The 57,671-nt window shown below is 28.8% G+C and carries 54 protein-coding genes and 1 other annotated feature (1 of these 55 cut by a window edge); of the genes, 32 read left to right on the plus strand and 22 right to left on the minus strand.

Annotated elements, in window-relative coordinates; genetic code table 11:
- Positions 1–182: 182 nt before the first annotated feature.
- The 3 genes from B2P65_RS12800 to B2P65_RS12810 form a co-directional block, all read right to left on the minus strand.
- On the minus strand, positions 183–1,547 hold the full coding sequence (locus B2P65_RS12800) for a YjiH family protein (RefSeq protein WP_414632450.1): 1,365 nt from the start codon (positions 1,545–1,547) through the stop codon (positions 183–185).
- A gap of 359 nt (positions 1,548–1,906) precedes the next feature.
- Positions 1,907–2,224: a DUF1540 domain-containing protein gene (locus B2P65_RS12805; RefSeq protein WP_035132960.1), complete on the minus strand. Its 318-nt coding sequence runs from the start codon at positions 2,222–2,224 to the stop codon at positions 1,907–1,909.
- Positions 2,225–2,269: 45 nt separating this feature from the next.
- Positions 2,270–3,103, minus strand: coding sequence for a PHP domain-containing protein (locus B2P65_RS12810; protein ID WP_346848084.1), 834 nt, complete (start codon positions 3,101–3,103; stop codon positions 2,270–2,272).
- A 206-nt stretch (positions 3,104–3,309) separates the two neighbouring features.
- Between B2P65_RS12810 and B2P65_RS12815 the strand changes: the two genes are divergently transcribed.
- Positions 3,310–3,687: a PadR family transcriptional regulator gene (locus tag B2P65_RS12815; protein WP_346880259.1), complete on the plus strand. Its 378-nt coding sequence runs from the start codon at positions 3,310–3,312 to the stop codon at positions 3,685–3,687.
- Positions 3,688–3,796: 109 nt separating this feature from the next.
- Entirely contained in the window at positions 3,797–4,357 is a 561-nt protein-coding gene (locus tag B2P65_RS12820; RefSeq protein ID WP_346848086.1) for an N-acetylmuramoyl-L-alanine amidase, read from the plus strand.
- Positions 4,358–4,465: 108 nt separating this feature from the next.
- Here the strand turns inward: B2P65_RS12820 and B2P65_RS12825 are convergent, their stop codons facing one another.
- Positions 4,466–5,569 (minus strand): iron-containing alcohol dehydrogenase family protein, encoded by a 1,104-nt coding sequence (locus B2P65_RS12825; RefSeq protein ID WP_346848087.1) that lies wholly within the window; start codon positions 5,567–5,569, stop codon positions 4,466–4,468.
- Positions 5,570–5,757: 188 nt separating this feature from the next.
- Here B2P65_RS12825 and B2P65_RS12830 point away from each other — a divergent pair, with 188 nt between their 5' ends.
- The 9 genes from B2P65_RS12830 (at position 5,758) to B2P65_RS12870 (ending at position 15,195) form a co-directional block, all read left to right on the plus strand.
- Positions 5,758–5,910 (plus strand): hypothetical protein, encoded by a 153-nt coding sequence (locus tag B2P65_RS12830; RefSeq protein ID WP_156964331.1) that lies wholly within the window; start codon positions 5,758–5,760, stop codon positions 5,908–5,910.
- Positions 5,911–6,046: 136 nt separating this feature from the next.
- Positions 6,047–6,775: a pseudouridine synthase gene (locus tag B2P65_RS12835; RefSeq protein ID WP_346848088.1), complete on the plus strand. Its 729-nt coding sequence runs from the start codon at positions 6,047–6,049 to the stop codon at positions 6,773–6,775.
- Positions 6,768–7,310 carry a class I SAM-dependent methyltransferase gene (locus tag B2P65_RS12840; protein WP_346876177.1) on the plus strand — a complete coding sequence of 181 codons (543 nt, stop codon included), beginning with the start codon at positions 6,768–6,770 and terminating at the stop codon, positions 7,308–7,310. Before B2P65_RS12835 ends, B2P65_RS12840 begins: the two co-directional genes overlap by 8 nt.
- Before the next feature lie 216 nt (positions 7,311–7,526).
- Complete coding sequence (locus tag B2P65_RS12845) at positions 7,527–8,414, plus strand: MurR/RpiR family transcriptional regulator (protein WP_346880260.1); 888 nt, start codon at positions 7,527–7,529, stop codon at positions 8,412–8,414.
- A gap of 244 nt (positions 8,415–8,658) precedes the next feature.
- Positions 8,659–10,011 carry an NADP-specific glutamate dehydrogenase gene (gene gdhA / locus B2P65_RS12850; protein WP_207656739.1) on the plus strand — a complete coding sequence of 451 codons (1,353 nt, stop codon included), beginning with the start codon at positions 8,659–8,661 and terminating at the stop codon, positions 10,009–10,011.
- A gap of 233 nt (positions 10,012–10,244) precedes the next feature.
- The gene (locus B2P65_RS12855; protein ID WP_346876179.1) at positions 10,245–11,462 is read left to right on the plus strand and encodes an NAD(P)/FAD-dependent oxidoreductase; all 1,218 of its coding nucleotides are present in this window, start codon (positions 10,245–10,247) and stop codon (positions 11,460–11,462) included.
- 95 nt (positions 11,463–11,557) lie between these two features.
- A complete protein-coding gene (cmk, locus tag B2P65_RS12860; RefSeq protein ID WP_346848091.1) occupies positions 11,558–12,220 on the plus strand; it encodes a (d)CMP kinase in 663 nt (220 codons plus the stop codon).
- 58 nt (positions 12,221–12,278) lie between these two features.
- Complete coding sequence (locus tag B2P65_RS12865) at positions 12,279–14,198, plus strand: bifunctional 4-hydroxy-3-methylbut-2-enyl diphosphate reductase/30S ribosomal protein S1 (protein WP_150844231.1); 1,920 nt, start codon at positions 12,279–12,281, stop codon at positions 14,196–14,198.
- A gap of 133 nt (positions 14,199–14,331) precedes the next feature.
- On the plus strand, positions 14,332–15,195 hold the full coding sequence (locus tag B2P65_RS12870) for a GNAT family N-acetyltransferase (RefSeq protein WP_346880261.1): 864 nt from the start codon (positions 14,332–14,334) through the stop codon (positions 15,193–15,195).
- Between the two features lie 105 nt (positions 15,196–15,300).
- Here the strand turns inward: B2P65_RS12870 and B2P65_RS12875 are convergent, their stop codons facing one another.
- Entirely contained in the window at positions 15,301–16,497 is a 1,197-nt protein-coding gene (locus B2P65_RS12875) for a pyridoxal phosphate-dependent aminotransferase (protein ID WP_346848093.1), read from the minus strand.
- Positions 16,498–16,580: 83 nt separating this feature from the next.
- On the minus strand, positions 16,581–17,774 hold the full coding sequence (locus B2P65_RS12880; RefSeq protein WP_346880262.1) for a PLP-dependent aminotransferase family protein: 1,194 nt from the start codon (positions 17,772–17,774) through the stop codon (positions 16,581–16,583).
- 389 nt (positions 17,775–18,163) lie between these two features.
- Between B2P65_RS12880 and B2P65_RS12885 the strand changes: the two genes are divergently transcribed.
- The 6 genes from B2P65_RS12885 (at position 18,164) to B2P65_RS12910 (ending at position 24,195) form a co-directional block, all read left to right on the plus strand.
- Positions 18,164–19,459, plus strand: coding sequence for a uracil-xanthine permease family protein (locus B2P65_RS12885; RefSeq protein WP_346880263.1), 1,296 nt, complete (start codon positions 18,164–18,166; stop codon positions 19,457–19,459).
- Positions 19,460–19,564: 105 nt separating this feature from the next.
- Positions 19,565–20,584, plus strand: a complete 1,020-nt coding sequence (locus B2P65_RS12890; protein ID WP_346848096.1) for a molybdopterin-binding protein — start codon at positions 19,565–19,567, stop codon at positions 20,582–20,584.
- A gap of 13 nt (positions 20,585–20,597) precedes the next feature.
- Entirely contained in the window at positions 20,598–21,395 is a 798-nt protein-coding gene (locus B2P65_RS12895) for an XdhC family protein (RefSeq protein WP_346848097.1), read from the plus strand.
- A gap of 165 nt (positions 21,396–21,560) precedes the next feature.
- Positions 21,561–22,400, plus strand: a complete 840-nt coding sequence (locus tag B2P65_RS12900) for a DUF975 family protein (protein WP_346880264.1) — start codon at positions 21,561–21,563, stop codon at positions 22,398–22,400.
- A 385-nt stretch (positions 22,401–22,785) separates the two neighbouring features.
- Positions 22,786–23,820, plus strand: coding sequence for a pyruvate kinase (locus tag B2P65_RS12905; RefSeq protein ID WP_346848099.1), 1,035 nt, complete (start codon positions 22,786–22,788; stop codon positions 23,818–23,820).
- Positions 23,821–24,003: 183 nt separating this feature from the next.
- On the plus strand, positions 24,004–24,195 hold the full coding sequence (locus B2P65_RS12910) for a hypothetical protein (protein ID WP_346880265.1): 192 nt from the start codon (positions 24,004–24,006) through the stop codon (positions 24,193–24,195).
- Between the two features lie 94 nt (positions 24,196–24,289).
- On the opposite strand, the gene carB is transcribed toward B2P65_RS12910, so the two are convergent.
- Together carB and B2P65_RS12920 are read right to left on the minus strand one after the other, a co-directional pair.
- Positions 24,290–27,496, minus strand: a complete 3,207-nt coding sequence (gene carB, locus B2P65_RS12915; protein WP_346876185.1) for a carbamoyl-phosphate synthase large subunit — start codon at positions 27,494–27,496, stop codon at positions 24,290–24,292.
- Between the two features lie 46 nt (positions 27,497–27,542).
- On the minus strand, positions 27,543–28,592 hold the full coding sequence (locus B2P65_RS12920) for a carbamoyl phosphate synthase small subunit (RefSeq protein ID WP_346848220.1): 1,050 nt from the start codon (positions 28,590–28,592) through the stop codon (positions 27,543–27,545).
- A gap of 337 nt (positions 28,593–28,929) precedes the next feature.
- On the opposite strand from B2P65_RS12920, the gene B2P65_RS12925 reads away from it, so the two are divergent.
- The 5 genes from B2P65_RS12925 (at position 28,930) to argS (ending at position 33,793) form a co-directional block, all read left to right on the plus strand.
- A complete protein-coding gene (locus tag B2P65_RS12925; RefSeq protein ID WP_346848101.1) occupies positions 28,930–29,103 on the plus strand; it encodes a hypothetical protein in 174 nt (57 codons plus the stop codon).
- A 133-nt stretch (positions 29,104–29,236) separates the two neighbouring features.
- Positions 29,237–29,599 carry a YccF domain-containing protein gene (locus tag B2P65_RS12930; protein WP_346880266.1) on the plus strand — a complete coding sequence of 121 codons (363 nt, stop codon included), beginning with the start codon at positions 29,237–29,239 and terminating at the stop codon, positions 29,597–29,599.
- A gap of 64 nt (positions 29,600–29,663) precedes the next feature.
- Complete coding sequence (locus B2P65_RS12935; RefSeq protein ID WP_346880267.1) at positions 29,664–29,915, plus strand: DUF1653 domain-containing protein; 252 nt, start codon at positions 29,664–29,666, stop codon at positions 29,913–29,915.
- A gap of 120 nt (positions 29,916–30,035) precedes the next feature.
- Positions 30,036–31,616, plus strand: coding sequence for an ABC-F family ATP-binding cassette domain-containing protein (locus B2P65_RS12940; RefSeq protein WP_346876246.1), 1,581 nt, complete (start codon positions 30,036–30,038; stop codon positions 31,614–31,616).
- 143 nt (positions 31,617–31,759) lie between these two features.
- Positions 31,760–32,018, plus strand: a binding site (T-box leader).
- A gap of 80 nt (positions 32,019–32,098) precedes the next feature.
- Entirely contained in the window at positions 32,099–33,793 is a 1,695-nt protein-coding gene (argS, locus tag B2P65_RS12945; protein WP_346848103.1) for an arginine--tRNA ligase, read from the plus strand.
- 56 nt (positions 33,794–33,849) lie between these two features.
- Here the strand turns inward: argS and B2P65_RS12950 are convergent, their stop codons facing one another.
- The 3 genes from B2P65_RS12950 to B2P65_RS12960 are packed head-to-tail and all read right to left on the minus strand — an operon-like array spanning position 33,850 to position 36,040.
- A complete protein-coding gene (locus B2P65_RS12950) occupies positions 33,850–34,017 on the minus strand; it encodes a FeoB-associated Cys-rich membrane protein (RefSeq protein ID WP_346880268.1) in 168 nt (55 codons plus the stop codon).
- 15 nt (positions 34,018–34,032) lie between these two features.
- Entirely contained in the window at positions 34,033–35,811 is a 1,779-nt protein-coding gene (gene feoB / locus B2P65_RS12955) for a ferrous iron transport protein B (protein WP_346848105.1), read from the minus strand.
- 1 nt (position 35,812) lies between these two features.
- Positions 35,813–36,040 carry a FeoA family protein gene (locus B2P65_RS12960; RefSeq protein ID WP_035133006.1) on the minus strand — a complete coding sequence of 76 codons (228 nt, stop codon included), beginning with the start codon at positions 36,038–36,040 and terminating at the stop codon, positions 35,813–35,815.
- A gap of 218 nt (positions 36,041–36,258) precedes the next feature.
- Here B2P65_RS12960 and B2P65_RS12965 point away from each other — a divergent pair, with 218 nt between their 5' ends.
- From B2P65_RS12965 to B2P65_RS12975, 3 genes are all read left to right on the plus strand, one after another.
- On the plus strand, positions 36,259–36,924 hold the full coding sequence (locus B2P65_RS12965; protein WP_150845565.1) for a ribonuclease H-like domain-containing protein: 666 nt from the start codon (positions 36,259–36,261) through the stop codon (positions 36,922–36,924).
- 202 nt (positions 36,925–37,126) lie between these two features.
- Positions 37,127–38,824: an adenine deaminase gene (ade, locus tag B2P65_RS12970; protein ID WP_346848106.1), complete on the plus strand. Its 1,698-nt coding sequence runs from the start codon at positions 37,127–37,129 to the stop codon at positions 38,822–38,824.
- 89 nt (positions 38,825–38,913) lie between these two features.
- Positions 38,914–39,486, plus strand: coding sequence for an FUSC family protein (locus tag B2P65_RS12975; RefSeq protein WP_346880269.1), 573 nt, complete (start codon positions 38,914–38,916; stop codon positions 39,484–39,486).
- A 74-nt stretch (positions 39,487–39,560) separates the two neighbouring features.
- Here B2P65_RS12975 and trhA read toward each other — a convergent pair whose 3' ends face one another.
- Positions 39,561–40,217 (minus strand): PAQR family membrane homeostasis protein TrhA, encoded by a 657-nt coding sequence (trhA, locus tag B2P65_RS12980; RefSeq protein WP_346848108.1) that lies wholly within the window; start codon positions 40,215–40,217, stop codon positions 39,561–39,563.
- A 242-nt stretch (positions 40,218–40,459) separates the two neighbouring features.
- Here trhA and B2P65_RS12985 point away from each other — a divergent pair, with 242 nt between their 5' ends.
- The 3 genes from B2P65_RS12985 (at position 40,460) to B2P65_RS12995 (ending at position 43,878) form a co-directional block, all read left to right on the plus strand.
- Complete coding sequence (locus B2P65_RS12985; protein WP_035135888.1) at positions 40,460–41,050, plus strand: DUF1836 domain-containing protein; 591 nt, start codon at positions 40,460–40,462, stop codon at positions 41,048–41,050.
- A 203-nt stretch (positions 41,051–41,253) separates the two neighbouring features.
- On the plus strand, positions 41,254–41,607 hold the full coding sequence (locus tag B2P65_RS12990) for an ArsR/SmtB family transcription factor (RefSeq protein ID WP_035135755.1): 354 nt from the start codon (positions 41,254–41,256) through the stop codon (positions 41,605–41,607).
- A 24-nt stretch (positions 41,608–41,631) separates the two neighbouring features.
- On the plus strand, positions 41,632–43,878 hold the full coding sequence (locus tag B2P65_RS12995) for a heavy metal translocating P-type ATPase (protein WP_346880270.1): 2,247 nt from the start codon (positions 41,632–41,634) through the stop codon (positions 43,876–43,878).
- Positions 43,879–43,979: 101 nt separating this feature from the next.
- On the opposite strand, the gene B2P65_RS13000 is transcribed toward B2P65_RS12995, so the two are convergent.
- Positions 43,980–44,435 carry a CBS domain-containing protein gene (locus B2P65_RS13000; protein ID WP_035135753.1) on the minus strand — a complete coding sequence of 152 codons (456 nt, stop codon included), beginning with the start codon at positions 44,433–44,435 and terminating at the stop codon, positions 43,980–43,982.
- Between the two features lie 121 nt (positions 44,436–44,556).
- Entirely contained in the window at positions 44,557–45,798 is a 1,242-nt protein-coding gene (locus B2P65_RS13005) for a patatin-like phospholipase family protein (RefSeq protein WP_346848110.1), read from the minus strand.
- Between the two features lie 271 nt (positions 45,799–46,069).
- On the opposite strand from B2P65_RS13005, the gene B2P65_RS13010 reads away from it, so the two are divergent.
- Entirely contained in the window at positions 46,070–46,528 is a 459-nt protein-coding gene (locus tag B2P65_RS13010) for a hypothetical protein (RefSeq protein ID WP_035132239.1), read from the plus strand.
- Positions 46,529–46,618: 90 nt separating this feature from the next.
- Here the strand turns inward: B2P65_RS13010 and B2P65_RS13015 are convergent, their stop codons facing one another.
- The 4 genes from B2P65_RS13015 to hemA form a co-directional block, all read right to left on the minus strand.
- A complete protein-coding gene (locus B2P65_RS13015) occupies positions 46,619–47,062 on the minus strand; it encodes a ferritin-like domain-containing protein (RefSeq protein WP_346880271.1) in 444 nt (147 codons plus the stop codon).
- Positions 47,063–47,186: 124 nt separating this feature from the next.
- The gene (gene nhaC / locus B2P65_RS13020) at positions 47,187–48,632 is read right to left on the minus strand and encodes a Na+/H+ antiporter NhaC (RefSeq protein ID WP_346848112.1); all 1,446 of its coding nucleotides are present in this window, start codon (positions 48,630–48,632) and stop codon (positions 47,187–47,189) included.
- 268 nt (positions 48,633–48,900) lie between these two features.
- Positions 48,901–50,175, minus strand: a complete 1,275-nt coding sequence (hemL, locus tag B2P65_RS13025; protein WP_346848113.1) for a glutamate-1-semialdehyde 2,1-aminomutase — start codon at positions 50,173–50,175, stop codon at positions 48,901–48,903.
- Positions 50,176–50,188: 13 nt separating this feature from the next.
- Entirely contained in the window at positions 50,189–51,430 is a 1,242-nt protein-coding gene (hemA, locus tag B2P65_RS13030) for a glutamyl-tRNA reductase (protein WP_346848114.1), read from the minus strand.
- 199 nt (positions 51,431–51,629) lie between these two features.
- On the opposite strand from hemA, the gene B2P65_RS13035 reads away from it, so the two are divergent.
- Complete coding sequence (locus B2P65_RS13035) at positions 51,630–52,277, plus strand: TIGR01906 family membrane protein (RefSeq protein WP_346880272.1); 648 nt, start codon at positions 51,630–51,632, stop codon at positions 52,275–52,277.
- 24 nt (positions 52,278–52,301) lie between these two features.
- On the opposite strand, the gene B2P65_RS13040 is transcribed toward B2P65_RS13035, so the two are convergent.
- The 3 genes from B2P65_RS13040 to B2P65_RS13050 are packed head-to-tail and all read right to left on the minus strand — an operon-like array spanning position 52,302 to position 55,427.
- Positions 52,302–53,477 carry a SpoIIE family protein phosphatase gene (locus tag B2P65_RS13040; RefSeq protein WP_346848116.1) on the minus strand — a complete coding sequence of 392 codons (1,176 nt, stop codon included), beginning with the start codon at positions 53,475–53,477 and terminating at the stop codon, positions 52,302–52,304.
- A gap of 1 nt (position 53,478) precedes the next feature.
- Positions 53,479–55,185 (minus strand): [Fe-Fe] hydrogenase large subunit C-terminal domain-containing protein, encoded by a 1,707-nt coding sequence (locus tag B2P65_RS13045; protein ID WP_346876188.1) that lies wholly within the window; start codon positions 55,183–55,185, stop codon positions 53,479–53,481.
- On the minus strand, positions 55,176–55,427 hold the full coding sequence (locus B2P65_RS13050) for an NAD(P)H-dependent oxidoreductase subunit E (protein WP_346848118.1): 252 nt from the start codon (positions 55,425–55,427) through the stop codon (positions 55,176–55,178). The genes B2P65_RS13045 and B2P65_RS13050 overlap by 10 nt, the downstream gene beginning before the upstream one ends.
- A 150-nt stretch (positions 55,428–55,577) precedes the next feature.
- On the opposite strand from B2P65_RS13050, the gene yfcE reads away from it, so the two are divergent.
- The gene (yfcE, locus tag B2P65_RS13055; protein ID WP_346848119.1) at positions 55,578–56,123 is read left to right on the plus strand and encodes a phosphodiesterase; all 546 of its coding nucleotides are present in this window, start codon (positions 55,578–55,580) and stop codon (positions 56,121–56,123) included.
- 36 nt (positions 56,124–56,159) lie between these two features.
- Here yfcE and B2P65_RS13060 read toward each other — a convergent pair whose 3' ends face one another.
- On the minus strand, positions 56,160–56,342 hold the full coding sequence (locus B2P65_RS13060; protein ID WP_150845548.1) for a hypothetical protein: 183 nt from the start codon (positions 56,340–56,342) through the stop codon (positions 56,160–56,162).
- 379 nt (positions 56,343–56,721) lie between these two features.
- On the opposite strand from B2P65_RS13060, the gene glyA reads away from it, so the two are divergent.
- A protein-coding gene (gene glyA / locus B2P65_RS13065) for a serine hydroxymethyltransferase (protein WP_346848120.1) crosses the window boundary here: on the plus strand, positions 56,722–57,671 show its 5' portion. Its footprint extends 283 nt past the window's final position; 950 of the gene's 1,233 nt are visible here — the first part of the coding sequence; it begins with the start codon at positions 56,722–56,724; the stop codon falls past the right edge of the window.

Raw genomic sequence — 57,671 nt, forward strand, 5'->3', positions numbered from 1 at the left:
TGTCTTACCTCCTTTAAGATTCCCCAATTATATTATACATAAATTATTATAATTTTAAAAGATAATTACCATTACTATTGAATAGGCTAATATTAAAAATTAAAGAAAACAGACCATATTGAATTGATAAAATATGATCTGCTTTTCTTTAAAATAAATATAACTAAATATTAGAAATTATTTTAGAATATGAAGTGAGCAATAATTGAAATTATAGGAAGAGTTATTAAAGTTCTTTCTATAAATATTATGAACAATTCTTTTATATTAACAGGTATTTTAGAACCTAGCAATAAAGCTCCAACTTCGGAAAGATATATAAGCTGGGTTATAGATGTTGCAGCTATAATAAATCTTGTCATATCATTTTGAATTCCACCTGACATTATAGATGGTAATAGCATGTCTGCGAATCCAGCTACTAATGTGCTAGAAGCTGTTGCAGCTTCTGGAATTTGAAGAAGTTTTAAAATTGGTATAAAGGGTAAACCAAGAATTTGAAATAATGGTGTATATTCTGCTAACATTAGTGCTATAGTTCCTACAGCCATAACTACAGGGATTACTCCAAACCACATATCTACAACATTTAATGTTCCTTTAGTAAATACATCTTTTTTTAAGGAGGAAGATTTAGCTTTATCTATAGCTTTTTCTAACCCAAATTTAAAAGGCGTATACCCTTCAAGAAGAAGGTCTTCCATAGATTTATTTGTATTATTATAGTATATATCCTTTTTTCTTGATAGTGGAGGTAATTTAGGCACTAATATTGCAGCTACTAAACCAGCAAAGGTAACTGATAGATAGAAGGGTAAAAACATATGACTAAGCCCAACGGTATCAATTACAACTATGCTAAAAGTTATTGAAACTAAAGAGAAGGTTGTACCAATTACACAGGCCTCTCTTTCAGTATAATACCCATCAACATATTGTTTGCTTGTTAAAAGAACACCAATAGTACCATCTCCAAGCCAAGAAGCAATACAATCTATTGCAGCTGAGCCAGGAAGATTAAAAATTGGTCTCATTATTTTTACTAGGAGGGAGCCTGCAAATTCTAAAAGTCCGAAATTAAGAAGAAGAGGTAGAAATAATCCAGCAAATAAAAATACTGAAAAGAGTATAGGAAGTAAATCAGATAAAATCATTCCTCCTGTATTTTTTGACCAAATTACTTTAGGACCTATTTGAAACATTGTACATATTATGAATATTCCACCTAAGACTCTGATAATAAACCAAATATTATTTACATTGAAAAGAGAATTTAAAAAATTATTTTTAACAATAAACTTAGGCTTTAATGCTTTAGTTACTATAGTAAAAAATGCGGTTACAACTATTATTGCTGTTATTATGTATGGAAGTGATTGGCCAAGAGCTTCTTGAACATAGGTTGATAAGGTTGCAACAGGTATAACTACTTCTTCTCCTTTGGTAATTGGAATCATAAATAAGAAGATACCTAAAGAAGAGAATATAAGAAATTTAATTACAGCTAATATATATGAATAATCTTTATTATTTGCTGAAATAGACACTTTATTGCTTTTGCTTTCCATTTATATACACCCTTTCTATAACGAATTTATGTATAATTATACATAGGCTTTCCCTATAATGCAACATAATTATACATAAATATTATATTTAACTTTAAAAAAATATAATATTTTTGAAGAAAATGTAAAAATATATAAACATTTGTACTATGACATTTGATTGATAATACGTTAAGTTTAAACTGAACTTACAAAGAGAGTTATATGAAAAGTTATTTACTAATTTATTTTTAGTTATAGGAATTAATAATTATTAATGAGTTAACTGCATAAAAATAATAAGTGTAAGTAATAATTATACTTATTATTACTACTTACACTTATCTAAAGTTAAATACTTAGTTAGGGTTATATTGAAAGGTAGCACATAAGGTTTCTTCACTAGTAGATGAGGTATAACCAGAAATATCAATAGAGTTTGCAGTGCATTTGAGTTTTTTATTATAAATACATTGTTCTGCCTTACAATTTACATTAGAATAAGGGGTATTTATACTTATAGAGTTTGTTAATGCACTTGATTTGTTTATAAAGTTTTCACAATTTGTACCATCAGGTTGATAGGTATTGGAACCCCCAATGGTTATCTGATTTAAATTACAGTAGTTGGAATTATTATGTATACAGTTGTGAACTGAACATTGAAGTAAAACCATTTTATCTCCTCCGAAAATAATTTTACTTTAGTATACCTAATTATTCTATTTTTTATACAAAATCATAAACTTCTTAAAATCTTCCTCACTAAGAAACATATCTCCAATGCTACCGTGTTTAGTATCATCCTTAGAAATTCCATGAAAATCAGAACCACAAGTTATTATCATATCCCTTGATTTAGCTAAGGATATAAATTCATCGGTTTCTCTTTTAAAGTTTTGATAATACAGTGCCTCAATACCATGAAAATCATAATTTAATATATTTTTAATAGGTGTTTTTTTAATAAGTTTAGGATGTGCTAGAATTACAATGCAATTATACTTTTTAAGAAGTTCAATTCCTTCTGGTATGGATATATGTTTATTAGGAACATAGGCAGGGCTATCATTTCCTATAAATTTGTCAAAAATATGTTGAAAATCAAAGGGGTATCCAGCATTTACTATGGCTTGTGCTATGTGAGGTCTAGCTATAACACCATTACCAATTTTTAAAACATCATCTACATTTATTTTAATGTTAAAGTATTTATCTAGATTTTTAACTATAGATGAGGCTCTAGTTTCCCTGTTTCTCTTTAAATTATTAAGAAATTTAATTAAGGTTTCATCTTTATAATCATTTCCTTTAAAATATCCTAAGATATGTATGCTTTCTCCATTGTGATTACAGCTTAACTCTATTCCAGGAATAAAATTAAGGGAAATTTCATTAGCTTTATTTAAAGCTTCGCTAATACCTTCAGTGGTATCGTGATCTGTTATAGATAAAAGTTCAACATTTTTATTTTTAGCCATTTCAACTACTTGAGAAGGGGAGAACCTCCCATCAGATGCAGTTGTATGACAGTGAAACTCTGCTATAATATTCATAAATATCTCCTTCCTTTGTATAGTAAATAGATATAATAATATAGATTTATTATATCTTAAGTGTAGTATTATTTATACTATATAAGTTGAAAGAAAATTCTATAGATATTACTCTATTACATCATAAAAATAATTGTCATAATTGAAATAAAGTTATATAATAAAGTCACAATGAAAAATACTTAATAAATTTAAAGGAGATAAAAATGAAAGGTGAAACAAGAAAAAGAATTGCAACATTAGATAATAGAATAAATACTACAAAGCTTGTAAAATTATATATCCTACATTATTTAATATATGAAAATAATGAGGAATATGGATTGGAAATAGTGAATTATATAAATAAAAACTTTACTAAAGTTTCTAATGGGTTGGTGTATCCACTTCTTAGAGATTTGGAGGAAAATTTATATCTTACAGCTAAATGGGAAGATTTTGATAGAAAAAATAAACGTTTATACAAAATTACCGATGAAGGTATAGAACACTATAAAAAAATAAAGGTAGATTATTTTCATGCCATAGGATATAATATTTCTATTTATAATAATGTTTTAAATCAAATTTATAAGAAACAATAGACAAGTTTTATAGCATTATTCAAAGATGGCTCATTCCTATTATTAATCACATATGTAATATTAAAGAATATTATATATGAAGAGATTAATTAATGGGAGGATTTTAATTATGTATAAGATAACCTTAGACCCTGGACATGGTGGAAGCGATCCAGGAGGCGTTTATGGTGATCTAATAGAAAAAGACATTACACTAACTATAGCTATAGAATGTGAGAAAGAGCTACTTAGACATGGAATAAAAGTTCAAATGACAAGAGATGCTGATAAATATCTAGGACTTTCTCAAAGAACTACTATGGCAAATAATAATATGTCAGATTATTTTATTTCTATCCATTGTAATGTAGGTGGAGGAGATAGAGGTGAAATAATTTATTCTATATATAATGGTAAAGGGTTGGAGCTTACAAAAAAAATTTGTAATGAAATTATGAATATTGGTCAGAATCAAGTTAAAATTTATAATCGAATGAATAAAAGTGGAAGAGATTATTTTCCTTTAATAAGAGACACTATTATGGATGCAATTATTATCAAGTGTGCTTTTATAGATAATGAAGAAGATAATAAGATAATTAGTACTATTGAAAATCAAAAGAAATTTGGAAAAGCTATAGCGAAAGGTATTCTTTCTCAACTAGATATTGAGTGTACTGACATGGATTAATTTAATAATATTTATTTTGATAGTTTCAAAAATATATATATTAAACGAGCAATTATAAATGAAGAAAATATTAGACCCATTAGTAGATTAATTCTAATGGGTCTAATATTATTTTATACTTTTTATATAAATACTAAGTATATCCTCATAGGTTAATGGATAGGGATGATTTTTAAGTTTTGCTTTATTGGAATTCATGTAAGAAGTATAATTTTTTAATTCATCAAGGGTTATTTTCAAATCCTTTGAAAATAATTCATCTATAAAGTTTCCAAACTCATCTACATTTGAGAAGTTCAATAAATATATGATTTTATCCACTTTATCCTTAGAATTATTTGCGTATATTTTAAGATATTCTTTTAAAAGAATTCCATTAGCCTTACCATGAGGTACATTATGATAATAAGTTAATGAATATCCCATTCCATGAGGAATAGATGTGCCGCTTTGTGAAATTACCATACCAGCAATAGAGGATGCTATTAATAAATTTTCACGTATTTTAAAGGGAATATTTTCTGAAGATATATATGAAATACATTCACTAAATATCTTTAAACCACTTTCTGCAAGAGCATTGCTAAAGCAGTTAGAATTAGTAGATAAATACCCTTCTATTAAATGTGAAAGTGCATCTATAGAAGTATTTATTGTTACATTTTTAGGTGTATCCATCAAGTAAGTAGCATCTAAAAAAGATACTACAGGAAAAATTTTAGGGCAAATACCTCTTTTATTTTTAATGTTATGATCTGTTAATATAGAGTAAGGTGTAGTTTCGGTTCCAGTTCCAGCAGTGGTAGGAACTGCAACGATTGGAAGAGAATTAAGAGCGGAATTTGTAAATAAATCTTCAATAGTGGCTTGTGAATTAAAAAGAAGAACTCCGGCAGCTTTAGATGCATCTATAGGTGAACCTCCACCTATTCCAATAATAAAATCGATACCTTTATCTTGGGCGAATAATTTTATTTTAATAATTGTTTCTGTAGATGGATTTTCTTCTACATCATCAAATATATGATAATCTATATTGTTTTCTTTTAAGGAATTTACCACATGGTTTAAAGAACCATTAGTTTTAGAAGAATGTTTACCAGTTACTATTAAAGCAGTACTTCCTAAAGAATTCATTATACTACCGTGATTTGCTATTGCGTTTTCTTCACATATAATCTTTGTTGGCATAAAAAATATTGGATTACTCAAAATTTTATTCCTCCTTAAAGTTAATTGTAATATTAAAATTTTATCTTATATTTTAATATAGCATCTATTACAAGTTTTCTCAATTCATTAGAAGGATAACTTTATTATAAACTTTTATCTGTAAGATCTATTATTATTGAATATTTAAATTAATTTTGAAAATAATAGTTAATAGGGAGGTGAGCTTTATGGCTAAGAATAAGCAAAACAAACCTAAGAAGTCTTCCAATAAGGTGAATGGTGAACTAACTTCTATGAATGACAAATCAAATGACAGTAGAAATTCTAAAACAGGATATATGGAACAGCAACCTAATTCTCACTTAAATCAATTTAAATAAGTCTAGGTTATACTTAAACCGGTAACACTACAAAATATTAATATGTAGAGTTATCGGTTTATTGTTTAGTTGGATTGATTTTTTTGTTAATAAAAATTATAATTCTTTTTATTAGAGTTATGAAGGGAAGTTTAAGATGGAAGAGAGATTACAAAAATATATGGCTAGATGTGGTGTTGCTTCTAGAAGAAAATGTGAAGAAATAATATTATCTAACAGAGTTAAAGTTGATGGGATTATAGTAAAGGAATTAGGAACAAAAATTGACTCTAGAGTTAATGAAGTTAGAGTAGATGACAAAGTAATAAAACCAGAAGAAAAAAAGATATATATAGCACTTAATAAGCCTACAGGATATATATCATCTGTAAAGGATGATAGAGGTAGAAAAACTTTATTGGATATTGTAAAAGTAGATGAAAGGATATATCCTATTGGAAGGTTGGATTATGATACTTCTGGATTAATTCTTCTAACTAATGATGGTGAAGTTTATAACAATGTAATGCACCCAAGAGTTTCTATTAATAAAACTTATATAGCTATAGTAAAAGGAATAATCAATGATGATGAAATACATAAATTTGAAAAAGGAATTGATATTGGGGATTATATTACTGCACCAGGAAGATGTGAAGTGTTAAAAAAATATAAAAATAGTTGTGAAGTTGCTATAACTATCCATGAGGGGAAAAATAGGCAAGTGAGAAGAATGTGTGAAGCAATTGGACATCCAGTTGTAAGTTTGAAGAGAGTTTCAATTGGTGAAATAAAATTAGATACAGGGTTAAAAGAAGGTCAATGGAGATACCTAAGTGAAATAGAAATACAATACCTAAAGAATGGAGGAGATAAAAATGTTTAAATACTTAGGAAATATAACAGATCTATCTCACTATATAATTGAAAATTTTGTGGTGGATAAAAATATAGCGGTAGATGAGACTCTTGGGAATGGTGGAGATTGTGATTTTCTAAGTGAGAGCTTTAAAAAAGTTTATGCATTTGATATTCAATCAGTAGCAATAGAAGAATATAAGAAAAAGAACAAAGATAATGTAAAACTCATTTGTGATTCTCATGAAAATATAGAAAAACATATAACTGAAGAAATAGATGTAGCCATATATAATTTAGGTTTTCTACCCGGTGGTGACAAATCAATAACTACGGAGGCTGAATCTACACTAAAAAGTATTAAAGAAACTTTAAAAATATTAAAAAATGGAGGTTTTGCCATTGTATCAGTATACATTGGTCATAATGAAGGTCTTCGTGAAAGTGAACAGATACTAAAATATGCAAGTTCTCTACCAAAAAATAAGTATGGAGTAATGATTCATAAAGTTATAAATAGGAGTGAAAGGGCTCCATATTTATTAGTCATTGAAAAGAAGTGATTGCTCTAAAACAGTGATTTTACAATACTTAATACAGAAACTTAAACTATGTTATAAGTTTATAATTATCTCTTATATAGGAAAAAATTCATAAAATTAATAATCATAGAAGTTTTATGTTGAAGGATAATCCATACTGTGTTAATATGAAGTATATAATTCATTTTTCAGTAAAATGAATTATATACTTTATAATCTTTTAAAAGGAGTTAAGTGATGGAGAATAATAATACTGATTTAATGAGAATGATACAAACTAAGTTTTCAAGGTTAAGTAAAGGGCAGAAGCTCATAGCTGAATATATTTTAAAGCATTATGATAAAGCAGCATTTATGACTGCTGCGAAGCTAGGAGCAAGCGTTGGTGTAAGTGAATCAACAGTAGTTAGATTTGCTAACCAATTAGGTTATGAAGGATATCCTGAACTCCAGAAGGCGCTACAAGAACTTATAAAAAACAAACTTACCACAGCTCAAAGAATAGAATTATCTAATGATTTTATTATTCCTAATAACGCTTTAAAAGGAGTATTAAAATCAGATATAGAAAATATTAGAGCAACAATGGAAAAAATAAATTATGAGGCTTTCGAAAGTACAGTTAATAGTATTTTAAACTCTAAGAAAATTTATATTGTAGGATTAAGAAGTTCTGCTGCATTGGCAGACTTTTTAGGATTTTATTTAAATTTAATATTAGACAATGTAAAAATCGTATCTTACGGGATGAGTGATATTTTTGAACAGATGCTAACATTAGGTGAAGGAGACTGTGTCATTGGTATAGGTTTCCCACGTTATGCTATGAGAACTGTTGAAACCCTTAATTATGCAAAGTCAAGGGGAGCTGATGTTGTTGCAATTACAGATAGCGTTTTATCTCCGTTAGCAACTAAAGCTGATTATGTACTAATAGCTGAAAGTAATATGGCTTCCTTTGTTGATTCTTTAGTGGCACCACTAAGTGTTATTAATGCTCTTATTATAGCTGTAGGATTAAAGGAAAAGGACAAAATATCTAAAACCTTCACAGAACTTGAGAAAGTATGGCAAGAATATCAAATTTATTCCTACAAAACAAATAAAGATATTAACAAGTTTTAATTTTTATGTCTAAATTTTTATAAAATTATGTTGATTTATATACAAAAGTATTCTATTATGTAAATAAAGGCATGTAATCGTTTTTAGTATTTGCAATAAATCTGTTAAAATGTTTTTAAAAAAGAAGGAAAAAAAGCAAATACATAGAATATATATTACATGTAAAGATTTACTTCAGTGTGTTATCATACAAAAAGTAAATTATATAAATAATTTTGTTTAAATTTTAGGAGGTATTGATACTATGGATACTAAAGCTTATATTGAGCAAGTATTAGAAAACGTGAAAAAAAGAAACAGCGCTGAACCAGAATTTATACAAGCTGTTGAAGAGGTTTTAAACTCTATAGGGCCTGTACTTGATAAGCACCCAGAATATGTAGAGTCTAACTTATTAGAAAGATTCTGTGAGCCTGAAAGACAAATAATGTTTAAAGTATCTTGGAAAGATGACAATGGTAAAACTCAAGTAAATAGAGGATTTAGAGTACAATTTAATGGAGCTATAGGACCTTACAAAGGTGGATTAAGATTCCATCCATCTGTTTACTTAGGAATTATCAAGTTCCTAGGATTTGAACAAATTCTTAAAAATGCATTAACTGGACTTCCAATAGGTGGAGGTAAAGGTGGTTCAGACTTTGATCCAAGAGGCAAGTCTGATGCTGAAATCATGAGATTCTGTCAAGCGTTTATGACTGAATTACAAAGACACATCGGACCAGATGTGGACGTTCCAGCTGGAGATATCGGTGTAGGTGGAAGAGAAATCGGATACTTATATGGTCAATATAGAAGAATTAGAGGAGCTTTCGAAAATGGAGTTTTAACTGGAAAAGGTTTAACTTATGGTGGAAGCTTAGTAAGACCAGAAGCAACAGGATTTGGAGTTACTTATTTCTGTGAAGAAATGCTTAAACATGAAGGAACTGACTTCAAAGGAAAAACAGTTGCAGTTTCAGGTTTCGGTAACGTTGCTTGGGGAGCATGCCAAAAAGTTGCTGATTTAGGTGGTAAAGTTGTTACTTTATCTGGACCAGATGGTTATATCTATGATAAAGATGGAATAACTACTCCAGAGAAAATTAATTACTTAGTTGAAATGAGAAATTCAGGTAGAGATAAAGTTCAAGATTATGCTGATAAATTTGGATGCGAATTCTTCCCAGGACAAAAACCTTGGGGTGTTAAAGTTGACATCATAATGCCTTGCGCAACTCAAAACGATATTCATATAGAACATGCAAAACAAATCGTTGCTAATGGCATTAAATTTGTATGTGAAGCTGCAAATATGCCATGTACAAACGAAGCAGTTGAATACTTCTTAGCTAATGGATTAATAGTTGGACCTGCTAAAGCTGCTAATGCTGGTGGAGTTGCCACTTCTGCATTAGAAATGGCACAAAACAGTATGAGAATATCTTGGACAGCTGAAGAGGTGGATCAAAAACTTCATCAAATAATGGTAACAATTCATAAAAATGCTATGGATGCAGCTGAACAATGTGGATTTGGATACAACTTAGTTGCTGGTGCTAACATTGCTGGATTTATGAAAGTTGCTGAAGCAATGCATGCTCAAGGAGATATTTAATATTAAATTAAAATAGTTTTAATATTAAAGGAGGGAATTTTTAAATTCTCTCCTTTTTCATGTGATATGACAAGGATTTTAGTTTTAAATGTAATTTATTATAATTAAACTCTACTAATAAACGTAGAATAAAATTTTAGTTAACAAAATAAATTCATTGAATAATTAGGAATTTTATATTAAATTATAATATAGGAATATATTTAAAATAAAACAGAAGAGATGGTGATTTTTTGGCACAAGTAGTAGTTGTAGGTGGAGGTCCAGCTGGAATGATGGCTGCAATAGCAGCAAGTAAAAACAATAAGGTTATATTAATAGAAAAGAATAATAAACTTGGCAAAAAACTGTTTATTACTGGGAAAGGTAGATGTAATGTAACTAATAATAAGGATATTAGTGAGTTTTTTGATTATATTCCAACTAATCCTCATTTTCTATATAGTGCTCTTTATACATTTACCAATGAGGATACTATTAAGTTTTTTAATGAAAGAGGAGTTGAACTTAAAGTAGAGAGAGGGGATAGAGTTTTTCCTAATTCAGATAAATCTTCAGATATTATAAAAGCCTTTGAAAAAACTTTAATGGAGAAAAATATTGAAATTAAACTTGGAATTGCTGTAAAAGAATTAAAAGTTGAAAATAATAAGATTACTTCAGTAATCCTTGATAATGATGATTATATAGAATGTGATAATGTAATCTTAGCTACTGGCGGGGCTTCATATCCTCAAACTGGATCTAATGGTGATGGGTTTAGATTTTGCAAAAGTTTGGGTCATAATGTAGTGTCTATAAAACCGTCCTTAGTACCAATTGAAATTAATGAAGCTTGGGTAAAAGACCTTCAAGGTTTATCACTAAGAAATGTACAACTTACATTATTAGATAAGAACAATAAAATTATTTTTAAAGATCAAGGTGAAATGTTATTTACTCACTTTGGAATTTCTGGTCCATTATGTCTTAGTGCAAGCAGTTTAATAAAACCAGGTGAAAAGTATAAGATTGTATTAAATCTTAAGCCTGCACTTAGCGAAAAAGAGTTAGATTTAAGAATACAAAAGGATTTTTTAAAGTATAATAATAAGGACTTTAAGAATGCATTAAATGATTTATTTCCACAAAAATTAATTCCTATTATGATTAATTTAAGTAAAATACCAGAAAATCAAAAGGTAAATAGTATTACAAAAGAACAACGTAAGTTTTTTCTAAATCTTATTTCAAATCTTACAATGGATGTAAGAGGATTAAGGTCTATAGAAGAAGCAATAGTTACATCTGGAGGCATTGATACAAAAGAAATTGATCCGTCTACAATGAAATCCAAGGTGGTTTCTAACCTAAGTTTTGCTGGAGAAGTAATAGATGTAGATGCTTATACGGGAGGCTATAATGTACAGATTGCTATTTCTACAGGTTTTATAGCAGGAAGTAAGATATAAATATACAAGTAAAGTTATTATTGAGAAATTTATAGTTTAAAAACATCTATTTAAATTATAGATTGATAGTAACTATATAACTGAGGAGTGAAACTATGAAAATATCAATAGCTATTGATGGTCCTGCTGGAGCAGGAAAAAGTACTATAGCTAAATTAATAGGAGAAAAATATAACTTAATGTACATAAATACTGGATCTATGTACAGAGCAGTTACTTTATTTGCAATGAGAAAGGGTGTTGAACCTAATCAAGTAGGTGATTTATGTGAACTTATAGATACTTTGAAGATGTATTTTGATAATGATAACCTATTTGTTAATGATATAGATGTGACTGATGAGTTAAGGAGTATTGAAGTTACTAATAATGTGTCGAGATATGCATCTATACTAGAGGTTAGACAAAAGCTAGTTGAAATGCAGCAAGAAATAGCTAAAAATTACAATGTAATCATGGATGGTAGGGATATAGGCACAGTAGTACTTAAAAATGCATCCTTAAAAATATTCTTGACAGCTAGGGCAGAAGAAAGAGCTAAACGTAGGTATGATGAGCTTATAGCCAAGAATGTAAAAGTAGATTATAATAATATATTAGAAGATATAAAAAAAAGAGATTACATTGATTCAAATAGAGAAGTAGATCCTTTAAGAAAAGCTGAAGATGCAATAGAGATTGATACTTCTACTATGGGTATAAATGAAGTAGTAGATGCCATATCTAAGTACATATCATATATAAATGTAGATAAATAGTCATGTGTAATATAAAATAATTTGTTTTATAGTAAATGGTATTAGAGGTGAGGATAATATGTCTGAAGTAACTCTTGCAAATAAAGCAGGTTTTTGTTTTGGAGTAAAAAGAGCAGTTGAAGAGACTATAAGATTGAGAGAAAAATATAATAAGGATATATACACATTAGGGCCATTAATCCATAATAATGATGTTGTGAAAAGCTTAGAGGAAAAAGGTATTCATTCTATAACTCTAGAAGAAGCATATAATCTTAAAAAAAATGATGTTGTAGTAATAAGATCTCATGGTGTTGGCAAAAATGTATTTGACCATTTAAGAAAGAATAATGTTATAATAGAAAATGGGACTTGTCCATATGTGAGAAATATACAACAAAAAGTTGAGGAGTATTATAACAAAGGATATAATATAATTATTGTTGGTGATGATAAGCATCCAGAGGTCATAGGGATTAATGGGTGGTGTAATGATACAGCTATTATATCTAAGGATGGAGAAAACATAGATGCAATTAAGAGCAAGGTATGTGTAGTTTCCCAAACTACAGAAAAGCAAAGTAATTGGGAAAAGGTTTTGAACAGGATAATATCATTAGCTAAAGAAATAGTAGCTTTTAACACTATATGTAATGCCACAGAAGAAAGACAGGAATCAGCGAATAAACTTTCTAAAGAGGTTGATTTAATGATAGTTTTAGGCGGATATAATAGTTCAAATACTACAAAGCTTTATGAAATTTGCAAAAAAAATTGTGAAAATACTTATCATGTAGAAAAAGTAGATTCTTCACTTTTAAATATGATAGGGAATGAAAATATAAATAAAATTGGAATTACTGCTGGGGCGTCAACTCCAGAGTACGTAATTGAGGAGGCTATTAGTAAAATGAAAAAACAAAACGATATAAGTCAAGAGGATATGGACCTTTATGATAAATATTTTAAGGATACTAGCAACATATCTGTAGGAAGTATTTTAGAAGGTGAAGTATTTAAAGTAAATGAAAAAGAAGCATATTTAACTATAGGTACAAAAACTGAGGCTATAGTAACAGCAGAGGAATACTCTAGAGACAATGAAACTCCTTTAAATCAACAAATTAAAGTAGGAGATGTTATTAAAGCAAAAGTAATAAACAGAAAAAATTCTGATGGATTAGTTGTATTATCAAGAACTGAGGTTTTAAGAGCTGAACAACAACAAGTGTTAAAGGCTGCTTTTGATAATGGAGAGATAATAAATGTTCAAGTTAAACAAGAAGTAAAAGGTGGACTTGTAGCTTTATTTGAAGGAGAAAGAGTATTTATACCAGCATCTCATATAGAATTAAGTAGAGTTAGTGATTTGTCTAAGTATATAGGACAAAATTTTGATATAAAACTTATAGAGTATTCTAGAGAAAGAAATAGAGTTAAAATAGTTGGTTCAAGAAGAGAACTTTTAGAGAAGGAGAATGAAGTTAAAAAGGCTACTACATGGGCTTCTTTAGAAAAGGGAATGGTAGTTGAAGGTGAAGTTAAAAGATTAACTGCTTTTGGAGCTTTTGTAGAAATTAATGGTATAGATGGTTTATTACACAGTTCAGAAATGTCTTGGAATAAAGTTAATAACCCATCAAAATTATTTAAAGTTGGTCAGATTATTAAAGTTGGTGTTTTAGAAGTTGATAGAGAAAATAACAAATTAGCTCTAAGTGTTAAAATGTTAAGTGAAAATCCATGGAATAATATTAATGAAAAATATCCAACAGGAAATGTTGTTGCTGGAAAAGTAGTAAGATTTGCACCATTTGGAGCATTTGTTGAATTAGAAGAAGGTATAGATGGGTTAGTCCACATATCTCAAATTTCTAATGAGAGAGTTGAAAAAATTGAAGATGTTTTAAAAATTGGAGAGATCGTAAAAGCTGTTATAACTCAAGTAGATGCTGAAGGAAAGAAAATTGGACTTAGCATTAAAGATTTAGAAGCATAAAAATTTTTAGAAGATACACTATACTGGTGTATCTTCTATTTTAAATTAAAATAAATATACTAAAAATGGTTATATTATTTAAATTTGGATTATAATATATATATAGATTCAAAAGTATGAGGTAGATGGATTTATGTATAAATTAGAAACATTAAATAATTCAAATTTAAATTTTATAAATGAGTTTGATATTACTAATGAGTATAAAGAAGAACTCATAGAGATCTGTACAAATAAGAATATATTTAAAAAACTCCTTTTGGGAAAAAACATCAAGTATATAAAATCTCAACAAAAATATATAGGGTTTTTATGGTATAGTAAACTTCAATATCAAGTATATAAAATACACTGTATAAAGTTTATTCCAGAATATAGTACTTTTGAGTATTATAAAGAAGTTTTTAAGTTTTTCAATAGTTGTAATTCAATTATAATCAGTGAAAATAATAACTTGAATACAACTTTATTGATTAAACTAGGATTTAGTGTAGAAAGAGCTATTATTGAAATGGAAAGAGATATAAATTCCTATGAAGAACAGAATAATGATGAAAATATTTCTTTTGAAATCTTTAAAGAAGGTAAAGATGAAAAATATAGGTGTTTAATTCAGAATAAAGTTTTTGATTCAGCTAATAGACAGTCTATAAATAAAGAGGATATTATATATGAAAAATATCAAAATTATTATATTCCAGAAGGATGTATTTTTATTAAACATAAAGGAGTTCATGTAGGGTATGGACAATTAATAAAAAAAGATTCAAAAATTTATATAGCTAACTTTGGAATTTTACCGGAATATAGAGGCAAAGGTTATGGAAAGAAGCTACTAAAATATATAGTAAATATAGCTCATGATCTTGGAAATAGTAAAATATATCTTAAATGTGATAAAAAAAATATAGAAGCTGTAAATTTATATATAGGTGAAAGGTTTAAAACAATTGATACTTACCATGAGTATAAGAAAGATAATATAGATTCATTTTAATATAATAATTAATGTAGTAAATATAGAACTATACTTTATAATTATTAAGAACAAATATAATAAAAAAGAAATTAAGTCATGAAACTTAATTTCTTTTTTTGATTACTATTTTTCAATTTTTACATATTCAGCTAAAGCTCTTTCTAATATGTCCATTGCATCAGCTAGAGCTTCAGTATTTAAACAGTAAGATAATCTTATTTCATCCATACCAAGACCCTCTGTTGCATAGAAACCTTCTGCAGGTGCAACCATAACAGTTTTATTATTATAGTTATAGTCTGTAAGTAACCATTTTGCAAAATCCTCACCACTTTTTATTGGAAGCTTTGCTACAATATAAAATGCTCCAGTAGGTTTTTTGCATATAACACCTGGCATTTTTGAAAGCTTTTCAAACAGAATGTTTCTTCTTGATTCATATTCTTTTTTAACGTTAATAAAGTATTCTTTAGGAGTATTGATTAAATTTGCTGCTGCTAGTTGTTCTATAGTTGGAACACATAGTCTAACTTGACACATTTTCATAATTTGACTTATAAGTTCTTTATTCTTAGAAGCTACTAAACCAATTCTTGCACCACATGCACTATAGCGCTTAGATATACTATCTATTAAAATTACTCTATCTTTAATATCTTCCATATAAAGAGCAGAAGTGTATTTTAATCCATCATAAACAAATTCTCTATATACTTCATCTGCAATAAGGAATAGGTTATTCTCTTTACATATATCAGCAAGCATTCTTATTTCATTTTCAGTGTAAACAACTCCAGTTGGATTTCCAGGGTTAGAAACCATGATTGCTCTAGTTTTAGGAGTTATTTTAGATATTATAACATCCTTTGCTGGTAGATGGAATCCTTCTTCTGCTTTAGTTATAAAAGGTACCACTTTTACGCCAGCACCTTGTGCAAATCCTGCATAATTGGTATAGAAAGGCTCTGGTATAATTACTTCATCGTCTACATCACAAATTGCTGTTAATGCTAAAGAAATAGCTTCAGAACCTCCATTAGTAATAAGAATTTCATTAGATTCAAAATCTATATCCCATTCTTTATAGTATTTAATAAAACTATTAATTGCTTCATCTATTCCTTGAGATTGAGCATATTTAAGTACATCATCTTTATAGTTATTAATTCCTTCCATGAATTCCTTTGGAGTTTCAATATCAGGTTGACCAATATTTAAATGATATATTTTTACTCCTTTACGTGCAGCTTCAGCTCCATATGGTGCTAGTTTTCTAATCGGTGAATATCCCATAGCCAGTATTCTTTTTGAAAATTCCATTTTAACTCCTCCTAAAATAATATGAATAAATATTTAAGTTTATTTATTTTCATTATTGTACTAGTATACATTACATATTGTTTCTATTTTGTATAATATTTATGAAGAACTTTACCTAATCTTTTTATTCCTTCTACGATTTTATCTTCTGGCATATTAGAGTAATTTAATCTAAAGAAATTTTTCTTTCCACCATTAGGGAAGAAAGAAGCACCAGGTACATAGGCTACATTCTCTTTTAGAGCATCTTCCATAATAGAAGCAGAATCTAAATCTTTTCTTAATTCAACCCAAGTAAACAACCCTCCTGAAGGATAAGTGTATTTAACGTCTTCAGGGAAATATTTTTTCATGCTATCTATCATTAAGTCACGTCTAACTCTATAAACTTCAATTATGCTCTTTATATGATCATCTAAACTGTAAATTTTCATGTATTCTCCTGCGATAACTTGAGCAAAAGTATTACATTGTAAGTCTGCGCCTTGCTTAATTAAAATATACTTTTTAATTATTTCTTCTTCTGCTAATATCCATCCAAGTCTTAGTCCAGGACAGAAAGTTTTAGAGAAAGTACCTAGATTAATTACATAACCAGCTTTATCAAAGGATTTAATTGAAGGAAGACTTTCTCCCTCAAATCTTAATTCTCCATAGGGACTATCTTCAATTAAAGGTATTTCATACTTAGCAGCTAGTTCAGATAAGCGTTTTCTTCTTTCGATATTCATTGTAATTCCACTTGGATTTTGAAAATCTGGAATAGTATAAATCATTTTTATATTGTGGTTTTCGTTTTCTAATGCTTTTTCTAATTCCTCTACAATCATACCATTTTCATCCATTGGTATTTCTAAGAATTTAGGACCATAAGCCATAAATGCATTTAAAGCGCCAAGATAGCTTGGACTTTCACATGCAATAGTGTCTCCTTCATTTATGAAAAGCTTTGCAGAAAACTCTAAACCTTGCTGAGAACCATTAGTTAGCATAACATTTGAAGTATCGCATTTTACTCCTGTAGGCGCTATTCTTTCTTTTACAATTATTTCTCTCAAAGGCATGTAACCATCAGTAGAAGCATATTGTAGAGCTATTTGGCCTTTTTCTTTTATAACCTTTGATGCTACTTCGTTTAGTTTATCTAAAGGAAATAATTCAGGTGCTGGTAATCCACCTGCAAAAGAAATGATTTCTGGCTTTTCAGTCAATTTCAAAAGTTCTCTTATTTCAGACGCTTTTAAATTTGAAGTCCTATTCGCATAACGTATATTCATATATACACCCCCCCATAATTATGTTTTAAAATTAATTATACTATTCATCTTATGTACCATGATTTTATTATAACTTATTTGCATGTTTTTTCAAGATATTTTAATATAGTGGAAAGAGTAATAAAATAAATCTTAAAAATACTTGTTATTTGAGTGAAGAAGTAGTATAATGACTTAAAGAATAAATTAAATAATTAAATATTTCTTTAAATCAGTCCAGAGAGGCTGGCAAGAAGGTAGATATAATTACAGGACACACTATATTTATATATATAACTTCTTGCGAAAGTAAGAAGTTTTTTTATTTATATACCTTTTAATCAGTACTGAGATACTGAAAGGGGAGAAAGAAATTTCTCCTAATATTAAAAATATTAAGGAGGCTTTATATGTCAGAAATAACATTAAAAAAAGAAGCAGAAGAAACATTGGCAAAGAGATCTATTAAGGAAGAGACTAAAAGAATGGTACTTGCTATGCAGCATTTAATTGCTATGTTTGGTGCAACGGTTCTAGTACCTGTACTTACAGGACTTGACCCTTCAGTTGCTCTTGTTGCTGCAGGATGTGGTACTTTGATATTTCACCTTTGTACGAAAGGAAAAGTTCCAGTATTCCTTGGTTCTTCCTTCGCATTTATACCGGTAATAATAGCTGCGGGAGAATTAAATGGCGGAGATTTAGCATATGCACAAGGCGGATTGTTAGTTGCAGGTTTTATTTATGTAATAATTTCATTTCTTGTTAAGAAAATTGGTGTAACCACTATAAAAAGACTCCTTCCAGCCCAAGTGGTAGGACCTATGATAATAGCTATAGGATTAAACCTTGTACCTACAGCTATAGGAATGGCTAGTGAAAATTTTATTATAGCAGGGATAACTTTAGCTATAGCATTATCCATTAACTTATTTGGTAAAGGTTTTTCAAAACAGTTAGCTATACTTATTGCAGTATCATCAGGGTATATACTTTCATTAATTTTTAATATAGTAGATACTAGCATAATATCTAAATCAGCATATATAGCGGTACCTAGCTTCACACTGCCTAAATTTGATATGGCATCTATACTCGTAATTGCACCAGTGGTGTTAGCAGTACTAATGGAGCATGTTGGTGATATTACTACAAATGGGCAAGTAGTTGGTAAAAACTTCATTGAAGATCCCGGTCTTAATAGAACTTTATTAGGAGATGGACTTGCAACTATGTTTTCTGCATTTATTGGAGGGCCAGCAAATACAACTTATGGAGAGAATACTGGAGTTTTAGCATTAACAAAGAACTATGATCCATCAATAATAAGAATTACAGCAATATTTGCTATAATCCTAGGTTTCGTAGCTAAATTAGGAGGATTACTATTATCTATCCCTAGTGCTGTTATGGGTGGTATTAGTATCATGTTATTTGGAATGATTTCATTAATAGGATTTAAAACTATTAAAAATGGAGATGTAACTTTTGATTGGAAAAACATTGTAGTAATAGCTACTATAATAATAATTGGTCTTGGTACTACTAATTTAGAAAAATACACTGGTATATCAATTGGAATTCCAGTTGGTGCATCTGTTAAAATAACAGGCGTAAGCTTAGCAGCTCTTGTAGGGGTTATACTAAATATGATTTTAAATTTTAAAAGTGAAAAAGAAGAAAATAGAAATGAATATGTAGCTTAACTATGCATTCATTGAAATACCACTTAATACAAAGATTATGTATTAGGTGGTATTTTTTTACATCTGATGATATAATATAATAAAATATAACATGGGGGTGTGACAATGAAAAAAGTTAAAGTTGAAGATGCTATTGGGATGGTGGTGGCCCACGATTTAACTAAGATCGTACCGGGGGAATTCAAGGGTGCTGCTTTTAAAAAAGGACATATAATAGAAGTAAAAGATATAGAAGAGTTGAAGTTTATAGGGAAAAATCACGTTTATATTATTGAAATGAATTCAGAAATGCTTCATGAAGACCAAGCAGCTTTAGAGTTAGGACAAGCAATTGGAGGAGAAAATACCTACATTAAATCACCTAGTGAGGGAAAAGTAAATATTTTAGCTGCTCGGGATGGGCTTTTGAAAATTAACACTAGTTTGTTATATGAAATTAATTATATTAAAGACATTGTAGTAAGTACATTACACAATAATACTGTTGTAGAAAAGGATACAATTGTTTCTGCTACAAAAGTAACACCGTTAGTTGTAGAAAAAAGATATATCAATCAAGTTAAGGATATATTAAGAAATGTATCAGGGATTATAGACATAATACCTTTTAAAGTTCAGAAGGTAGGAATCGTTATTACTGGTACGGAAATTTATGAAGGCATCATTACTGATAAATTTGCTCCAATACTTAAGGAAAAGGTTAGTAATTACAAAGCTATTGTTGAAGATGTCATATTTGTTCCAGATGACTTAGAAAAAACAACTAATGCTATAGAGATATTTAAGTCTAGAGGATGCAGTTTAATAATATGCAGTGGGGGAATGTCAGTAGATGCAGATGATTTAACACCTGTAGCTATTGAAAAAGTAGCTTCAGAGATAATTACCTATGGATCTCCAGTAATACCAGGAGCTATGTTTATGTTAGCATATAGTGATGATATAACTTATGTGGGGATTCCAGCTTGTGGAATGTTCTCTAAAATAACTGTATTTGATGTTTTACTTCCTAGGATAATGGCAAAGGATAAAATTAGTAAAAGAGAAATAAATGAGTTATCTCACGGAGGGCTTTGCTTAAAATGTAATATATGTCATTATCCAATTTGTCCATTTGGGAAATAGGGAGGTATTTTATATGAGTATTACTTTACTTGAAGAAGTGAATGAGCAAGTGAAGAATGGGAATTTTGTAGCTCTTTCTATAATTACTAAGGCTTGTGGATCTTCACCTAGGGGAGAAGGTACCATAATGGGAGTTCTAAGAGATGGTACTGTAATTGGTACTATAGGTGGAGGTGCAGTTGAAGATGAAATTATAAAATCTAGTATAGAGGCTATAGAAACACAAAGGAGTGGTAGATATGAATATAGTTTGAATGAAGCTAATAAAGAGCTTAATATGGTTTGTGGAGGAAACATTGAAGTATATATAAAAGTATTAATGCCTAAGCGTAAACTTCTTATAGTTGGTGGGGGACATATTGCATTGCCACTACATTTTATAGCTAATGTATTAGGATATGATATTGTAGTTTTTGAGGATAGGGAAGAATATTGTAATTGGGAAAGATTTAAATTAGCTGATGAGCTTTTACTAGGAGATATTAAAGAAAATTTAAAAAAATATCCTATAAATAATCAATGCAGTATAGTAATTATAACTAGGGGACATTTCCATGACTATGAAGCTTTAAAAACTATTATAGATACTGAAGCAAATTATATTGGTATGATAGGAAGTAAAGTTAAGATAAAAAAAACTATATATAAATTATTAGATGAAGGATTTAACAAAGATTTGTTGAATAAAGTATATGCACCTATTGGTATAGATTTAGGTGGTGAAAGACCAGAAGATATAGCATTATCTATAATGGCAGAAATTTCATTAGTTGTAAATAATGGAAAACTAGCCCATAAAAAATTACAATAATATATAGAGAGATAAAAATTTATCTTGAATTATTGTAATATAATCAATATGTTCATAATATTTTAATTATATAAGGGTTAATTTTCTTTCTAAAAAGTAAAGTATGATAGATAATATTGTATTTTATTAATATATAAATAAAAGGGAGTTCTAAGGGGGAAAACAATGGTAAATCGAAAAGCTTTAAAAAATAAATCTAAAGATCAATTAAGGGGGCAGTGGAAGATACCGGTCTTAATAACACTAATAATCTTTGTAATTCAAGGAAGTATAAGTCTTGGTTCTGAGACTTTTAAAGATGCTATAGGACCATCACTTCTGATAACAGTTATAAGCATAATAGTAAGCTTAAGTATAGCAATTATGAGTAATTCATTTTATCTTAAAATTTCTAGGGATAAGAAAGTTAAATTTTCTGATATACTTATCTCAGGTAAGACTTGGGGAAAAGGTATGGGTATACAGCTTTTAATAGTATTAATGTACATACCAATAATAATTATTATTGGTATAGTTGTAGGGTTTATAGCAATTCATTATAGTAACCAGATATTTATGGGTTCTTTATCAGGTAATTCTATTCCATCTTTTGAAGGCATTACAACAATGATTGTTCTGGTTACGTTAGTTTTATGTATACCAATAATTATTTTGGGTTTATATTTGTTCCCAGCAGTGATTTTAGTATGTGAAGATAATAGTAAGGGTGTAATTCAGTGTATAAAAGAAAGTTTTAAATTAATGAAAGGGAATGTATGGAGTTTATTTGTACTATACCTTAGCTTTTTAGGTTGGGTGATTTTATGTATTGTACCAGGTGTAGTTGTAGCTATAATTGCAGTTTTTTCATTTAATGAAATACTCATTACTATATTACCGTTAATTATAGGAATTAGCTTTCTATGGTTAACCCCATATATGAATACAACATTTTTGAATTTCTTTAATGAAATATCTGGATACAATAATAAACCTATATATAATGAAATTAATCCATTAAATTAACAATATGTATTATATATCTATATAAGTTGTCTATGAATGAGATTACTTATATAATAACTTAGTATTTAGCGTAAATTAAATTTTAACTAGGTTTATATATAAATGTTTATATCATAATTAAAGAAGATGTATATCAACTTAAATCCAAAGGAATTCTTTGGATTTTTATTATTAAGTCTAATTGGAAATTAATAAACTAAAGCCTAAATTAAAAAAATATTACTTCAAGATTTAAGATTGTATATAAATGCTATTGTTTGTTATGAATAAAGATGATAGATTTATAATAGATTACATTAAAGATAAAATATATTAATTAGCTATGTATTGGATAAATATAAATATAAATATAAATATAAATATAAATAAATGATTAGGTGATGAAATGAAGATAGTATGTTCAATAGGTCCTAATGTTAAGACCTTAAATGATTTAGATAAGTTTGTAAATGCAGGAATGAATTCAATGAGATTGAATTTTTCTCATATAGAAAATGATACAGCTAAAAAACAAATTAAGTATATGAAGGAGAATTATCCTGATATTTCTATTATTCAAGATTTACAAGGCAATAAAATTAGAGTATCTAATTTGTTTAATGGCCAATTAAGGGTTAACTTTGGAGAAACCGTATATTTTTGTAGTGAAGAATTTTTTAAAGAAAATCTTAGACATAGTGGAAAGAATACATTAATTCCAATTTCTTTTCAAGGACAATTTACATGGCTTTCTAAATGCAAAAAAATTCTTATGAAGGATGGAACAATGGAATTTAATGTTGTAGGAAAGCTTAAGGATAAAGAGGCAATAAAGGCAGAAGTCGTTTTAGGTGGCATGGTTAGAGGTGAGAAGGGGTTAAATGCTCCGGGAATGGATAGGTTGGGTATGACGTTAACCATAAAGGATAAGAAGGATATTGAATTTGGCCTATTAAGTGGTGTGGATATAATATGTCTTTCCTATGTTACGAGAGAATCTGATATTCTAGAATTAAAGGAATATATAAAAAAAGTAAAGAAATATAATCCTCAAATTATTATGCCTAAAATTTGGGCAAAAATAGAGTGTAAAGAAGGAATTCTTAATTTTGATTCTATTTTAAAATCTGTTGATGGAATTATGCTAGGTAGGGGAGATTTATTCTCGGAATTGGACATAATGGAAATTCCTTTTGTACAGGATGAAATAATAGGAAAGATGAAATCTGAAAAAAAGGAGCTTATAATCGCAACCTATGTGTTAGATTCTATGAGAAGTGCCCGAAAACCTAAAATTCCTGAATTAGATGATTTATATAATTTTATAAAAAATAAGGTTGATGGAATTATGCTAGCTGGAGAAGTTGGGATAGGTAAAAATCCTCTCCATGTTATAAGATTTACTAAAGAATTTATAGATAAATATAGTTATCTTAGTTAAGAAAAAAATGAAGATGGATATAAAATTTATATCCATCTTCATTTTAGAATTAATTAACTATTTAGTCTAGTTTAGTTATATTTTAGGAATAAATTCTATATATTTACATCGGGTTCAATGATATAATTAAATATAGATAGTGTAAAAACTCTACACTAACCTAAGCATATAGGGGGGATTATTATGAATAAAGATTTACAGAAGGAAAAGATACAAGAAATATATAATGAAATTACTAGATTAACAGAAGAATTATCAAGAATTCAATGTACTCATAATGAATGTGAAGAATGTCCTTTTAGAGAATTGATAACAACTGATTCCAATCAAACACTTGATTGTGGTGGATTTATTGATTTATTCATGTATAATTAATAAGTCCTTATAATTATTTAAAATGTAGAGCAAAAGCAATAGACTTAATTTTGTCTATTGCTTTTAAACATATATTAATGAAAATGTATATAAACTATTTTCCTAAGTTAAATATATCTAAATCTTTAACTTTCAATCCTCGTTTCATTACTGTTACCATGGCTCTTAAGGTGTCGAGAGAAGTCATTAATGAAACTCCTGATTCTACAGCTGTTCTTCTAAGTTTAAAGCCATCGCGCTGAGAGTCATTTCCTCTAGTTGGTGTATTAACTATCATATTTATAGATTTATTTCTGATAGAATCTACTATATCAGGTTTTCCTTCACCAATTTTATTAACTATTTTTGCATCTATACCTTCAATTTGAAGCATTTTTGCAGTTCCTTCTGTGGCTACTATCTTACAGCCAAGTAAGTTCATTTCTTTAGCTAGTATTAAGAATTCATCTTTGTCACTATTATTTATGGTTGCAAGTAATTTGTCTCCAGACTTTAAAATTGGTCTTTTGGCAGCCAAGAAACCCTTCATCATAGCTTCATCAAAGGTATGTCCTACACCAAGAACTTCTCCAGTGGATCTCATTTCAGGTCCAAGACTTACTTCAACCTTTGGAAGCTTTTCAGTAGAGAATATAGGTACTTTTACAGTTACAAAGTCAGGTTCAGCACATATTTGTTCCTTATATCCCATATCTTCTAGAGATTCTCCAAGCATGGCGCGAGTAGCTAATTCAACTATAGGTACATTAGTAACCTTGCTTATATATGGAACAGTACGAGAAGCTCTAGGGTTAACCTCTATGATAAAAATTTCTCCTTCAAACTCAATGAACTGAATATTTATCATGCCAAGAACTTTAAGCTCTAAAGCAATCTTCTTTGTATATTCAAAGATAGTATTCTTAGATTTGTCAGATATATTTTGAGAAGGATATATGCTTATAGAATCTCCAGAGTGGACTCCGGCTTTTTCAAGGTGTTCCATAATTCCTGGAATTAAAATACTTTTACCATCACAGATAGCATCCACTTCAATCTCTCTACCAACTAAGTATCTATCAATCAAAACAGGATTTTTATGATCTCTTTTAAACGAATTCTCCAAATACTTTTTAAGCTCCTTTTCTCTATAGGTGATTTCCATACCTTGACCACCTAACACATAAGAAGGTCTAACAAGTACAGGATATCCAAGGTTCTCAGCACCAACAATTCCTTCATCAAGGTTCCATACTGCAATTCCTTTAGGTCTATTAATATCAAGATCTTCAAGCATAGCATCAAATCTTTCTCTATCTTCGGCCCTATCTATACCATCAGCATCAGTACCTAAAATCTTAATTCCATTTTCTCTTAGAAACTTAGATAGTTTTATAGCAGTTTGACCACCAAATTGAAGAATTACACCTTCAGGTTTTTCCTTGTTGATTATGTTGAGTACATCTTCTTCAGTTAGAGGTTCAAAGTAAAGTTTATCTGATATATCAAAGTCTGTTGATACAGTTTCTGGGTTATTATTTACAATTATAGTTTCGATGCCTTTTTTCTTAAGAGCTCCAACAGCATGAACAGAGCAGTAATCAAACTCAATCCCTTGTCCGATTCTAATAGGACCTGAACCTATAACCATTACTTTTCTTTTATCAGATACAACTACTTCGTCAAATTCTTCATAGGTTGAATAGTAGTATGGTGATATGGCATCAAACTCTCCAGCGCAAGTATCTACCATCTTATAGGTTGGCATAATGTTATACAGCTTTCTAAGAGTATACAACTCTATAGGGCTAATATCCATTAAGTCTGCAATACCTTTGTCTGAAAAACCCTTTTTCTTTAATAGATTTAAATATTCTTTATTTAAATCTTCTAACTTAGCAGTTTTTAAGAATTCTTCTTGTTCTACTATCCATTTTATTTTATTTATAAAGAAGGTATCTATTCCTGTAACCTCTGATAATTTCTCAACTAGATATTTTCTTCTAAGCATTTCAGCTAGATCAAAGACTCTTTCATCATCTGGCACCATTACGCTACTCTTTAACTGAGACAAAGTTTTTTCCTGAGATGGCTTATGATCTAACACATATTTTCCTATTTCTAAGGAGCGAATTCCTTTTAGGAAGGCAGCCTCAAAATTTGATCCAATAGCCATGATTTCTCCTGTTGCCATCATTTTAGTTCCTAAGGATTTATTGGCATTTTTAAATTTATCAAAAGGCCATTTTGGTATTTTCACAACTACATAATCAAGAGCTGGCTCAAAGGAGGCCATTGTTTTACCAGTAACGGAGTTTACAATTTCATCTAGGGTATATCCAAGGCCAATTTTTGCAGCTACCTTTGCTATGGGATATCCTGTAGCTTTTGATGCAAGGGCAGAAGAACGAGAAACTCTAGGGTTTATCTCAATTACAGCATACTCAAAACTATTAGGATTTAAAGCAAACTGGACATTACATCCTCCAATAATTCCTACTTCATCTATGATTCTCAAGGCTGAAGTTCTAAGCATTTGATATTCTTTATCAGAAAGGGTTTGAGAAGGAGCTACAACTATGGAATCTCCTGTATGAACACCAACAGGGTCTATGTTTTCCATATTACACACGGTTATGCAATTTCCTTTAGAGTCACGCATAACTTCATATTCAACTTCTTTCCATCCTTTAATACTTTTTTCTAAAAGAACTTGATTTACAGGGCTAAGATAAAGACCATTTTCTAATATGGTAATTAGCTCTTCTTCAGTATCTGCAATACCACCGCCAGTACCACCAAGGGTGTAGGCAGGTCTTACAATTACAGGGTAACCAATCTTTTTAGCAAAGTTAACTCCAGAATCTACATCATTTACTATATCTGACTCAATAACAGGTTCGTTGATTCTTTCCATTAATGCCTTAAATAAATCTCTGTCTTCACCTTTTTTTATAGACTCTACCGAAGTTCCTATGATTTTAACTCCATATTTATCTAATATACCTTTTTCAGCGAGTTCTATAGTTAGGTTTAAACCTGTTTGTCCACCCATCCCTGATAAAATGCTGTCTGGTTTTTCTTTTACTATAATTTTCTCAATAAACTCAGTAGTTAATGGCTCTATATATATTTTATCTGCCACTTCCTTGTCAGTCATTATGGTTGCAGGGTTAGAGTTTATTAGTATGGTTTCTATCCCTTCTTCCATAAGTGCTCTACAAGCTTGAGTTCCAGAATAGTCGAACTCAGCAGATTGTCCTATTACTATTGGACCAGATCCTATTATTAATACTTTTTTTATGTCATTTCTCTTACTCATTGATTATTCCTCCTACATGAAAGCTCACTGTCTTTCTTAATGTAATTTATTTTATTAAGCTTAAAAAACTATCAAATATAACGTTATTTTCTTTAGGTCCTGGTGATGCTTCTGGATGATATTGTACACTTGCTATTGGCAATTTTTTATGCATCATACCTTCTAAGGTGCCGTCATTTACACTGACATGAGTGATGTCCATATCAACAGGTAACTTAGAAACATAGTAGCCATGATTTTGACTAGTTATGTATACCTTACTTGATATAATATCTTTCACTGGGTGATTAGATCCTCTATGACCAAACTTTAGTTTACTAGTTTCTCCACCAAAGGCCCAAGCTAAAAGTTGATGTCCAAGGCAAATTCCGCAAGTAGGTTTTGAAGTTGCTAATTTTACTACTTCTTTAACTATATTATCTAATTTCATAGGGTCTCCAGGACCATTAGATAGAAATATTAAATCTGGGTTTGTAGAAAGAATTTCTTCAGCCTTTGAGGTAGCTGGAAACACAGTTAGTCTACAATTTCTTTCTTTGAAACTTTTCAAGATATTTGATTTAACTCCAAAATCCATAACGGCAACATGTGGTCCACTGCCTGGTATTTCATATATTTCATCAGTAGATACTTTATACACAGCATCATCATTTTGGAATTTTTCCAACTTATCCTTTATATCTTCTAAGGATAAGTTTTTAGTTGTTATATAACCCTTCATTGATCCATGGTCTCTAAGAATTTTCGTAAGGGCCCTTGTATCAATACCTTCTAGTCCAAAAATCTTGTTTTCTATAAGATATCCATCTAACTCCATCTCACATCTGAAGTTTGAAGGATTATTAGATTTTTCTCTTACAATAAACCCCTTAACTTTTGGAGAAGAAGATTCTAAATCCTCTAAATTAATTCCATAATTTCCAATTAAGGGATAGGTCATAGTTACAATTTGACCATAATAAGATGGATCAGTAAGAGTTTCCTGATACCCAGTCATAGATGTATTAAATACTACTTCTCCAACGGTATCATCAATGTATCCAAAGGCTTTACCTTTGAATTCCATTCCGTTTTCTAATATAAGTTTTGCTTCAATATTTTTTGTTTTCAAGAAAAACCCTCCAATCAAAATAATTAATGTACAACAAAAAGGACAACAAACAAAGCAAATTATTAGATGCTCTATTTATTATCCTATGGGTTTCTCTTTAAAATAATTATAATTCTAGCCATTATTCCTGTCTCCCTTCTTGGCCTCTCTGGACCAACTTAAAAGTAGATTTATCTTTTTGATTTTATAAAAAATTTTTTCAAATGTCAATAATAAAATAAATATATTATTATAAAATATAATTTTTAATGAAGTATATAGCAAATATTTGTTGAATAAATCTAATAAAATTACTAACAATAAATTCAGGAGGTGATAACAAATGAGTGAAAACAATAATTTTAAAAATAATGGTTTGAAAAATGATAATAATCTCCAAGGATTAAATTCAAAGGCTATTGGTAATTATACTAAAGGGGCCGTAGAAAATTTTGAAAATAAAATTGTTAGTGAAACAAATTATTTAGAGAAAGTAAATGAAAATTTAGATAAATAAAAATATTTATAAATAAGCTTAGGTAAATTTAATTTTATCTAAGCTTATTTTTGTTAATTTTTATTAAATTCCATTGCAAATATAAATTAATTATATATTATATTAATTATTAGAAGTATTTAAGGAGTATATTATGAGTTGTTTAGGAAATATTATTTGGTTTGTATTTGGAGGATTAGTTGCAGGGTTGCAATGGTTTTTAACAGGTCTTTTATGGTGTATAACTATTGTGGGAATACCAGTTGGTATTCAGTGTTTTAAGTTAGCTAAACTACAATTTGCACCTTTCGGAAAAGAAGTTATTACAACAAATTATAGTAGTATGGGATTTTTTCTGAATATATTATGGGTAATATTTGGAGGTTTGCTCCTTGCAATAACCAATATAATAAGTGCATTTTTACTGTCTATAACTATAATAGGGATACCTTTTGCTGCTCAATCATTAAAAATGGCAAAATTATCTTTAGCACCATTTGGAAAAGATGTAATATAAGAATTGATTTAATAGGTTATATTTATGATTATTGTAGTATTAAAGTAATTATATAGGAGGAGTTATGAGAGATATATCAGAATTAAAGGGGAAGATTTTTAGACACTTCAAAGGGAATTTATATTTACTTGAGGATTTTGTAATAAATTCAGAAACGCAAGAAAAGATGGTGCTATATAGAGCATTATATGGGGAGTGTGGATTGTTTGTAAGACCATATAAGATGTTTATAGAAGAAGTACCTAAAAATAAGGTTAATCCAACAGGACAAAGGTATAGATTTCAAGAGATAATAGTAGAAAGTAAAAATATTTGAAGTAAAGAATAGTATAAAATATAAATCTATGTTATAATAGTAATCGTATGTTTTAAAGAAAAGTTCAAGAGGTTTTACCCAATGGGTAAGACTTTTTTAATGATAATTGGAGGTAACGTTATGATTAGTACTACAGGAGTTAGTTTAAGATACGGAGGACGTAAACTTTTTGAGGATGTTAATATTAAGTTCACAGAAGGTAATTGTTATGGATTAATAGGAGCAAATGGTGCAGGGAAGTCTACATTTCTTAAAATATTATCCGGAGATATAGAACCTAATACAGGCGAAGTTAATATAACACCAGGACAAAGATTAGCAGTTTTAAAGCAAGATCACTTTGCTTATGATGAAGAAGAAGTACTAAGAACTGTAATTATGGGTCATCCTAGATTAATTGAAATTATGAATGAAAAGGATGCTCTTTATGCTAAAGAAGATTTTAGTGATGAAGATGGTATAAGAGCCTCTGAGCTTGAAGGTGAGTTTGCAGATCTTAATGGTTGGGAAGCTGAAAGTGAAGCAGCTACATTACTTCAAGGACTTGGGATAACAGAAGATTTACATTACAAGTTAATGAAGGATTTAAATGGTTCAGAGAAGGTTAAAGTCTTACTTGCACAAGCCTTATTTGGTCATCCAGATATTCTTTTACTTGACGAGCCTACCAACCACTTAGATATTAAATCTATAGCTTGGCTTGAAAATTTCTTAATGGATTTTGAGGGAACTGTTATTGTGGTATCCCACGATAGACACTTCCTAAATAAAGTATGTACTAATATGGCTGATGTAGACTTTGGAAAAATTCAAATGTATGTTGGTAACTATGATTTCTGGTATGAATCAAGTCAATTAGCATTACAAATGTCTAAGGATCAGAATAAAAAGAAAGAAGAAAAAATTAAAGAGCTTCAAAACTTTATAGCTCGTTTTAGTTCTAATGCATCAAAAGCTAAGCAAGCAACTAGTAGAAAGAAGCAATTAGATAAATTAACTCTTGATGATATTAAGCCATCTTCAAGAAGATATCCATTTGTAGGATTTAAAGCGGATAGAGAAGCTGGTAATGATTTGTTAGTTGTTGAGAATCTATGTAAGACTATTGATGGTGTTAAAGTTTTAGATAATGTAAGTTTTATGATATATAAGAATGATAAGGTAGCATTTTTAGGAGATGGTATTGCTAAAACCACTTTATTTAAAATATTGATGGGTGAAATGGAACCAGATAGTGGAAGCTATAAATGGGGGATAACTACATCTCAATCGTATTTCCCATCTGATAACTCTGAGTTCTTTGAGAGTTGCGATCTAAATCTTGTGGATTGGTTAAGACAATTTTCAGAAGAAAAGGCGGAAAGTTTTATAAGAGGATTCCTTGGAAGAATGTTATTCTCAGGAGAAGAAGCATTAAAGCAAGCATCTGTGCTATCTGGAGGGGAAAAAGTTCGTTGTATGCTATCAAAGATGATGTTAAGTGGAGCTAACGTATTAATCTTAGATGAGCCTACAAACCACCTAGATCTTGAATCCATAACAGCAGTTAATAATGGATTAATTAACTTTGCTGGAACTATATTATTTACATCCCATGACCATCAGTTTATTAATACTGTTGCAAATAGAATAATAGAAATTATTCCTGGTGGTGTAATTGATAAGAATATGACTTATGATGAGTATTTAGAATTAAAATAGAGCTTAGGTTGATATAAAAATTACTTTTGTAGTAGATAGGCATTAAATGAATAAATTAACATTTAACTTGTATAAATATTAATTTATTTAGTTGACAATTTACCATTATTTATTTATAATACAAATAATATAAAATTTAATATGGAAATTCTATGAAAAGGACAGTACTTTCTTTATTAATTCTTAAAGCGAGTGAAGGTTGGTGTGAGCTTCACAAGAATAAAAGAATCTTAACAAGTAATTGTAGGGAAATTTATTTATAATAAATTAGGAAGAGAACCTTGGAGAAGCTGCCCCAAAGGATTACTTAGTAGGGTTAGTCGTGAAAAGCGTTAAAATTATGAGTGGACTTTTTAAAAAAGTCAATTAGAGTGGTACCACGGGTATATAACCGTCTCTTTCCAATGGAAAGAGACGGTTTTTTATATGCATTTTGAAATTTTAATAAATAAAAGAGTTAGAAATAAAAAGGAGGATTTATTATGGAGTATAAAAATATAATAGCAGAAAATTTATGTAAGCATATAGATATGGAAAAGGAAACAATAGAAAGACTTGTTGAAAACCCACCAAAACCAGAAATGGGGGACTTTGCATTCCCGTGTTTTCAGTTAGCAAAATCTATGAAGAAAGCACCAAATATGATAGCTCAAGATCTAAAAGGATTACTTGGTAATTTAGATGGATTTGAAAAAATAGAAGCTTTTGGTCCTTATATAAACTTTTTTGTAGCTAAAAATGATTTTATGAAAGAAATTATTGAAAAAGTATTAAATGAGAAAGAGAATTATGGAAGTACAAAAGAAGGAGTAGGCAAAAATGTAATTGTTGAATATTGTTCAGCTAATATTGCAAAGCCATTTCACGTAGGACATTTATATACTACTATGATTGGTAATTCTCTTTATAAAATATTTAATTCTCAGGGATATAACGCTATAGGGATAAACCACTTAGGAGACTGGGGAACACAATTTGGTAAACTTATATATGCATATAATCATTGGGGTGATGAGAAAGCTTTAGAGGAAGAACCGATTAAAGAAATGTTAAGGGTTTATGTAAAATTTCATGATGAAGCAGAAAAAAATCCTGCTCTTGATGATGAAGGAAGAAAGCATTTTAAACTTCTAGAGGATGGTAATGAAGAAGAAGTTAAGCTGTGGACTAAATTTAAAGACTTAAGCTTAAAGGAATTTGATAAATTATTTAATATGTTAAATGTGAAATTCGATTCTTTTGCTGGTGAAAGCTTCTATCAAGATAAAATGGATGCTGTCATTGATGAAATAGAATCTAAAGGGTTATTAACGGAAAGTAATGGTGCTAAGGTTGTTATGTTAGAGGAGCTTAATATTCCACCTTGTATAATAAAGAAGGCAGATGGAGCTACAATATATGCCACTCGTGATTTAGCAGCTATGTTCTATAGAAAGAAAACCTATGATTTTTATAAGAATATATATGTAGTTGCAAAGGATCAATCCCTTCACTTTAAACAAGTATTTAGCACAGTTAAAAAGATGGGCTATGATTGGGCTGATGATTGTATACATGTACCATTTGGCTTAGTTCGTTTCCCAGATAAGAAGCTTTCTACAAGAAAAGGCGATGTAGTATTCCTTGAGGATTTGTTAAACGAAGCTGTAGTTAAAACAGAAGAAATAATAAATGAGAAAAATCCTACATTAGAAAATAAAAAAGAAGTAGCTAAGAAGGTAGGAATTGGAGCAGTTGTCTTTGCTTATCTTAAAAACTCAAGAGAGAGAGACATAATCTTTGATTGGGATGAAATGCTTAGCTTTGAAGGAGAAACTGGACCATATGTTCAATACACTTATGCTAGAGGAAAGAGTATTTTAAGAAAATTAGGAGAAGGTACTGGAGAAGTTGATTATGGTAAGCTTATTTCAGAGGAAGAGTTTGAACTAGTTAAAACTTTATCTGGGTTTAATAATTCTATTAAGCAGGCTTTGGATAAACTACAACCAAGTATAGTTACAAGATTTACTATAGATGTAGCTAAAGCTTTTAATAAATTCTATAATTCTATAAATATATCTAATTCAGAGGACGAAGTAACAAAGAATACCAGATTAGCTTTAGTTAAAGCTACTCTTCAAGTAATAGAAAGTGGATTACATCTTATAGGTCTTGAAACAGTAGATGAAATGTAATAAAAGATTAATATAAAGAAAATCCCTTGGACAATTTATCATCCAAGGGATTTTCTTTACTTATTATGTTGTTTATCATCCTCATATTTTTTTATTGTATTAACGTAATTAGGACACTTAGAGGTACAACTACCACAATTACATCCTTTAGATTTTTTCTTTAAATTTTTAAATAGAATAAAGATCGCTAATATAGCAATAATTATAGTTATAAGTATTTCCATAGTATTATCACCTCTTTAAAATATCAGTGAAGCTATATGATATATTCCAAATGAAAAAATCCATGCCACAATAAATTGATATACAACTGAGAATACAGCAAGTTTTCCGCTGAATTCTTTTTTAAAGGTAGCTACAACAGAAACACATGGTGTGTATAACAAAGTAAATACTAAGAAAGAAAGACCACTAGCTATTGTAAATGTCGTAGCTATGCTATTAGCTAAATCACCTGTATAAAGTACCCCTAGAGTTCCTATAACTACTTCTTTAGCCATAAGTCCAGTTAAAAGTGCCACAGAGTTTTCCCATGTACCAAAGCCTAATGGAACAAAAATCGGGGATATGAAGTTACCTATAGATGCAAGGAAACTTTCGTTAATTTCAGACATTCCACTCATATTAAAGTTTGATAAGAACCATACTAGAACAGATATAGAGAATATCAAAGTTCCAGCCTTTTTTAAAAATCCTTTACCTTTTTCCCAAGTATGAAGTATTAAACTTTTAAACTCAGGAAGTTTGTATTCAGGTAATTCTATTATAAAGGGTTCTTCGTCTTTTTTAAATAAAGTATTTTTAAATATAAACGCCATTATAAAGGCTACTATAAGTCCTAAGAAATATAATCCGAAAATGACTAATGATTCATAACCTGCAAAGAGTGCACCAGCAAATAGGGCATATACAGGTAATCTGGCATTACAAGACATAAAAGGAATAATCAGAGCTGTTAACTTTCTATCTTTTTCACTTTCTAAAGTTCTTGCAGACATTATTCCTGGTACTGAACATCCAAAGCCCATTATTAAAGGTATAAAAGCCTTTCCTGAAAGTCCTAATTTTCTCATTAACTTGTCCATAATAAATGCTGTTCTAGCCATATAACCGCTATCTTCAAGGAAGCTAATCCCTACAAATAGAGTTAATATAATTGGAAGAAACACAATTACTGAACCAACACCACCAATGATACCATCAATTATTAATGATTTAAACCAAGGGTATGTATTAGCTAGAGGTATTTCTATTAAAGATACAAAGTCTTCATTGACTAGTTTATCAGCTAATTCTTGCAGTGGCCCACCAACCCAATCAAAGGTAAATTTAAATATAATAAACATAATTCCTAAAAATATAGGGTAAGCCAAAAACTTATTAAGCACAATAGAATCTAATTTTTCAGTAATAGTATTAATGTTTGTTTTTTTTCCTTCTACACATCTGTTCAGAATGTTTTCTATATATCCATAGGTTTCTTTTTCGTTCATTTTATTAAACTCATGTTTAGAATTAATAGTTTTATCTATAGAGTTAAAGGAAGAGTTATTAATAAGAAAGTCTTTAACCTCTTTTACACCTTCACCTTTTGAAGCAGATATAGCCATAATATTAACACCTAATTCTTTAGATAAATCGGAATAATTAATGTGAATTCCATTACTTTCTGCTACATCTATCATATTTACCACTAATAAAATAGGCTTATTAAATTCGGTTAATTGAGAGGTTAAGTAAAGGTTTCTCTCAAGATTAGAACCGTCTATTATATTTACAATTAAATCTACTTCATCAGTATACAAAAAGTTTTTAGACACTTTTTCTTCATTAGAAAAGGTATCCATTGCATATATACCTGGTAGGTCAACAATTTTTATTTCCTTTGACAAATATCCTTCTTTTTTATCTACAGTTACACCTGCCCAGTTACCTACATATTGGTTAGAACCTGTTAGTGCATTAAATAAAGTTGTTTTTCCTACATTAGGATTACCAATAAGGGCAATGGTTTTCATATTACACTGCCTCCTTAATAAAAATTAATTCAGCATCTTTTTTTCTGATTGCAAGGTCTGTCCCTCTTAAGTTTATAATAATTGGATCCCCTAAAGGAGCGGTTTTCTTAACTAAAACCTCTGTTCCTTCAACAAACCCTAAAGCTAATAATCTTTTAGCTAATCTATCATCACATGCAAGTTCTTTAATTAAACCTTTATCACCAGGTTTTAAATTAAAAACATTCATGAATATCACTCCTTTATGAAAATAATTATCAATATCTATGGTAATATTATATTCTAAATGATAACCAATGTCAACTTAAAATATGTATTAATAAAATGCATAAAACGGATGTATAATATAGATAAAAGGGATTTATTTATGGTATAATATAATTATATATTTTTATAGTACATATAATTATATATAGGTTTATTTGAAGTACAATACCTATTAAAGAAATGAGTGGTAAGGTGATAGTTAAAGAAAGTACTATAGACATTGAAAAAGATAAATTTAAACAAAGTCTAAATATTAGCGGAGATAATGAACTTTATAAAAAATCAGTTTTCTTTGACTTAGAACATTATGTTTATAAGAAACCTATATGCATAGGGGTCTTTGGAGCAGGATATTATGACGAAGAAAATAATAAGTTGGTAATTACTCAGTATATGATTGAAAATAAGCATGAACTTGAGAAAATTCTTGCCTTGGCTAAAGAGTATTTTGAAAATATGAGAAATACATTAAAAAAAGAATATGTTGTTACTTTTTCAGGTAATAATGATTATCTAGTAATTGATTATCTGTTTAAAAAATATAAGTTAAATTATACTGTAGAAGAATATTTTAAAAGTATAGATTTGCAAAAAAAATATGAACAAGTTAAACAGAAGTCAATAGGACTTAAAGCACTAGAGAGTGAATGTGACATTGTTAGGGAAAGTGAAGTCATAAGTGGCTCAACATTAGCTAAAACCTTTGGTAAGATAATGAAAGATGATATGTATTTTTCAAGAATGCCTATGGAAAAGAAAGAGAAAATTCTTTTGTATAATATGCAGGATGTAGTTAGTTTATTTCATATATATACTCAATGGAATAAGTATATTAGACCAGAGTAATTAAAAACTATCTCATAGAAGAATATAAATTTGTATTTTTCTATGAGATAATTTTATATATATTGTATTTGGTATTCACAAATTTAGAATGTGGGAAATAATAGTTAAATTGTATAGAATGAATTAATATATTAAACATGATACCACATAAATTCATAATAACATACAAAATACATATAATTCTAAAAATTTAGGGGGTATTATGGAAATATTAATAAAAGGAAAAGGCGCTACTATAGGGAATGATAAGTGTGATTTAGTACTTAAAAATAGTAAATTTATTAATGTATTTACTGAAGAAATAGAAGAGGGAGATATAGGAATTATTGATGACACAATTATAGGAATAGGTTCATATGAAGGGCTTAAGGAAATTGATTGTAGTTCTAAAGTTATATGTCCAGGGTTTATGGATGGACACATTCATGTGGAATCTTCCATGACAACTCCAGAATCTTATGGAAATGTAGCTTTAGCCAATGGGGTTACTACAGTAGTAGCTGATCCGCACGAAATTGCCAATGTACTTGGAATTGATGGAATATCTTTCATGCTAGATAGTGCACAAAGAAGCCCTTTGGATATATATTTTATGATGCCTTCCTGTGTACCAGCAGTATCCTTCGAAGAGAACGGTGCTATTTTAAGTGCAGAAGATTTATCTAAGTTTATTGATAAACCAGAAGTAATAGGGCTTGGTGAGGTAATGGATATACCTTCTGTAATAGAGCAAGCACCGTCCATGATGAATAAGTTGAATGTATTTAGAGATAAAATTATAGATGGGCATGCACCTCAAATTTCTTATAAACATCTTAATCAATACATTTTATCAGGTGTAAGAACTGACCACGAATGTTCTTCAAAAGAAGAAGCTTTAGAAAAAGTAAAATTAGGTATGTATATTCTTATAAGGGAAGGTTCTGCTGCTAAAAATTTAAAGGATTTGATTTCTGCAGTTAATAATAAGAATTTTCGAAGGTTTTTATTTTGTACTGATGATAGACATCTAGAGGATTTGGTGGAAGAGGGATCTATAAATAATGCTATTAAACTCAGTATACAAAGTGGTATTGATCCTATAAAAGCATATATAATGGGGAGTTATAATGGGTACACATGTTATGGCATAAAAGATAAAGGAGCTATAGCACCAGGATATAAGGCTGATCTGGTTATTTTAAATGATTTAAATGAGGTAGATATTTATAAAGTAATTAAGTCAGGTCGAGAAATAGATGACTATAATAAATTATCTTACATTGTTAAAAGTGAAAACACTATGAAAATAGAAAAGCTGAAAGAGGAGGACTTTAGAATACTATCTAATGGAAACAAAGTAAATGTAATTGGTGTAACTCCAGGATCTCTTGAAACTAAGTTGTTAGTGAAATCTAGTAAAACTATAGATGGATATTTAGATATGAGTGAATATGAAGATGTTTTAAAAATAGGAGTTTTCGAAAGACATAAAAATACAAATCATTATTCCTTAGGATATTTATCGGGATTAGGTATTAAAAACTGTGCTATAGCTCAAAGTATAGCACATGATTCTCATAATATTATAGTTATAGGAGATAATGATAAGGATATGTGTAAGGCGGTAAATAAGCTAATTGACATAGGTGGAGGAATTACTATAGTCAGTGAAGGTGTACTAATTGATAGTCTACCCTTAGAAATAGGAGGATTGATGACTAATTCACCTATAGATTATGTATATAATAAGTTGAAAAATTTAAATAGATTAGTAAAGAACTATGGATTAAAACCTGATATGGATGCGTTTATAACCTTATCTTTTATGAGTCTACCTGTTATTCCAAAGGTGAAGCTTACAAGTAAAGGATTATTTTCCTATGATTTATTTAAATTTATTGAACTTTCTTTTAATTAATTACAACACAATATTACAAGTTATATAATATTAATAATACTTTTTATATAATTAAAAAATGAACAACATTAATTAAGGAGATTGTAATCTTGAAGAACTTAAACTCTATATATAAATTTAAGAAATATATCGGTATGAGAAATATAAAAACTGCTCTAGCCGCAGTAATAAGTGTAATTGTAGCTGAATTGTTTCATCTTCAATCACCATTTTTTGTGGTTACAGGTGCCTTGATTTCTATGGAAACCACAGTGAAGAAGGGAATTAATGCTGGAATTGCAAGGGTGCTTGGTACTATAATGGGAGGAATAATAGGCATTATAACTGTTCTAATAGATCCAGGTAACATATTTCTGCTCTTTTTAGGAATGGTGCTTTTGATTACATTACTTAATATATTAAAATGGCAAGACTCTATATCTATGGCTTGTGTTGTATTTTGTGTAATTATGATTACTATGACTAGTGAAAATATAGTTCTATACGCTTTTCAAAGAACCGTTGATACTATTGTTGGAATTGTAATATCGATAATAATTAATTACATTATATCTCCACCCTCAGATTCTAAATTTACTAAGGGTAAATCGGAGCATGAGGATGATGAAGATATAGAAAATTTTATTATGAAAGTTCCTGAAAAAATAGATATAAAAGAGTAAAAATAGTAAAAACTACTGATTAATTTATCAATTAATCAGTAGTTTTTATTTTCGAAAATTTTATTAATTAAATGTTATAGATTAAATACATACCTATAAATGAAGTAATAATGAGTAAAACTTCCAAGTAGAACAAAAATATGAAATATTTCATGAGCACCAAAAGTTCTGTGTTTACCTTTTCTTTCTAAGCAATATATAATTCCACCGATGGTGTATAATACTCCGCCTATCACTAGTATTGAAAGACCTCTACTAGATACAACTTTTGAAAGTGGATTAAAAATGAATATAGCCATCCATCCCATAGCAATATAAATAGAGGAAGATAACCAGGAAGGACAATTAATCCAATACAATTTAAAAAGAATTCCAATTATAGCTACAGTCCATATTATAGCAAGCATATAGTACCTAATTGGTGTCTCTAATAGAACTAAGCATATAGGTGTATAAGTTCCAGCAATTAATACAAATATCATAGCATGATCAATCTTTCTAAGGATATTAATCATGGAATCTTTAGCTACGGTAAGGTGATATACACTGCTAGCTGTATACAGTAGAATTAAACTTATTCCAAATATAACAGTTGATATTAAAGTGTATATGTTGTAATTGTTACTATGAAGTTGAGCAAATAATAAGAAACATAAACCAAGTAAAGAAATTATAGCTCCCACCATATGGGAAAATCCACTAAAGGGCTCTCTAAATTTTGAATTAGTCATAATATACCTCCTAAGATTTATTGTAACATATAGTTATCAATACTATGTATTATTATATGTATATTATATCACATTGATTATATAAATATATATAATAATTATTAAAAATGTGTTAATTATAATTATTAATTAAGTTTAAGTTTCTATAAAATAATTTTAATATGTATATTTATATCTAATATTATTTACTACTATTAATAATAATATTATAATAAAAGAAAATATACATAAGAGGTGATTATGTGAACTTTAATATAGAAAATTTAGAAGAGCTTTTAATTAATATGAACTTAGATGATAGGATTAATATTAATAAAATACCAGATATTGATTTATATATGGATCAAGTAATTCAATTATTTGAAAATAACTTAGAGCATATAAAAAGAAACCCTACGGACAAGATTTTAACCAAAACTATGATAAATAACTACTCTAAAGACAAATTGCTTTTTCAAAATAAAAATAAAAAATATTCTAAAGATCATATTCTTTTAATGATTTTAATTTATGATTTAAAGCAAACTTTGTCTATAGCTGATATAAAAAAATTATTTACCCCTATGGTAAAAATATTATCAGAAGAAAAATCAAATTTTGATTTAAGTAATATATATAATGAATATCTTTCATTAAAGAAAAATCAAATTGATAAAGAAAAAGAATTCTTAACTTCAATTGTCAATGATACAACTAATTTATGTGAAAAAGAAACTACTAAAAATTATGAGGATTATAAAAAAATATTATTGATTATATTAACACTTTTAAATTCAGCGTCCTTAAATAAAAGAATTGCAGAAAAGATGATAGATACTTATTTTAATGAATAAATTTAAAATCAATGAATAAATAAAATGACTGCCTTAATAGATAGTCATTTTATTTTTAGGTGTAAATTTATAATTAATGCTTATATTATAAATTATATGAAATATTTAATTAAATATATTGTTTGAAAAGTATTGACAAAAAAAAGAAATGAGCATAGTATAAACGTATGAACAAGTGTTCACATGAAAGGGGTATGTAATATATGTATAAAGAAGAGGTTTGTATGCAAGTTTGCATACATGATGAAATTACTGAGAAATTAAAAGATAAAACTTTAAATGATACTACAGTAGAGGAACTGTCAAATTTATTTAAGTCCATGGCAGATCCTACTAGGGTTAAAATATTAAATATTTTGTTAAATACAGAAGCTTGTGTTTGCGACATAGCAGCTTTAACTAATATGACACAATCTGCAATATCTCATCAATTAAGAGTACTAAAGCTAGCTAGGATTGTAAAATCAAGAAAAGATGGAAAAGTTGTATATTATTCTTTAGATGATGATCATGTTAAAGATATTTTCTATAAAGGACTTAGCCACGTTAATGAATAAACTAGTTATAGGGGGAGTAAAATAATGGGACAAACAAAAAGGCTTTATGAAATTCAAGGATTGCATTGCGCAAATTGTGCTTTGAAAATCGAACGTGAACTAAATCAATTATCTTACGTACAAAGTGCTATAGTCAACTCTGTGACATCAAAAGCTATTTTAGAGGTTGATGAGAACACTAATAGAGAAATAATATTTGATGATGTGGAAAGCATATCTACTAGAATTGAACATGGAGTTAGAGTTAAAGAAATTGAAAAAAATATTATAAATAAAAAAAATGTTAAGGTTCAGGGAAATATAAAAAGTATTAATTCTAATTCAAATGATAATAAAGTTAAGGAAGAAAAGGTTACCTACAAGGATTCTCATAGTGATGATCATGTTCATAACCATAGCCATGATCATGGAGAAGGGTTTAAAAAGAAACAAATAATAAAATTTATTATAGGAATTTCTTTGGCAGTTGCTGGAGTATTAACTAAGGATAGGATAAGTTTATGTTTATTTATAGCTTCTTATCTAGTAATTGGTGGAGATATTCTGCTTATTGCCGGCAAAAATATAATAAAAGGTCAAGTTTTTGATGAGAACTTCTTAATGAGTATAGCTACAATTGGTGCATTTTTAATTGGTGAATATCCAGAAGCTATTGGAGTAATGCTATTTTATCAAGTAGGAGAGTTTTTTCAAGAATTGGCAGTTAATAAATCTAGAAATTCTATATCAGAGTTAATGGATATTCGTCCAGACCATGCAAATTTAAAATTAAGTAACGGGGATATATCTTCTGTCTCTCCAGAAGAGGTAGGTATTGGTGATATAATAGTTGTTAAGCCAGGTGAAAAAATTCCTTTAGATGGAGTTGTAGTAAGGGGAGATTCTCAAATAGATACTTCTGCTTTAACAGGAGAATCTGTTCCAAGAGTAGTTAAGGAAAGAGCTGAAGTTTTAGCTGGATCAATAAATAAAACTTCTCTTATTGAAGTTAAAATAACTAAGGAATTTAGTGAATCTACAGTATCAAAGATTCTTGAATTAGTAGAAAATGCTTCAAATAAAAAAGCACCAACAGAAAAGTTTATAACAAAGTTTGCTAGATACTATACTCCTATTGTGGTTATATTAGCTATTCTACTAGCTTTCTTACCACCGTTAGCTATGGGTGAAGATTTATATACCTGGTTATATAGAGGACTATCATTTTTAGTTGTATCTTGTCCTTGTGCCCTTGTGATATCAATACCTTTAAGCTTCTTTGGTGGGATTGGAGGAGCATCTAGAAGTGGGGTGCTTGTCAAAGGAGGAAACTATCTTGAAGCATTGAGCAAAGCAGAAGTGGTAATTTTTGATAAAACAGGTACATTAACAGAAGGAAGCTTTGAAGTTACAAAAATTACTCCTTATGGATTCATTACTGAGGACATGTTAATGGAATATGCGGCATATGCTGAAATATATTCTAATCATCCTATTGCAAAATCTATTGTAGAATCCTATAAAAAAATTAGTACGAAGGCTATTATTGATAAAAGTAGAATAAAGAGTTATGAAGAGATTCCAGGTAAAGGTGTAAAAATATACTTTGGTGATAGATATATATATGCAGGAAATTATAAACTGATGGAAGAACTTGAAATTAGGTATGTAAAATCAAATGAAGTGGGTACTATTATATATGTTGCAGTAAATAATAATTTTGTAGGAAGTTTAGTGATTTCTGATAGAATAAAAAATACTTCACCTATGGCTATTGCAAAGTTAAAAGAACTAGGGATTAAGAAAACTGTTATGCTTACTGGAGATAATAAAACAATTGCTGAATATGTTGCAAAGGTTATTTCTATTGATGAGGTTAGGGCCGAATTAATGCCACATGAAAAAGTAAGTGAAGTAGAAAAAATATATAATGGCCTTTCTAAGAAGGGAAGATTAATATTTGTTGGAGATGGAATAAATGATGCTCCCGTATTAGCTAGAGCAGATATAGGGATAGCAATGGGGGGAATAGGCTCAGATGCAGCTATAGAAGCTTCTGATGTTGTTATTATGACTGACGATCCTGAAAAAATATCTACATCTATAAAAATAGCTAGGAAGACACAAAAAATTGTAGTTCAAAATATTGCATTTTCCTTATTGATAAAAGCTATAGTCTTAGTATTAACAGCTCTAGGGATTACCAATATGTGGATGGCGGTATTTGCAGATGTAGGAGTTACAATAATAGCTGTATTAAATGCTATGAGAGCTATGAAGATGGAAGAATAAATAAAAGTTTAACTTAAAAATACTAAAATACAGAATTAAAATATATTAAAACCCTTTAATGTTTTTAGCATTAAAGGGTTTTTAAACTTAAGTGATAATTATTAACTTATTTTTGACATAGTTTTAAATTCGCTAAACTCATCACTATTATCTACCTCAAATAATTTCTTATAACAATATGATATTATATCTCCTCTTTTTATAATTCCAATGAATATATTTGAGTCATCAACTACTGGAACGAAATTTTGTGATTTAGCAACAAGTATTAAACTTTCAATATCAGAATTAATTGATACGGGTTTATCTTTAAAATGTCTTGGTATATCCTTTATTAAAACATTTTCTGTATCCTTTAAGCTTAATTCGGAAGAATTTTTTAATTTCCAAAGAAGATCACCTTCTGTTAAAGTACCTACATATTTTCCTTTATCATCCACTAAAGGTATAGAAGTATATCTATGATATTCCATTCTCTCCATTGCTCTTCGCATAGTAGAACTAACCTTTTCAAAAATTACTTCGCTTTTAGGAGTTAGAAAAAAGGCAATGTTCATATTTTATCATCCTCCAATAAATCAATATTCAATAAGTATACTAAAAAGCTATACTTTAATTATAACATAGTTTTTAGACTAAAAGAGAGTAAAGTTTTTAATAATTTAAGAACATGTAATGCTATAAATTGATTCTATAATTAATTAAACACAAAAACATATGAGCAATAAACTCTTTAGGAAATGTAATTGCTAAAGTGTTTCTAAAGGCTATTGTGGATTTAGATGTATCTAGAAGATTGCAATTTTTAAAAATTAAATAATCTTTTAGTGAAAGTTCCTTACAATTTATATTTTTTTTATATACATTTACTTTTTGTAAAATTTTATTTAAAAGTTCATCATATCTATATACAATATTTCTTTCAATTTCTAAAATTTCTGCAGTGATTTCCATAGCCATGATAATATTAACACGGCTTTTTGTTATTATGCCTGAAAAGTTATCAATTTTTTTTATAGTTCTTAATAGTTTTAAATGATTGTATAGGGAATTATTAAAATTTAAGGAATCAGTTATAAGTTTAAACTCAATGGCATTAATATTTACTAATAATCCCTTAGGGAACTCATCTTTGAAAAAATAATAGTTTTGTCCTGTTAATTGCTTAAAGGTTTTTAATGTATCTAAATATCCTATACTTATATTTCTTTTAATTCTTTCACTATCAAAACTAATAATTGGACCAAGATTTTCACTACATTTTATTTCTATTATAGGTATATCATTTATATTATTAATTTTTTGACTGAATCCAGGTCCATCTATATCCACTTGGATTATAGCAGAACAAGGGCTATTTAAAAGCATGCTGGTTGGAATATTATTATACATACCTCCATCAACAAAACTGACACCATCAATAACCATATGCTTTAGGCCAGGCAGAGAGCAACTTGCCATTATATAGTCAATAATTTTTCCGTAAGGAATATCAGTCTTAAATATTTCTATAGGTTTTAGGGGATACATAGTAAGGGTAACAATACCAAAATCTATAGGTGAATTCCTTATTATATCTTCATTTAAATAGCGTTGTAGTAATCTTTTTAAAGGTGTATGATCTAACCCTCTATTAGATATAATATTTTTCATGAATTTAGGAAGATTTTTAAATGATAGATTTTCATCTATAGAAAAATTATCATCAATATTGAAGCAAGTTGAAAAATCTATTGATAGCCATAACTCTTCTAAGTCATTATAATTATTGCTACATATAAAAGCGCTATTAATAGCTCCAATAGAAGTTCCAACTACCGAAGATATATCTATATTTAATTCTATTAAAGCTTTCCACACTCCAACTTCATAAGCACCCCTAGAACCACCACCACCTAATACTAATCCATAACTATTCAAGCGTTATAACACCCCTTCGGTAAGTAAAATTAACTTAAATATAATTCTACTTAATATTATATTATACTAAATGAGTTAAATTTGATAATTATTATAATGATTATATTATATATACTAATAATTACTATTTATACGTTGAACTTTTATGTAAAAAACTATATAATTAGTATATACTAACAATAGAATTATAGTATAGTAAACTATTTTAAATGATATAATTTAAAAATGTCGGAAGATTTCAATAATAACCAAGATGAGAAGGAGATTAGTTATGGAAATAAGTTTAAATTTAATAGAAGAAGCAGTTAAATCCAATAGTATTGAGGAAGTAAGAAAAGCATTAATTGAATACATAAGAGTTGAACCAGAAAATTCAGAAAAAATTATAAATGCATTAAATTATGCTAAAGAAAACATTAAGGGATTATTTGAAATTCATGATGGAGCAAAACTAGAAGAGGATAATAAGTGGACTAAAGAATATTTTTTGAAAACTCTTCAAGATTTATCGAATAACTTTTCAGAAGAAAGATTTAATCATTTGTGCTTAGTAGGAGCTTTTATATATCCAAATGAAGATATTATAGAACAGGATACAGTTATAATTAACAATGTGAAACCTATTTCAGATGCTGAAATTAAATTTGAAAAAGTAAAGTCTGCTCTTGCATTAGGAACTGGACTTTTAATAGGATACATCATTGGTAAAAAGATTAATAAAAAAAGATAATATATATTAAAATGCCCTATTAGTATNNATACTAATAGGGCATTTTAATGTTTTTAGGAATTATAATGTATTGAAATTATTTTACAATTTTTATTGAAAACTACCACTATAAAATTCATATCTTTCAATATGATTAATATGTTTTTGATAATCTTTATTCATTAAATTTATAGTAGTATAGCTTTCACGATTAATAAAATTAGGATCTGATATTAATTTACAACCTAAATTTAATACATTATTTGCAGCTTCACAAGTTTTTTTTAAAAGCTCTTTGTCAATAACTGTAGCATCAATATTAATATATGAATTTATATCAACACAATTATCAATTTCTATAGGATTACCACCTAAATCAGTTATTATATTACATATTCTATATGCATGTTTTTGGTAGTCATTTCGAACTTTAGATATTTGAGAAATAACATCTTCATTTTTAGAGTGCTTTATATAATCTTCAAAAAGGTTTATATCAATATATATGCCCTGTAATAATTCATTTAAACTATTAACTATATATTTTTTATCCAAGAAAATCAACTCCTTGCAATAATATTCATTATATTATTGCCTAAGTGGTATTGACATTATTCATATTAGAAAATATTATAAAAGGATAAAAAGGCCATTTAATATATGATCTTTTCAAAGCATACTAGGATTTGATAACTGGTTTGTCTAGTTTTTCTGGGTCTTCTAGTTTTTCCATTGAGAATCCTGTGTATCCATAAACTATTGATATTATAGGATTTATATAGTTCAAGAAGCAGAATGGTGCATATAAGAAACAAGAAACACCAAGAGTAGTAGACATAAATGCTCCACAGGTGTTCCATGGAATAAATGGTGATGTTAATGTTCCAGAATCTTCTAGAGCTCTAGATAAATTCTTAGGTGCTAAGCCACGTTTAGCATACTCATCTTTATACATTCTACCTGGAATAACTATAGATAAATATTGATCTCCAGCAAGTATATTAACAACAATGCAAGAAATTATAGTAATTAGTACAAGAGAACCTGTATTAACGGCAAGTCTAAGTAATTTTTCAGCAAGTACATTTAAGAATCCAGCTTTCTCCATTATACCACCAAAGGTCATCGCACATATAATTAAAGAAACGGTATACATCATACCTTGAAGGCCGCCTCGAGTTAATAGTTCATCTACAATTTCAACTCCAGTTTCACTTACATATCCATCATTTAAAATGTTAACTATATCACCATAATTAGAACCTTGTACTAAAATAGCTAAAAGAACTCCCGTAGCAACACCTATTAGTAGTCCTGGAATTGCAGGCATTTTTTTTATAACAAGTATTATTACTATTATTGGAGGTAGCAATAGAATTGGGTTAATTACACCGGAGGCTTTTAGTCCATCAAATATTATATTCAACTTTGATACATCCAATTCTTGGCCTGCATATTTCATCCCAAGTATAGCGAATAGTATAAGAGATATTATTAAACTTGGCGTTGTAGTATAAAACATATGCTTAATGTGATCAAATAAAGTAGAACCAGCCATAGCAGGAGCTAAGTTAGTTGTATCAGAAAGCGGTGACATTTTATCTCCAAAATATGCACCAGATATTATAGCACCAGCTATCATTGGAGTAGGGATTCCTAAACCAATACCTACGCCTATAAGTGCAATACCTACAGTACCAGCAGTTGTCCACGAACTTCCAGTAGCTAATGAAACTATAGCGCAGATTATACATGTAGCAACTAAGAATATACCAGGAGATAAAATTTTAAGTCCGTAATAAATCATTGTTGGTACAGTACCACTTAATATCCAAGCACCAATTAAAACTCCAATTATCATAAGTATTATAATTGCTTGCATTGACATTTGAATAGTATCGATAAATCCTTTTTCGAGATCTTCCCATTTAAATCCAATACATAAAGCTGTAATAGTTGCAGCTGCAGCTGCAATTATTAAAGGAATATGTGGACTTGATTCATAGAATATAATTGCAATAGATAGAGAAATAATGAGAACTAAAATAGGTATAAGAGCTTGCCAAACTTTTGGCTTTCTAGGGGGGGAAGCTATCTTACTAGATTTTTGTTTTTTTTCTTTCATTAACAACACACTCCTATATTAAATTCCAATTTAAGTAATTAAATAAATTATATATCAGTATAATTATAATTGCAATACTATTCAGAAAATTTATGAATTAAAAAGCCGTATTTAATATTATGCATTTTTATGAAAAATAATTGATATAAACAGCTATTATAATTAGTTTATGAAACTTGATAAATTATTATATTCATTTTATTGTAATAAAAAAAGAGTACAAAAAAACTTTGTACCCCAAGTTATTATAAATGTTATAATTATACACTTATATATTAAATGATTTATAGGCTGTAAGAAATTTATTTATATCATCTTCGCTATGAGAAATTGATAGGAACATTGCTTCAAATTGTGACGGTGGTAAATTAATTCCTTTGTCTAACATATGCATAAAATATTTTCTAAATATGTTTGTATTACAACTTTTAGCATCTTCGTAATTATTAATTTCATTTAAGTCTGTAAAAAATACAGTCATCATACCACAAACTCTATTAATTACTACATTTATATTTTTTTCTTTTGAAATTTCTTTAATACCATTTTCTAATCTTGTTCCTATGGTTTCTATATGGGTATATATATCTTGTTTTTCATGTAATTCTTTAACTGTTGCTATTCCAGCAGCCATAACAAGAGGATTACCTGACATGGTTCCTGCCTGATACACAGGGCCTAATGGAGCAAGTAGTTCCATGATTTCACGTCTTCCGCCATAAGCCCCACAAGGTAAGCCGCCTCCAATAATTTTACCATAGGTAATAAGATCAGGTTTAACATTTGGGAATAGCTCTCTTGCGCCTTTATATGCAATTCTGAAACCACACATTACTTCATCAAATATTAATAAAGTACCATTATCTTTACAAAGTTTATCTAAGTTCTCCATGAACTCCATAGAAGGTTTAACAACTCCCATGTTTCCAGCAATAGGTTCAATAATAACACAGGCTATATCATTACTATAAGCAGTAAATATTTCTTTTAAATTATCTATATCGTTATAATTAGCAACAATTGTATGCTCTATGTGTTCTTTAGGTATACCAGCGCTGCCAGGTATTCCACAAGTCATAACACCAGAACCTGCACTTACTAAAAATCCATCATAATGGCCGTGATAACAACCAGCAAATTTAACAATTTTATTTCTCTTAGTATAGCCTCTGGCTAATTTAATTGCACTCATAGTAGCTTCAGTGCCAGAGTTAACCATTCTAATCATATCAATTGAGGCAGTTTCACATAAAAGTTTTGCTAAGTCTAATTCTAATTTTGTTGGTGCACCAAAGGCTATAGCAGTTTCTGAAGTATTTTTTATAGCATCAACAACTCTGGAGTTACAATGCCCTAAAATCATAGGTCCCCAAGCTCCAACAAAATCTATGTATTCTTTATTTTCTTCGTCATATATTTTAGAACCCATACCAGATTTTATAATAGGAGGGGTGATACCCATATCCTTAAGTGCTCTTACTGGACTATTAACTCCTCCGGGAATATACTTTTTGCTTTCTTCAAATATAGTTTTATTGTTCATTAAGCTCTTCCTCCTAATTAAATTTATTTAGAAAAATACGTTCAATTAACTCATAGGCGTCCTTATTATTTCCTTTTAAAGTTTCTTCTTTTAAAACTTCAATGGCACGATTTATATATGTGTTAGCACTACTTTTTAAAAGGGTAGCTACAAGCTTGTCATTATCTTTAGTGTACTTTTTATTTTTAAAAGTTTTAAGATTATTTTCCACAAGTAATTTACCTTCTTCTTTTACATCTTTAATTATACCACTTAAGGACATTAACTTTAAAAAATTATTATATTCACCATAGTATTTCTTTATTATATATTTATTTGAATTCATAATATTTCTTCGCTGAATCTTATTTTCTTTATCTACATTTTGAAGATTATCTAAATTAAATAAACATATATTTTTTAATTCACTACAAGAATCTTCAACATTAATTGGTAAGGAAAGATCAAAAATTAAAATTGGTTGTGAAGGGAGATCTTTCTTTAGTACAATTGGAGTAGGGGAAGAAGTACAGCATATTAAAGCATCTATATATTTATAAGTATCTACCATATTATCAATGGGTATAATTTCAATCTTTTTATTTTCCATTAATTTTATATTTTTTATTATAGTACTATGATTAATAACCTTATCTGTATTTCTTACTACAATATATATTTTATCTAAGATATCTTGTTTTCCTATAAGATAATTTAAAGTTAATTGAGCCATTTTACCAAAACCTAATATTAATATATTTTTACAACCTTGGTCTATAGCTTTTTTAGCAGCAATAGATGAATAGGACACAGGTGTCTTATATAGTTTACTTTCGGTTTTAAACTCTTTACCACAACTAATAGCCATTGTAAATAGCTTATCAAAAGAAGCTTTTATAACTTTTAACTCTTTACTTTTTAAGTAGGCATCCTTTACTTGACCTAAGATTTGATCTTCACCTAAAATTTTTGAATGAAACCCACAACTAACTTCCAGTAAGTGAGTTATAGCCTTGCTATCATTAGAGTAAAATATATATTTAATAAACTCTTCATCCCAATTAAGTGTATTGAATACTTCTTGTATTATGATATTTTGAGATAGGGAAGATTTTAAGTATATTTCTGTTCTATTACAGGTATTAATTATAACAACTTCTTCGCATAGAGTTTCTTTCATTTTTAGTAATATTCCATCTATATTATCTTGGGATATTGCTAGTTTAGCTCTTAAAATTAAGTCAAGTTCTTTCTTTATTCCAATTAAATGAATCATCTTTACCCCCAAATCTATGAAACTACTAAATTTTATTTAATCAAATTTAAAACCCACTACAAGTGGGCACATTATAACTCATATATTGTAACATGAAAATTATACTATATGAAAATTTTTTTGACAATGATAAAATAGGATAATAAAATTGTATTGTATAGATTACTAATTTCTAACAAATAAAAGGTGAGGTAATACTATGAAAAAGTTTATTCTAAATGTCCTTATTTCTATTACAGGTTTTGTTTTAATTATTCTTATTTCTACTTTAATAGTAACAAGCATTAAAACTATTTATACTTACAGTATTAATAAATTTAATATGGAAGAGAGAACAAGCTTATCTATTGCGGAGATGAAAAAAAATTATTCTTATGTAATAGACTATTTGTTATATAATAACAACGACAAATTTGAACTACCATCTTTAGAATCATCAGAGGCTGGTGCTTTTCATTTTAAAGAAGTAAAGGAATTATTTAAACTAGCTAAGATTACTATATTAAGTTTAATAATTACGTTAGCAATATTGTCTGTACTGTATACTAGCAGTTATAAGAGCTATATTTATATAAAATATATTTCCATTATATCAATTATTACTCCAGTTATATTCTCAATAGTTGTAAGTATTAACTTTAATTTTTTCTTTACAATATTCCATAAAATTTTTTTTAATAATGATAAATGGATTTTTGATCCCAACACAGATCCTATTATAAACATATTACCTGAAGAGTTTTTTGCATTATGTACTGGTACTATTGGAATTCTTTGCATAGTCATTGGAATAGTACTATATGTGGTGTATTACAATTATAATAAAAAGAATTTAAAAAGATATTAGAAAAAATCTAATATCTTTTTGAAATTAAAGATAATTTACATTGACTTTTTTACCTAATGCAGTTAGTAATCTGGCTATGTCTTTAACAATTTTAATTTTTAAATTAAATTCATCTGGAAAAGATGGATTTTGATGAGCTGGATTAACTGCTTGCCCTATATATATATCTATGGATGTACCTTCATTAATTAACATATTAGTAATTCTAGAGGCTCCATCAGAGCCATTTATAGCACAGGGTATAGCATTCTTTTTAATGGAATTTAGATAATTTTTTAATAATTCTTTTACTTTATTTAAAGTTAGTATACCTTCTGTAACCAAGTCTATCCCTTTCATAAATCCCATAGGCGGGACTTCCGAAGTATAATGCTTTAAGTCTATCTCTATCGGGGTGTGTAATGTATTAGATATTATATTAGCAGTAGTGCCACCACATACAATTTTTTTACCTGTAGCATTTTTCACAAGATTTATAAGAATATCATCGTCATCCTTATTTTTAGGTGGCCCTGTAAAGAGAGAGATGTTTTGTTCCTTTCTTATCTTAATAGTTACTACTGTTGTATCATCCCCAGGTTTATTATCATATAAGTCTTTACAAACCTCTAATAGTTGTCTACATATGTTTTGAGCAATCACCTCTTTATGGAGTACATTAGTTAGATATCTATTTATATGAGGCCATTCCCAACCTAAATTTAAGAGTCCACCTACACCAGCATGTACAACTCCGTCACTTATAATAACTAGAGCATCAGATTCATTCATATAAAATCTACTTTCAAAAATAACTTTACCATTCACTATACGTCGATTCTTCTTGATGTCACAACTACGATTATTTCTAAAAAGAAAAACAGGTGGATTATCGTACTCTACCATATATACCTCGCCACTGTTTTTAATTTTCACAATTGTAAAAGTGGAGTAGGCTAACTTTCTAACTTGACATTCAGGCAATGTATTAATTATAGTATCTATAGTCTCATCTATAGTAGCTCCTTCTTTTAACATAGTAACTGCAATCTTAGATGTTAAAGTTCCTAGTATATTAGCTTTAACACCACTGCCAAGACCATCTGACATCACTACGATAATTCCATCTTCTGTATTAGCAATTTCAACGTTGTCACCACAAAGTTCTTCACCGTGTTTATTCATACTCATATTAGCTACATCTAAGTAATATTTTCTCATATTAGTCTTCCTCTTCTAATACTTTTTTTAACTCTAGGATAGCAACTTTAGTTTCTGCAGTAGTTTCACCAAGTAAGCTAGCAATTTCTTGAGCAACCATCATTTGCTTGTTTATAATTGTTTGGGTAACATCAATAGATTTACGCTTCAATTCAGTCAATTCTAATTTCCTATTTTCTTCCTCAGTTATGTCTGTAAATGTTATCAATAAAGATGAGTGATTTTTAATATAAATTACACTTTTATACCCATGAAAATCTAACTTACTGTAGAATACTTTTTTACCTAAAATATTCTTTTTTGTGTCGGCTACTTTTTTAAAGTCTAAGTCGTGTATAATTTCTGTTATAGGAACTCCTATTATACTTTCTTTTTCACAATTTAAAAACATTCTTCTTCCAGAGGGATTAATGTCCTTAATCAATAAGTTATCATCAATTATAATTAAAGCATTAGGTGAATTTTTAAATATTTCACTATTCATATTTTCTGCTAATGATCTCATATAAGGTACACACATCTCAACCTCAGACATTCCATTGTAAACAGCAATTGCCTTTTCAACACAAGTGTTGTATCCACAAGCGCCACAGTTTAATTCATCTTCTTTAGTGTATTTTCCCATTTGTTTAAGAAGAACTTTAATTTCATCGTCTTTAGGTGTTAGCATATGGATTTTTTTATTTTCAAAGTTTCTTGTAAGATTAAGATTATCCTTATTTATATTAATAACTTTTGAATTATTATTTTTTGTTTTTAAGTAATCTTGAATTCTTTGTAGTCTAGTGTATACAGATTCATTATCAGATAATGTGCCTGGACCGCCAAGACAACTTTCATTACAGGCACTTAATTCTATACACACATTCTTTAAAGTGTTATTTTTAAGTTCCTCTAAAATAACTTTACAATTTTCCAGACCATGAACCCTAATTACATTTAAATCTTTTTTATCAATAGTAGGTCTTATGGCATTTAATATTCCACCAACTACAGGATAGCGATCACCTCTTGTAGTACCGCTAAAATCTACTTCTCCATCTTCTAGTTCAGAATATTCAATACCATTTTCTTTTATATAGTCGATGATTTCGTCAAAGGTTAACACAGAATCAACAAATCCTAAATTAGATTCAGATAAAGCTTCATATTTTTTAGATACACATGGACCTATAAAAACAGTATAAGATTCCTCATATCTATTTTTTATGCTTTTTCCATGGGCGACCATAGGAGAGGATACTGGTAAAACTAATGGAATTAATTCAGGATAATATTTTTCTATTAACATTACTATGGAAGGACAGCAACTTGTGATAAATTCACTACTTGAACTACAATCAATCCTACATTCATATTCTTGAGTTACTAGTTCTGCACCTATGGAAACCTCTTCAATATAAGAAAAACCTAATCTTCTTAGAGCAGTTATCAATTTAGAAGGATGAGAGAATACTCCTCTAAAAGCAGGTGCTAATTGAGCAACAACTGTTTTATTGCTATTTAATGCTGCTTTGACATCATCAATATCTGAAAGCACATGACGAGCGTTTTGAGGACATACGACTAAACAATGACCACAAAAAATACATCTATCTTCTTGGATTTTAGCTTGATCATTTAAGACTTCTATAGCTTTAACTGTACAAGTACGTACACATTTGTAGCAATTTTTACAGTTAGCGGAGGAAAAATTCATTACTTGCATAGATTCACCTTCTTAACTATATATTCTTCAAAGAATTTATCTACTTCATCTTCATTTACAGTATAAATGTTATCATCGACAGTAACACATACCGAATCAGTACAATGACCAAGACAAAATGAAGCTTTTAATTCTATTTTATCTGTTAAATTATTTAATTCTATTAAGCTCTTAATTCGGTTTATAACATTGTGAGAACCTCTTACATAACAAGCACTTCCAACACAAACTTTAACAATCAAAATAAAACACCTCCTTAATCTGTATATATGTTATATAATAAATTATAGAACTTTGGTAAAATACCGTCAATCACATGTTGTTATACATTTGACAATGTTATAAAAGTAATGTAAATAATAAGTATAAAATTTATTATGGGAGGATATAAAATGAGATTAGTAGTTATTTCTGATATTCATGGTTCTTCAAAATACATAAAAAAAGCTATAGAAGTATTTAATAGAGAACAGGGTGATTATTTATTAATTCTTGGAGATATACTTTATCACGGGCCAAGAAATCCATTACCGGAAGAGTATGATCCTAAAGAGGTAGCAAAGATACTAAATGAATATAGATATAAGATAATTGCAGTACGTGGAAACTGTGATTCGGAAGTTGATCAAATGTTATTGGATTTTCCATGCATGGGAGATTATTCTGTAGTTTTATATAATAACAAAAGATTTTTTTTAACTCATGGACACAAATATAATGAGAATAATATGCCTAATATATCTACAGAAGATATAATGCTACATGGTCATACACATATATTAGGTATTAATAAAAAAGATGGCATTTCTATAATTAATCCAGGTTCTATTTCTTATCCAAAGGAAAATAATCCTCATAGCTATGGAGTTGTAGATGGAGATGTATTCTATATAAAAACATTAGAGGGAACTATAATTCAAGAAATAGTATTGAACTAAATAATGTTCTATATTAAAAAGTAGAGGGTATTTCCTCTACTTTTTAATTATTTTATCAATTATATTAGATTCAATTAATTCACTTTTACTAAATCCGTTTCTAAAGTATCTCACTTGCTTATACTTAACTCCACCCATTTCAAAATCAAGGATATCAATTCTATCTCCCTTAAAAATTTCAGCTTCTTTCTTGCCTTTTAGAAATATATGAATTTCCATATCATTCCTCCTTGTAGTTATTAATTAAATAGATTATATAACAACGTAGATGATTTATTCAATAATATAGCTAAAGGAATTATTAAATTATGTTAAATAGTATTTTAAAAAATTAAATATATAGAAACTATTTAAGGGTGTTTTTGTACACATAAAGTCATATAATTAAAAAATTTCAAGAATAATTAAAAAATTGAGTATGTTAACATGAAAATAAATGTTATAATAATATGTAAAGGTTCTGGTGGTTATATTGTTGCTATCTGTGCTGCAAAACTAAGTACTAAAGCTTTACTAACGCAAAAGAAAAAAACTTGTTAAAAAGCTATTCACATGGTTCCACCAAAAACAACTAATTTTAATTGCAGGAGGAGTATGTATGAACTTAGAACATGTTAAAAACATTGATACGGAAATTTATGAAGCAATTTGTCTTGAGACTGCTAGACAGGAAAGTAAAATCGAACTTATCGCTTCAGAAAACTTTACAAGTGAGGCCGTGAGAGAGGCTATGGGGTCCACTCTTACAAATAAATATGCAGAAGGATATCCAGGAAAAAGATATTATGGTGGTTGCGAATGCGTAGATGTTGCTGAAAATATTGCTAGAGATAGAATGTGTAAACTATTTGGAGCAGACCATGCCAATGTTCAACCTCATTCAGGTTCTCAAGCTAACATGGCAGTTTATATGAGTGTATTAGAACCAGGAGATAAAGTATTAGGAATGAATTTATCTGATGGTGGACACTTAACCCATGGAAGTCCAGTTAATTTTTCTGGAAAGTTATATAAATTTATATCTTATGGAGTAGGTGAAGATGGATTTATAGATTATGATGCATTAAGAACTGTAGCTTTAGAGGAAAGGCCTAAAATGATAGTTGCGGGGGCTAGTGCTTACCCAAGAATAATAGAATTTGATAAAATAAGATCAATATGTGATGAGATAGGTGCATATATGATGGTAGATATGGCTCATATAGCTGGACTTATTGCCGCAGGTGTACATCCTAGTCCAGCTCCATATGCAGACTTTATTACAACAACAACTCATAAAACTTTAAGAGGACCAAGGGGTGGGGCAATACTTTGTAAAGAAAAGTATGCAAAACTAGTAGATAAAACTATATTCCCTGGAATACAGGGTGGTCCATTAATGCATACTATTGCAGCTAAAGCTATCTGCTTTAAAGAAGCTCTAGACCCATCTTTTAAAGAGTATCAGCAAAAAGTTTTAGAAAATGCTAAATCTCTTGCAAGTGCATTAAAAGAAAAAGGATTTAAATTAGTGTCTGATGGTACCGATAATCATTTAATTCTTGTGGA

This window comes from Clostridium sp. UBA3061 (assembly GCF_002367465.1).
GTDB lineage: Bacteria > Bacillota > Clostridia > Clostridiales > Clostridiaceae > Clostridium_J > Clostridium_J sulfidigenes.

What these genes read in the sequence shown, in the direction of transcription:
- B2P65_RS12960 (WP_035133006.1), bottom strand. Translation starts at nt 36,040, where the DNA reads ATGAATGTTTTTAATTTAAAACCTGGTGATAAAGGTTTAATTAAAGAA.
- B2P65_RS12870 (WP_346880261.1), top strand. Translation starts at nt 14,332, where the DNA reads ATGTATAAATTAGAAACATTAAATAATTCAAATTTAAATTTTATAAAT.
- argS (WP_346848103.1), top strand. Translation starts at nt 32,099, where the DNA reads ATGGAGTATAAAAATATAATAGCAGAAAATTTATGTAAGCATATAGAT.
- yfcE (WP_346848119.1), top strand. Translation starts at nt 55,578, where the DNA reads ATGAGATTAGTAGTTATTTCTGATATTCATGGTTCTTCAAAATACATA.
- B2P65_RS12895 (WP_346848097.1), top strand. Translation starts at nt 20,598, where the DNA reads ATGAGTATTACTTTACTTGAAGAAGTGAATGAGCAAGTGAAGAATGGG.
- nhaC (WP_346848112.1), bottom strand. Translation starts at nt 48,632, where the DNA reads ATGAAAGAAAAAAAACAAAAATCTAGTAAGATAGCTTCCCCCCCTAGA.
- B2P65_RS13060 (WP_150845548.1), bottom strand. Translation starts at nt 56,342, where the DNA reads ATGGAAATTCATATATTTCTAAAAGGCAAGAAAGAAGCTGAAATTTTT.
- B2P65_RS12835 (WP_346848088.1), top strand. Translation starts at nt 6,047, where the DNA reads ATGGAAGAGAGATTACAAAAATATATGGCTAGATGTGGTGTTGCTTCT.
- B2P65_RS13010 (WP_035132239.1), top strand. Translation starts at nt 46,070, where the DNA reads ATGGAAATAAGTTTAAATTTAATAGAAGAAGCAGTTAAATCCAATAGT.
- B2P65_RS12935 (WP_346880267.1), top strand. Translation starts at nt 29,664, where the DNA reads ATGAGAGATATATCAGAATTAAAGGGGAAGATTTTTAGACACTTCAAA.
- B2P65_RS12840 (WP_346876177.1), top strand. Translation starts at nt 6,768, where the DNA reads ATGTTTAAATACTTAGGAAATATAACAGATCTATCTCACTATATAATT.
- B2P65_RS12890 (WP_346848096.1), top strand. Translation starts at nt 19,565, where the DNA reads ATGAAAAAAGTTAAAGTTGAAGATGCTATTGGGATGGTGGTGGCCCAC.
- B2P65_RS12820 (WP_346848086.1), top strand. Translation starts at nt 3,797, where the DNA reads ATGTATAAGATAACCTTAGACCCTGGACATGGTGGAAGCGATCCAGGA.
- B2P65_RS12875 (WP_346848093.1), bottom strand. Translation starts at nt 16,497, where the DNA reads ATGGAATTTTCAAAAAGAATACTGGCTATGGGATATTCACCGATTAGA.
- hemA (WP_346848114.1), bottom strand. Translation starts at nt 51,430, where the DNA reads ATGATTCATTTAATTGGAATAAAGAAAGAACTTGACTTAATTTTAAGA.
- B2P65_RS12990 (WP_035135755.1), top strand. Translation starts at nt 41,254, where the DNA reads ATGTATAAAGAAGAGGTTTGTATGCAAGTTTGCATACATGATGAAATT.
- trhA (WP_346848108.1), bottom strand. Translation starts at nt 40,217, where the DNA reads ATGACTAATTCAAAATTTAGAGAGCCCTTTAGTGGATTTTCCCATATG.
- B2P65_RS12900 (WP_346880264.1), top strand. Translation starts at nt 21,561, where the DNA reads ATGGTAAATCGAAAAGCTTTAAAAAATAAATCTAAAGATCAATTAAGG.
- B2P65_RS12830 (WP_156964331.1), top strand. Translation starts at nt 5,758, where the DNA reads ATGGCTAAGAATAAGCAAAACAAACCTAAGAAGTCTTCCAATAAGGTG.
- gdhA (WP_207656739.1), top strand. Translation starts at nt 8,659, where the DNA reads ATGGATACTAAAGCTTATATTGAGCAAGTATTAGAAAACGTGAAAAAA.
- B2P65_RS12905 (WP_346848099.1), top strand. Translation starts at nt 22,786, where the DNA reads ATGAAGATAGTATGTTCAATAGGTCCTAATGTTAAGACCTTAAATGAT.
- ade (WP_346848106.1), top strand. Translation starts at nt 37,127, where the DNA reads ATGGAAATATTAATAAAAGGAAAAGGCGCTACTATAGGGAATGATAAG.
- hemL (WP_346848113.1), bottom strand. Translation starts at nt 50,175, where the DNA reads ATGAACAATAAAACTATATTTGAAGAAAGCAAAAAGTATATTCCCGGA.
- B2P65_RS12880 (WP_346880262.1), bottom strand. Translation starts at nt 17,774, where the DNA reads ATGAATATACGTTATGCGAATAGGACTTCAAATTTAAAAGCGTCTGAA.
- B2P65_RS12965 (WP_150845565.1), top strand. Translation starts at nt 36,259, where the DNA reads ATGAGTGGTAAGGTGATAGTTAAAGAAAGTACTATAGACATTGAAAAA.
- carB (WP_346876185.1), bottom strand. Translation starts at nt 27,496, where the DNA reads ATGAGTAAGAGAAATGACATAAAAAAAGTATTAATAATAGGATCTGGT.
- B2P65_RS12925 (WP_346848101.1), top strand. Translation starts at nt 28,930, where the DNA reads ATGAGTGAAAACAATAATTTTAAAAATAATGGTTTGAAAAATGATAAT.
- B2P65_RS12845 (WP_346880260.1), top strand. Translation starts at nt 7,527, where the DNA reads ATGGAGAATAATAATACTGATTTAATGAGAATGATACAAACTAAGTTT.
- B2P65_RS13045 (WP_346876188.1), bottom strand. Translation starts at nt 55,185, where the DNA reads ATGCAAGTAATGAATTTTTCCTCCGCTAACTGTAAAAATTGCTACAAA.
- B2P65_RS13035 (WP_346880272.1), top strand. Translation starts at nt 51,630, where the DNA reads ATGAAAAAGTTTATTCTAAATGTCCTTATTTCTATTACAGGTTTTGTT.
- B2P65_RS12865 (WP_150844231.1), top strand. Translation starts at nt 12,279, where the DNA reads ATGTCTGAAGTAACTCTTGCAAATAAAGCAGGTTTTTGTTTTGGAGTA.
- B2P65_RS12995 (WP_346880270.1), top strand. Translation starts at nt 41,632, where the DNA reads ATGGGACAAACAAAAAGGCTTTATGAAATTCAAGGATTGCATTGCGCA.
- B2P65_RS12930 (WP_346880266.1), top strand. Translation starts at nt 29,237, where the DNA reads ATGAGTTGTTTAGGAAATATTATTTGGTTTGTATTTGGAGGATTAGTT.
- B2P65_RS13040 (WP_346848116.1), bottom strand. Translation starts at nt 53,477, where the DNA reads ATGAGAAAATATTACTTAGATGTAGCTAATATGAGTATGAATAAACAC.
- B2P65_RS12805 (WP_035132960.1), bottom strand. Translation starts at nt 2,224, where the DNA reads ATGGTTTTACTTCAATGTTCAGTTCACAACTGTATACATAATAATTCC.
- B2P65_RS13000 (WP_035135753.1), bottom strand. Translation starts at nt 44,435, where the DNA reads ATGAACATTGCCTTTTTTCTAACTCCTAAAAGCGAAGTAATTTTTGAA.
- B2P65_RS12815 (WP_346880259.1), top strand. Translation starts at nt 3,310, where the DNA reads ATGAAAGGTGAAACAAGAAAAAGAATTGCAACATTAGATAATAGAATA.
- feoB (WP_346848105.1), bottom strand. Translation starts at nt 35,811, where the DNA reads ATGAAAACCATTGCCCTTATTGGTAATCCTAATGTAGGAAAAACAACT.
- B2P65_RS12950 (WP_346880268.1), bottom strand. Translation starts at nt 34,017, where the DNA reads ATGGAAATACTTATAACTATAATTATTGCTATATTAGCGATCTTTATT.
- B2P65_RS12940 (WP_346876246.1), top strand. Translation starts at nt 30,036, where the DNA reads ATGATTAGTACTACAGGAGTTAGTTTAAGATACGGAGGACGTAAACTT.
- B2P65_RS12910 (WP_346880265.1), top strand. Translation starts at nt 24,004, where the DNA reads ATGAATAAAGATTTACAGAAGGAAAAGATACAAGAAATATATAATGAA.
- cmk (WP_346848091.1), top strand. Translation starts at nt 11,558, where the DNA reads ATGAAAATATCAATAGCTATTGATGGTCCTGCTGGAGCAGGAAAAAGT.
- B2P65_RS12810 (WP_346848084.1), bottom strand. Translation starts at nt 3,103, where the DNA reads ATGAATATTATAGCAGAGTTTCACTGTCATACAACTGCATCTGATGGG.
- B2P65_RS12885 (WP_346880263.1), top strand. Translation starts at nt 18,164, where the DNA reads ATGTCAGAAATAACATTAAAAAAAGAAGCAGAAGAAACATTGGCAAAG.